Source organism: Sphingomonas sp. (genome assembly GCF_025362505.1).
GTDB lineage: Bacteria > Pseudomonadota > Alphaproteobacteria > Sphingomonadales > Sphingomonadaceae > Sphingomicrobium.
On the sequence record NZ_JANYGG010000071.1, the window covers coordinates 1 to 57,671 of the forward strand.

Here is a 57,671-nt window from a genome sequence, read left to right on the forward strand (position 1 = left end):
GACGACTTAGATCGTCGCGTTGGCAACCGCCGTGCGGCGCTCGTCGGCCTTGCGCAGCACGTCGTACGAAGCCTGAATTTGCTGGAAGCGAGTGGCGGCTTCGTCGTCGTTCTTGTTGACGTCGGGATGATTTTCCTTGGCCAAGCGGCGATAGGCGGCCTTGACCGCCGTTGCATCGACATCGGGCGGGAGATCGAGAACATCCAGTGCGCGCATCTCGTCGCGGCTCCGCGAACCGTCACCGGGGCCGGCCCACTGATAATGTGCCGAGCTGCGATAGGACGGGCCCTCTTCCGCCTCGGCGGCTTGCCGCGCGGCCTCTTCCTCGCTGAGCCCGGCGAAATAGTTCCAGTTCTTGTTATATTCGGCGGCGTGGGACTCGCAGAAATACCAGCGGTCGGGCCGGTTGGGGGCTTTGGGCGCGGGACGGTCGCCGGCTTCGTTGCAGCCCTGGCGGTCGCACAGCCGGATTCGAACCGCAGCGGTGCTTTTTGCGCCGTAGCTGCTCCAGCGGGGGAAGCCCCAATTATCGGATCGTGTCGCCTTGGCCATATCTATCCAACCTAGTGAGCCCGGCGAAGCTCCGCCAGTGAACATGATAATTTGCCAGGCGGCCTGTAAGCCGGGTTCTGTCCATTCCCGCCTGCGCGCGAACTGGGCGACCATTCCTCTAGGCGACGGATTGCCCCGCCGCTCAAGCGACCAACCCGGGTGACGAGCCGGAACCGGCTCATGTGCCACCCCTATTCGGTCTTGCACCCGGTGGGGTTTGCCGTGCCGGCCGCGTTGCCGAAGCCGCGGTGCGCTCTTGCCGCACCGTTTCGACCTTACCAGCCCGAAGACCGGCGGTATGTTTTCTGTGGCACTTTCCCTGAACCTTCCGGAGAAGATCCGCCGGGCGTTACCCGGCACCGTTGTTCCGTGGAGCCCGGACTTTCCTCGCCTCCCGTGAGGGAGCCGCGGTCGCCCGGCCGCCTGGCACGGCAGATATGCGCTACTGCGGCCTTGGCAGCAAGAGCGAGAGCAATTTCGCCCGGCATTCGCCGTCGATGATGCCGTCGATCTGGTCGGAGCGGAAGCGGCGCTGGAAGGCAATCACCGCCTTCTTCTGCTCGGTGACGTCATAGCCGAACCGCTCAAGCGCGAGGATGAAGCCGGCGTCGGTCCAGAACGGGTCCATCAAGTTGCGCGTCGGGCTCGGCAAGGCGAGGCGGCGGCGGGCGAGCGCTTCCCACGGGAACAACTCGCCGGGGTCGGTCTTGCGTGCCGGGGCGATGTCCGAATGGCCGACGACATTGCCGCGGCCAACGCCATGACGGTCCTTGATCGCCGAGAGCAAAGGGATCAGCGCGGCGACCTGCTCGTCCGGAAAGGGGCGATAACCGAATTCATGGCCAGGGTTGACGATCTCGATCCCCACGCTGGCCGAGTTGACGTCGGTGACCCCGCGCCATGAGCTCGCCCCGGCGTGCCACGCGCGCTTTTCCTCAGCTACCATGCGGATGACCTGGCCGTCCTCGGCGATAAGGTAGTGGCAGGAGACCTTGGCTTCGGGCGAGGTCAGGCGCTGGATCGCGGAGGCGGCGTCGGGCATGCCGGTGTAGTGCAGAACGATCATCGACACCGGCAGCGAACGCTCGTCGAAATTCGGCGAAGGCGTGTCGATCATCTCCATCCGCTTGGCTTGGCGCTCGGTCGCGCCGCCGGTCAACCCCCGCTGGTGGCAGTCCGCAGCGCCGGCAACACTGGCGGGACGGCGACGCTGGCGAGCTTGTAGAGCCCGCGCCGCTCGGTATCGGCGGTCAGGCGCTCGGTCTGGCCGATGACGGTCTCGCCGGCGCCGAGCATGAGCCAAGCGTCGGGCGCCATCGCCGACGACAGCCGGTCAAACGCCAACGCGCGTTTCTCGGCACACAGGTAGAGCAGGACGTTGCGGCACAGGATGATGTCGAACTGGCCCGGCACCGGCGGGGTGTCGAGGACGTTGTGGACCTGGAAGCGGACCTGTCGACGGAGCGCGGCGGCGGTGCGCCAGCCATCGTCGCATTCCTCGAACCAGCGCAGCATTTCCTGCACGCCGAGGCCGCGCTGCACTTCGAACTGGGTATAGACACCTCGGCGGGCACGCTCGATCACCGAAGTCGAAACGTCGGTGGCGAGGATGTCGATCGTCCAGCCACGCCATTTTTCGGGATCGTTGGCGAACAACATCGCCAGCGAATAGGCTTCCTGACCGGTCGAGCAGCCCGCCGACCAGATGCGGATGCGGCGGCTTGCCTTGCGGTGCTCGGCGAGCATCGGCAGCGCCTCGTTGGCAAGAAGCTCGAACGGGTTTCGGTCGCGAAAGAAATAGGTTTCGTTGTTGAGCAGCGCTTCAACCACCGCCGCTGTCAGCGCGGGATCGCGGCCCATGACGAGCGTCGTGATGAGTTCGTCGAGCGTGGCGATGCGGCGTTCGCGCAGAATGGAGGAAAGCGCGGTTTCAATGCGCCAGCGGCGGCTGCGGGTAAGTTGCTGGCCGGTACGGGCTTCGAGGAGTCCAGCGAGGATGCGGCTGGAACTATCACTGACCTCCACGCCTATTTCTCGCTGCAACGCGAGGACACCCGGCGGGCGAGCTTGTCCGGCGGCAGGATGGCGGCAGCAAGGCCGGCATCGGCAATCGCGCGCGGCATCCCCCACACCGCCGAGCTGGCCTCGTCCTGCGCAAGCACCGCGCCACCGCAGGCGACCAGCTTGGCCGCGCCCTCGACCCCGTCCCGGCCCATTCCGGTGAGGACGACGCCGAGCCCCTTGCGCCCGAGCAAAGCACCGACCGAGGCGAGCATCGGGTCGACCGATGGCAGGCATCCGCTCGAAACCGCATGTCTCACCAGCTTGACGACAAGCCCGTCGAAGCCTGCAGCGATCGTCAGGTGCGCGTCGCCGGGCGCGATGAACAATGTGTCGGGGACGAGGGCCATGCCATCCTCGGCAACGACCGCGGGACGATTGGCGGCGACGCCGAGCTGGCGAGCGAAGACCGTCATGAACGCGGCGGGCAAATGCTGGGTGACGAGGATCGGCACGCGGATGCGGGGCGGCAGGGCGGCGAAGAAATTGCCGAGCGCGTGGATCCCGCCAGTGGACGCACCGAGCGCGAGCAGCTCGATCGGCTCGGATGCCATCGCGCGCAACGCCGGACCGGACGCCTGCGAGCGGGCGATCAGCGCCGCCGTTTCGCGGGACGGCCTATCGGCCCGGCCGAGCGCCCTCAGCCGAGCAACGAGAATCTCGGAAAAGCGTCCGTTGAACCGGCCGGTGCCGGGCTTGGGCAGCGTGTCGGCGGCCCCGAGCGCGAGCGCCGCGACGGTCTCTTCGGCACCCTCCTCGGCGAAGGAAGACACGATCATGATCTGCGCGCCACGCGCCGCTTCGATGATGCGGGGAATGGATTTCAGCCCGCCGGCGCCGGGCATCTCGAGATCGAGCAGGACGATGTCGACCACGACATGGGCAAGCGCTTCGATCGCCGATTCGGCGCTGCCCGCGACGGCAGCGATTTCGAACTCGCCATCTGCTTCGATCATACGCGACAGGACCGCTCGCGCGACCATCGAATCATCGACGATCATCAGGCGGATAGGTCGCGACACAAGGGAGGAACGGCCTCCTGCGGGCGAAGAGGCAAACGCCTGCTTCACGGAATCAGGCGACACCGACGAGCTGGAGCTTGATGTGGAGAGTTTCGCGGTCGAACGGCTTCATGACATATTCGTCGGCGCCCGCCTCGAGCGCGGCGCGGATGTGCGCCATGTCGTTCTCGGTGGTGCAGAAGACGACCTTGGGCTGGTCACCATGTCCGCGCTGTCGGAGCAGCTTGAGAAAATCCATCCCGCTCATGACCGGCATGTTCCAGTCGAGCAGGACAACGTCAGGCATCGACTCCTCACAGCGGGTGAGCGCCTCACGGCCGTCGCCGGCCTCCTCAACGACGAAATCGAGCGTTTCAAGGATGTGTCGGGCGACCTTGCGGATCACCTTCGAGTCATCGACGATCAAACAGGTCTTCATGGACACTCTTTCCTGATCCGGTCGGTCAGTGTTTAAACGGCAAGGGTAACGAAGAACTTAAGCCGCCGCGCTGAATGGAGTTGTGATCGCGGCGCGATGATCGGGCCCGCCGACGATCGCGGCGACGTCGACCAGCAGCAACAGGCCGACCTCGGTCTCGACCATGCCGAGCGCGACCCGCTCCCAGCCTGGTCCCATCGCGGCGCGGACCGGCGACGGCGTGCCGTGCGCCTCGATGACGTCCTCGACGCGATCAACGAGCAAGGCATAATGATGACCGTCGAGCTCGGCGACGACAGCTTCCTGGGCACCCGGATTGCGTTCGGTCGAGCCAAGGTCGAGCGAGCACCGGCAATCGATCACCGTCAGCACCCGGCTGCGCAACGCCGATAGGCCGGCGATATGAGCAGCGGCGCGTGGCACCGGGATCAGCGTGTCGAGTTCGACGACGCCTTCGATCGTCGAGGCCGACAGGGCGACGCGGCTTCCGGCGATGCTGACGATGAGGAGAAGTTCGTTCATTTCACGCGCCCTGCCCCGGCTGTCTTCAGTGCTCGCATCAGGCCCTCGCGGTCGTAGCGGTAGATGCTGTCGGTCGGCTCAGCCGCTTCGAGCTCGCTGCGCAACCAGATGGTACGGCTGGTGTCGGTCGCGGCGGCACGGCCCTCGAAGGAGATGGTGAGATCGGCGACGACGTCGGCCTTTTCGTCGACCACGGTGTAGCCGGCGGCCTCGACGATCGGACGAAGGAAGTTCTGGATCCACGGATCGTCGGCGGCGAGACGGCACACGGCGGGCGCGGTGGGGCGGCTCGCGGGAACGTGGTGGGTGAACAGCCAGTGCGCGTCGAGCAGTTCGGCGGGTTCGCCGCCGATCAGCGCGACGCCGCTCACCGCACCGGGAGTCGCGGCGGGGATGATGTCGACGACCAGCCCGGTCAGGTCGATAACCTCGGCCACGGCATAGCCAACCTCGTTCTGACCGTCGTTGAGGCGGAGCACACGAATATTGCCCTCGAGCTTCGTGCCAGATGGAACTCCAGCGAGCGGGAGGATGTGTTCGCCGAGCTGAACGCGGAGCTGGCCGGCGGCGAAGCGGATCGCGTCGGCGGGTACGTCCTCGATCCGATCGACAAGCCCGAGGCCGAGAGCCCGGCGCGACCCATCGAGCGCACGGAACAGGAGAACGGGAAGTTCGCGCACTTCAGCTTGCGGAGCCGATTCGGCCACTCGCGTAGCCCGGTCCTGGGCTTCAAGGCGGATCCCACCCTGCTCGGCAAGCCCGGCAGGGTCAATCAGCAAGATCGGGCTGCCATCGTCCGCCAGGGTCGTCCCGGCGTAGAGGCCGGTTGCCATGACCGCGGGCGCGGCGGGTTTGACGACCAGTTCCTCATGATCGTGGATATGGTCGACGGCGAGCGCGTAGACGTCGCCGCCGGCGGGGCGAATGACGACGAGGGTTCGCTGTTCGTCGGGGACATTGCTGGTCAGGCCGAGAACTTCGGCGAGGGCGATTTCGGGCACGCGGCGACCGCGAATGGTCGCAACCCCCGCTTCGCCGAGCCGGTCGAGCGTGACCGAACTGCCGTTGGCGCGGACAATTTCCTCGATCGCGCTGCGCGGGATCGCGAAATGCTGGGCGCCGATCGATACGGTCAGCGCGGGAATAATCGTCAACGTCAGCGGCACCCGCAGTGTCATACGAGTGCCTTGGCCAAGCGTACTGTCGAGCTCGACGGTGCCGCCGATGCGTTCGATGTTGGAGCGGACCACGTCCATGCCGACACCGCGACCGGAAATCGACGTTACTTCGGTGGCAGTCGACAGGCCGGCCTCGAAGATCAGCGCAAGCTGGTCTCGCGGCGACATGGCGTCAGCGTCGGTCTTGGTCAGGGCGCCATCCCCGATCGCCTTCGCGACGAGCCGCGCACAGTCGATCCCGCGCCCGTCATCGACGATGTCGATCAGGATCTGGTTGCCCGACTGGCGCGCCGACACCGAAAGCAGCCCGATCTCGCGCTTGCCGTCCTTGAGCCGTTGCGCTGGCAATTCGATGCCATGATCGACGGCGTTGCGAATGATGTGCGTAAGCGGATCGCGGATCATCTCGATCATTTCGCGATCGAGCTCGACGTCGCCGCCGCTGATGTCGATCAGCACCTGCTTGCCAAGTTCTGCGGACAGGTCGCGAACCATGCGGGGGAGCGCGACGAACAGGTTTTCGACGCGCTGCATCCGGGTCCGCGTGATCGCCTCGCGCATTTCGGCGATAATGCCCGACAAGCGTTCGAATGCGCCGTCGACCGTCACGTCACCAGACGATTCGCGCAGGCGACGGGCGAGTTCGTTGCGGGCGAGGACCATGTCCGACACACCGCTCATCACCCGGTCGAGCAGTTCGACCGAGAGGCGAATGGTCCGCGGGGCGATGGACGTCTTGATGTCGCCGGTCAGCGGTACCGCCGGCGCGGTGGCGCCCGGCGCGAGTGCGGCGATCAGCGCCCGATCCTCGCCCGGGGGCAGCGCTTCGCCCGCTTCGATGATCGTGATCATGTCGCCGATGCGATCGATAATCGCGAGAACCGCGCTGACCAGCGCGCCATCGGGGGCACGGTGACCGGCGCGGACGTCGGCCAGCGCATCCTCGGCGGCGTGGCTCAGCGCCTCGAGCCGCGGGAAATCGAAGAAACCGCAATTGCCTTTGACGGTGTGGACGAAGCGGAAGATCGAATCGAGCCGAGCGCGGTCGTCGGGCCGGACTTCCCAGGCAACGATTTCGCCGCCAAGCGCCTCGAGCATTTCGCGGCATTCCGCGGTGAAATCAGTAATGAGATCGTCCATCGGCCGCGCTGCCCACCTGTTCTTCCGACAGGCTTATGGAGCGCAGTTGTTAATGCCGCGTTAGCCGTGCCTCAGTGGGCGTTCGGCAGCGTCGCACCGATCAGCAGGACGGGATCTGCCGGGTCGCTGATGCGGATCGTCCCGCCAGCGTCGGCGGCGAGCCGATGGGCGAGCCACGCACCGGCTGCGCGCGGCTCGATCTGGTCGCTCGCGCCGGGACCGAGCGCCGCGCGCAGCGACGGGTCGAGCAGGATCCGTGGCCCTTCGGCGCGAATCACGATCTCGAGCTGGCTGGCACCCTGTTCGGCGCCGATGTCGAGCGTTCCGCCGCGAACCAGCGCGTCGCCGGCGAGCATGGCGAGGTTGAGAAGCAACTTGACCGCGCTCTTGGGGAGGCGGTCGTCGGCGACCATCCAGCCCAGTTCGATGCGTTTTTCGGCGCCGTAAAGGCCCTCGATCGCGTTCCTTGCCTCGCGCGTGTCGATCGCCTCGCCGAAGCCGCCCGCCGCGCCGAACGCCAGGCGAAAGAATTTCAACTTATTGGCGCTTGCCCGGGCGCTTTCGGCGAGCAGTTCCATGCAGCGTTCGCGCATCTCGGGGTCGGTCTCGTCGGCGAGTAGCTCGACGCCATTGTTGAGCGCGCCGACCGGCGACAGCAGGTCGTGGCACAGGCGGGAGCAGAGCAGGCTGGCGAGTTCGACGGCGTCCATTGGCGCTGCAATGCTTTACGCAAGGCGGAGGCGCAACCCATGAGTGGCGTAATCCGTGAGTATTGAAACCGGCTGGCGCCCGTCCCAAGTTAGCGGTCCATGGCCGGGGGGCATCATAACGTCGCAATTGCGCTCGACGCCGGACACCAGGGGTGGCGGCTCGACCGCGCTTTGGCCGAAGCGGTGCCGACGATGTCGCGCGAGCGGCTGAAGGTGTTGGTCAAGAGCGGTGCGCTGTCGGGGGATGCGGGGCTGGTGCGCGACCCCGCGATCAAGGTGAAGGGCGACGAGCGCTTCACGCTGACTGTCCCCGATCCGACGCCGGCGCATAATCAGGCGCAGGATATCCCGCTGCGGATCGTGTTCGAAGACGAACATCTGCTCGTGGTCGACAAGCCCGCCGGGCTGGTCGTTCACCCTGCGGCGGGAAATTTCGACGGGACTTTGGTCAACGCGCTGCTCCACCATTGCGGCGCGAGCCTGTCGGGGATCGGCGGGGTCGCCCGACCGGGCATCGTCCACCGCATCGACAAGGATACATCGGGGTTGCTGGTGGTCGCCAAGACCGACGTCGCCCATGAAGGCCTGGCGCGCCAGTTCGCCGACCATTCGATCGAGCGGCGCTATCTGGCGATCGTCAACGGATTGCCGAAGATGGAGGAAGGGACGATCGACGCGCCCCTCGCCCGCTCCTCCATCAACCGCAAGAAGATCGCGATCGTGGAGGCGGGGCGCGGCAAGCGGGCGGTGACCCATTGGCGGCGGCTGACCCCGTTGCGCGATGCGGCGCTGGTCGAATGCCGGCTCGAGACCGGACGGACACACCAGATCCGCGTGCACATGGCGTCAATTTCTCACCCGTTGCTCGGCGACCCGGTTTACGGCGGCAACGCTCGGACGCATCGTGCGTTGTTGCGGGAACTCGGCTTCGAACGGCAGGCGCTTCATGCAGCGAGAATCGGGTTCGTTCACCCCGTGACGAAAGCCCGTCTGTCGTTCGACAGCGTCCTTCCGTCGGATATGCAGCATCTGTTCAGCGCGCTTGGCGTATAAGTTACTATAAGATCCGGGGTGGACGCGACCCCCCGGCCAGGGAGTAAATGATGGCTCAGTCCAAAGTCCTGTCGATACCCGCCTCTGGTGGCGAAGCCGGACTCAACCGTTACCTCAGCGAAATCAAGAAGTTCCCGATACTCGCCCCCGAGGAGGAGTTCATGCTCGCCAAGCGGTGGAGCGAGCATGGCGACACTGACGCGGCGGCCAAGCTCGTCAATTCGCACCTCCGACTCGTCGCCAAGATCGCGATGGGATATCGCGGCTATGGCCTGCCCGTTTCAGAGCTGATTTCCGAAGGGAACATCGGCCTGATGCAGGGCGTCAAGAAGTTCGAGCCCGATCGCGGGTTCCGCCTCGCGACCTATGCGATGTGGTGGATCCGCGCCTCGATCCAGGAATTCATCCTGCGCTCGTGGAGCCTGGTGAAGATTGGCACCACCGCAGCGCAGAAGAAATTATTCTTCAACCTGCGGCGGATGAAGAACCAGATCGAGGCGTTCGAGGAAGGCGATCTCAAGCCGGCCGACGTCACCAAGATCGCGACCGACCTGGGCGTGACCGAGGCCGAGGTCATCTCGATGAACCGCCGCATGGGAATGGGCGGCGACACCAGCCTCAATGCGCCCTTGCGCGGCGACGAAGGCGGCGAGAGCCAGTGGCAGGATTTTCTCGTCAGCACGGACCCGCTGCAGGACGAGATCCTGGCCGACAGCGAAGAACGCCAGGTACGCCACGACCTGCTGGTGCAGGCGCTGGAAGGGCTCAACGAGCGCGAGAAGACGATCCTGACCGAGCGGCGGCTGGTCGACGAGCCCAAGACGCTCGAGGATCTGAGCAAGGTGTTCGGGGTCAGCCGCGAGCGCATCCGCCAGATCGAGGTGCGTGCGTTCGAGAAGCTGCAGGCGGGGCTGATCCGCCTCGCCACCGACCAGCGGCTGCTGCCCGTGGCGGCCTAGCCGGCCGGCGGGTCTTCGCCCCGAAACAACACGGGGTCCGGCGCCTCGGCGGGCAAGTCGGCGCGATGTCCACGATGCGCGCTGCCCGCGACTGACCCCTCTTGCCAAGCGCCCGCGACGGGCCGACGCTACTCTCCTTCGGAGCGCGCAGTGGCCGCTTCAGCGACTCGCGCGCCCGCCAAAACGGACGAGAGGAGAGTCGCATGCCCAATGATTCGGAAAGAGCAACTAACGGCACTCGAGTCATCGCCCTGGTCGGACCGGCCGGGGCGGGCAAGACCAGCCTGGCCGAAGCCCTGCTGTTCGCCGCCGGGACGATCGACCGGCAGGGCGGACCCGGCGCGACGGTCGGCGACGCCAGCCCCGAGGCGCGCAGCCGGGGCGGATCGACCGAAGTGAATCTGATGCGATTCGACTATCTGGGCCAATCGTTCGGGGTAGTCGACGCGCCGGGATCGGTCGGCTTTGCGGCCGATGGCGCGCGCGCGGTAGCGGTCGCGGACCTCGCCATCGTCGTCGTCGATCCCGACCCGGCGCGCGCCGCGCTCGCCGCACCTGCGCTACGGATGCTCGACGAGCAGGGCATTCCGCACTTCCTGTTCGTCAACCGCATCGACCAGGCGCGCGGCCGCATCCGCGACCTGCTCACGGCGCTGCAGTCGATGAGCGTGTCTCCGCTGATCGCACGGCAGATTCCGATTCGCGAAAATGACAGGGTCACGGGCTTCGTCGATCTCGCGCTCGAACGGGCGTTTCATTACGAGCCGGGCAAGCCATCGCGGCGAATCGAAATCCCGGAAGAGGTCGCGGCACGGGAAGCAGAGGCGCGCGGGCACATGCTCGAGCAGCTCGCCGACCACGACGATGCCCTGCTCGAGCAATTGCTTTTGGATGAGACCCCCGAGCCGGCGACGATCTTCGCCGATCTTGCGCGCGAAACCGGCGACAACCTTGGCGTGTCGGTGCTGTTCGGCTCGGCGACAAGCGGCTGGGGAATTCGACGCCTGCTCAAGGCACTGCGCCACGAGACGCCATCGCCCGACCAGACCGGGCGACGGCTCGACGTCGTGGCGCCGTCGCTATTCGCGTTCAAGGTCAGCCACGGCGGCGCAATCGGGCGACTGGTGTTCGCCCGCGCGCTTGGCCGCGATATCGGCGAGGGAGCCGAGTTGAACGCGTCGTCGGGGGGTCGCGCCCGGCTTGGCGCGCTGTTCCAGGTCCAGGGCGACAAGCCCACCAAGACCAGCCAGGCGCGGCTTGGCGACCTCGTTGCGATCGCCAAGGTCGACGGGGTCCGCGCGGGCGACTGGCTGTCGACCGGACCACTGCCGCCGCCACTCGCGCTCGACCCCCCGCTGCGAAACTGCGCGCTGGCGATCGAGCCCGCCGACCGCAAGGATGACGTTCGCCTGTCGACCGCGCTGGCCCGGCTGATCGAGGAAGATAGCGCGCTGACGCTCGAGCAGGACGACCATGAAATGCGCCTGCGCGGGGTCAATGACGAGCATCTCAAGACCGTGCTTGCGCGGCTAATGCGGCGCTATGGCGTCGAGGTGAAGAGCCGGGCGCCGCACATCCCCTACCGTGAATCGATCCGCCGCCACGTCACCCAGCGCGGTCGGCACAAGAAGCAGTCGGGCGGGCACGGCCAGTTCGGCGACGTGGTCATCGAAATCGCACCGGTCGCGCGTGGCGAGGGCTTTCGCTTCACCGAGGAGATCAGTGGCGGCGCGGTGCCGAAACAGTGGATCCCCGCGGTCGAGCAAGGGGTGCGCGAGGCGTTGGCGAAGGGGCCGATGGGCTTCCCGGTGGTCGATGTCGCGGTGACCCTCCTCGACGGCAGCTATCACAGCGTCGATTCGAGCGAACTGGCGTTTCGCATGGCCGGGCGGATCGCGATGGGCGAGGCACTCGGCCAGGCCGCCGCGCACCTGCTCGAGCCGGTCCATCGGCTGGTGATCGTCACGCCGTCGTCGGCGACGAGCAAGGTGAGCTCGGCGGTGGCGAGCCGGCGCGGACAGATGCTTGGGCTGGCCCCGCGCGATGGCTGGACCGGGTGGGACCGGATCGAGGCGCTGGTGCCGGCCAACGAACTCGACGGGCTGGAAGCCGAGCTGCGATCGCTGAGCCACGGCTTGGCGACCTATGAAGCGGCATTCGACCATCTTGCCGAGCTGAACGGTCCGTTGGCGGAGAAAGTGATCAAGGAGCGGGTGACCGAGACGGCCTAGCTACGGAGCGACGAGACGACCGCAATCGGGCGCCAGTCTGCGAGATCGTGCTGGCGGGCGAAGTCTGGCGGGAACCCTTCGCCGCGGCTGATCCCGCCGGTGACGTAGATGCAGTCGATGCCGTAGCGCGCGGCGCCGAGCACGTCGGTGACGAGACCGTCGCCGATCGCCAGCACACGGTCGCGCGGCGGGTTTCCAGCGAGGCCGAGCGCGTGGTCATAGATCGCCGGATAGGGCTTCCCGTACCAGCAGACGCGGCCGCCGATCGCTTCGTACGCATCGGCCAGCGCGCCGGCGCAGATCTCGGCGTAGGCACCGACCATCACGACACGGTCGGGATTGAGGCAATGGAGCAGGACGTCGCGGGCTGCGAGTGCTTCGAGTTCGGCGGAGTATTCGGCGATCATGTCGCGACGCTCGTCGAGGCCGGTGCAGGCGAGGTTGGTGAAGCCCCCGGCGGCGATCCGCAGCCCGGCGCGCTCGAGATCGAGGCGGTCAGCGCGCGTGCCGATCAGGCCAACCGGCGCGCCGAGCTTCTTCAGCGCGTCCATCCCCGCCTGCCCGCCGGTCGAGATGCCGTGATAGGTGGCGCGCGGCAGGCCAAGCGCGTCGAGCTGGCTGCGCACCGTGTCGGCGGTGCGTGGGGCGTTGGTGACGAGGATCGTCGCCCGTCCCTCCCCGGCCCAGCCGAGCAGCCGGTCGGCGGCGCCCGGGTTCAGCCGCACGCCGTCATGAACGACCCCCCAGATGTCGCACAGGATGGTCGAGTAGCGCGGGTCGAGCGTGTCGAGAGGTGATCCGGTCATCGTGGCCCCCTAACCGCTGGCGTTGCTCGCCGCAAAGCTTGACGCCCGGCGCGGCAACGGCTTGTCAGGAGATCAGACTTTGAGAGGATCCGGCTTGGCCAAGAAACTGACGCGCTTCATCCTGTTCGCGCTTGTGCTGGGAATCATCGCCGGCTGGGCGATCAATTCGGCGATCGACGACGGTACGCCGACGGCGGCGGCGCAACTCAAGGATATCGCCGGCTATTTCTCGATCGTCACCGCGCTGTTCCTGCGGCTGATCAAGATGATCATCGCGCCGCTGGTGTTCTCGACCTTGGTCGTCGGGATAGCGCACATGGGCGACGTCGCCACGCTCGGACGCGTCGGCTTGCGCTCGCTCGGCTGGTTCATCTTCGCCAGCCTGATTTCGCTGTCGCTCGGGCTGGTGCTCGTCAACCTGCTCCAGCCAGGCGTCGGGATCGGCCTGCCACTGCCCGACGTCACCGCCGCGAGCGGCCTCGACAAGGCGGCGTTCAACCTCAAGGACTTCATCAGCCACCTCGTGCCGGCTTCGGTGATCGACGCGATGGCGAAGAACGAGATCTTGCCGATCGTCATCTTCTCGCTCTTCTTCGGGGTCGCGATCACGGCGCTCGGCGAACGCGCGCGGCCGCTGGTGCGCGGAATCGAGGCGCTGGTCCAGGTCATGCTGCAGGTCACCGACTATGTCATGCGCGTGGCGCCGTTCGCGGTGTTCGCGGCGGTGGCGAGCGCGATCGTCGAGCAGGGCCCGAGCGTTTTGTTCAGCCTCGGGCGGTTCGTCGGCAGCTTCTATTTCGGGCTGGCGCTGCTGTGGGGGATCCTGATCGGGATTGCGTTCCTCGCGCAGGGACGGCGAGCGCGTGATCTGCTGCGCTATATCCGCGACCCGATCGTACTGGCCTTCTCGACCGCCTCGTCGGAGGCCGCCTATCCGCGCACGCTCGAGGCGCTCGAGCGGTTCGGGGTGCCGCCGCGGATCGCCAGCTTCGTCCTGCCGCTGGGCTATTCGTTCAACCTCGACGGGTCGATGATGTACATGACCTTCGCGTCGATCTTCATTGCGCAGGCCTATGGCATCGACCTCAGCATCGGGCAGGAAATCACCATGCTGCTGGTGCTGATGATCACGTCGAAGGGCATGGCGGGTGTCCCGCGCGCAAGCCTCGTCGTGATCGCCGCCACGCTGTCGATGTTCCGTATTCCCGAGGCCGGGCTGCTGCTGATCCTGGCGGTCGACCATTTCCTCGACATGGGGAGGTCGGCGACCAATGTCGTCGGCAATGCCGTCGCGGCGGTGCTCGTCGCCGGCTGGGAGGGTGAGCTCGACCCCGAGCGACCGATCGACGTCGAGCCGCCGCATGCACCGAGCCACATGCCGCCGCTGGCTCCCGGCACCGAGCCGGGAGCCTGACGGATCATTCGTCGTCGGGCGTGTCGCCGACCATCAGTGCTTCACCAACCTCGTCCTTCTTGCCGCGCACCGCATTTTCGATGCGCAGGGCGATCTCGGGATTTTCCTTGAGATAGGTCTTGGCGTTCTCGCGGCCCTGACCGATGCGAACCGAATCGTAGCTGAGCCAGGCGCCCGACTTGTCGACGATTCCGGCCTTGACCCCGAGATCGAGAATTTCGCCGACTTTCGAGATGCCCTCGCCGTACATGATGTCGAATTCGACCTGCTTGAACGGCGGCGCGACCTTGTTCTTGACGACCTTCACCCGGGTGGTGTTGCCCACGATATCGTCGCGGTCCTTGATCTGGCCGGTGCGGCGGATGTCGAGGCGGACGCTGGCGTAGAATTTAAGCGCGTTGCCGCCGGTCGTGGTCTCGGGATTGCCGTACATCACGCCGATCTTCATCCGCAGCTGGTTGATGAAGATGACGATGCACTTGGAGCGGCTGATCGAACCGGTCAGCTTGCGCAGCGACTGGCTCATCAAGCGGGCCTGAAGGCCGACATGGCTGTCGCCCATCTCGCCCTCGATCTCGGCGCGGGGAACGAGCGCGGCGACCGAATCGATCACCAGCACGTCGATCGCGTTCGACCGGACCAGCGTATCGACGATCTCGAGCGCCTGCTCGCCGGTGTCGGGCTGCGAGACGATGAGATTGTCGATGTCGACGCCCAGTTTCTTGGCGTAACCCGGGTCGAGCGCATGTTCGGCATCGACGAAGGCGGCGGTCCCGCCGTTCTTCTGCGCCTCGGCGATCACATGGAGCGCAAGGGTGGTCTTGCCCGAGCTTTCCGGACCGTAGACCTCGATCACGCGGCCGCGTGGCAGTCCGCCGACACCGAGTGCGATGTCGAGCCCGAGGCTGCCGGTCGAAATCGTCTCGATCTCGATCTGCTCGCGGCTGCCGAGCTTCATCGCCGAGCCCTTGCCGAATGCGCGGTCGATCTGCGCAAGCGCGGCCTCGAGGGCCTTTTGACGATCCATGCTCACTTTATCTTCACCCGCTACGACTTTCAGATTGGCTGCCATGACCCCGGTCCTCCCGTCAACAATGCTCATTTCGCATATCCGCGATTTGAGTGGCGTACATCATCTGTTCCATGAGAACAAGTGGCGAACAAAGTTCCGAACATGGACAAGATGGACACTACAAGCCCTGTGCGCGGATCGACTTTGACGGTTGCGATCCGACGCGGTGTCGAAAAAGCAAAGGCGGGTCCCGGGTCAAGCCCGGGATGACGGGCGTCGCAAGATTGGATCATCGATGGTCTCCCCGAGCGGGTGACCGAGCGCGACGATGGTAACAGCAAAGGACGGCGTAGGAAATAACGCAAAAACGCGACTCCAATCACCTCTTCGTTTGTTGCACTTGCGAACAAAAAGGCCCAGCACGCGCTATGCTTGAATCTGCCCTTGCCGGTCCGACGGCCCGTTCCCGTCTCGGCCAGCGAGAGAGCGTCGTGCTGCTCGCAGCGTTGATGGCGTTGAATGCGATCGGGATCGACGCGATGCTCCCGGCACTGCCGGCGATCGCGCGCCAGTTCAGGGTGGCAAGCGAGAATGACCAGCAGTTGGTGATCATCCTCTACATGCTGGGATTCGGAGTTGGACAGCTGTTCTGGGGACCACTTGGCGACCGGTTCGGCCGGCGGCCGATGCTGGTGACGGGTCTTTCGCTCTACGCCCTGCTCGCGCTCGGGTGCGGATTCGCGACCAGCTTCACCTGGCTCCTCGCCGGGCGGGTCGCGATGGGCGCGGTGGCGGCGTCGACGCGGGTGCTGGTGATCGCGATGGTGCGCGACCTGTTCGAGGGCGAGGCGATGGCACGGGTGATGAGCCTGGTGTTCATGATCTTCATGGTCGTGCCCGTAGTCGCTCCGTCGCTCGGCCAAGCGGTGCTGGCCTTCGCCCCGTGGCAGGCGATCTTCATCGTCCTGGCAATTTACGCGCTTGCGATCCTGGGCTGGGCGTTCGTGAGGCTGCCCGAGACGCTCCACCCCGAAGACCAGCGATCGCTCGATCCATCGGTCATTCTGCAGGGTGTTCGGCTAGTGGTCCAGGATCGGCTGGCAATCGGCTACACGCTGGCGGGGACGGCGCTGTTCGGCGCACTGTCGGCCTATGTCGCGACGATGCAGCAGATCACCGCCGACGTGTTTCACGCGGCCCAGCTGGTCCCGCTGGTGTTCGCCGCCTGCGCCGCGCCGATGTCGGCGGCGGCTTTCACGAATTCGAGGATCGTCGGTCGGTTCGGATTGCGCCGGGTCGGTCACGCCGGGCTGATCGCGCTCGTCGCGGTAGGCGCGCTGCATTGGGCGCTGGCCGTTGCGGGACAGGAGAGCCTTGGGTTGTTCATCGTCCTGCAGGGCGTGGCGCTGGTCGCCTTCGCGCTGTGCTCGTCGAATTTCGGGGCGCTGGCGATGACCAACATGGGGCATTTCGCCGGGACGGCCTCGTCGGTCCAGGGCGTGATCAGCACGGTCGGCGGCGCCTTGATCGGGCTCGTCATCGGCCGCGCGTTCGATGGCACCGTCGTGCCGTACCTCGCCGGCCTGACCCTCACCGCCTGCGCGGCGCTGGTGATCGTCGCCGTGACCGAGCGGGGGCGGCTGATGGAGCCGCTCCCGGCCGGCTAACGGGCGGTCAGGCCCGGCGCTTCAGTTCGTCGCGGATTTCGCGCAGCAGCGTGACTTCCTCCGGCGCAACGACGACGACTTCCGCGGGGGGCATGGCGCGCTCGGCGGCCTTGACCATCAGATAGATGATGTAGCCGAGGATGGCGAAGGCAACGAGCGCGGTGACGAACGCGCCGTAGCCAAGCACGGGTACACCGCCGGCCTTGAGCCCGGCATAGGTCATTGGCCCGTGATACGTGTCAGGAACTGGCTTCAACAGCATGTAATAGTTGGAGAAGTCGAGCCCGCCGAAGATCGCGCCGACGACCGGCATGATGATGTCTTCGGTCAGGCTGGTGACGATCTTGGCGAACGCCGTGCCGATGATCACGGCGACGGCGAGGTCGAGGACGTTGCCCTTGGCAATGAATGCGCGAAATCCGGACATGATTTTCTCCCCGGGGTTCGGCACGAGGCGTCGCGACGGATCCCCCGGCGACAATAGCAGCTTTTATCGGCGAGCGCGCTCCGGCTTCAGCCCGCGAGTGCCTCGACGATTGCGGGGGTGACGCGGTCGATGGTGTACGGCTTGTCGATCATCGGGACGGCGGCGAACTCGGCCGGCGGTGGGTCGATATAGCCACCCGAAGCGATGACGAACGGGATACCCTTGGCGCGAAGGTCGGTCGCGACCGGCCAGACGTATTCGCCCTTGAGGTTGACGTCGAGAATGGCAAGGTCGAAGCCTCCTTCCGCGACGGCGGTGCGAGCCTCGTCGACGCTCTCGCAGATCCCCTTGACCTTGTGGCCGAGCGAATCGAGGAAGTCCTCGAGCATCATCGCGATGAGCGGCTCATCCTCGACGATCAATATAGTGTGCTGCGTCCCCACGATATGCTGCAATAGCAGCCGTTTGGCCACACGCAAGCGGGGTTATTTCGCACTCAAAACCTTGCGCGCCGCCTCGGCCAGTTCCTGGACCGAGAACGGCTTAGGCAGGAAGGCGACATTGTCGATGTCGATCGAATTCCTCAGCTGCTCCTCGGCATAGCCCGACATGAACAGGATCGGCAGGTTGGGCCGCGACTTGCGCGCCTTGCGGACCATCGTCGGGCCGTCCATCAGCGGCATGACGACGTCGCTGATCAGCAGCTCGATCGGTTCGCCGCGGTTGATCACCTCGAGCGCCTCCTCGCCATTGGTCGCGGTAATGACGGTGTAGCCGTGGCGGGTCAGCGCGCGCTCGGCGACAGTGCGGACCATCGGCTCGTCCTCGACCAGCAGGACGGTACCGGTGCCCCATAGCTCGCCGTCCTGCGGCTTGGCGGCGCGCGGGGCGCTCGCCTCGCCCTTTTCGGCGGCGTGGACCGGGAAATAGATGGTGAAGCGGGTGCCCTTGCCGACCTTGCTGTCGGCGAAGATGAAGCCGCCCGACTGCTTGACGATGCCATAGACGGTCGACAGCCCGAGCCCCGTGCCCTTGCCTACTTCCTTGGTGGTGAAAAAGGGTTCGAACACCTTGCCGAGGATGCCGGGCGCGATACCGGTGCCGGTGTCCTCGACCGAGATCGCCGAATAGGCTGCGGTGGGGAGGATGTCCGAGCCGAGCTCGGCGACCTGGTCGGCGCTGACGGCGTAGGTCTGGATCGACAGCACACCGCCGCCTTTCGACATCATGGCGTCGCGGGCGTTGACGGCGAGGTTGACGATGACCTGCTCGAGCTGGCCGGGATCGGCACGGACCGAACCGAGGTCGCGGCCATGCTTGAGCTGAAGCTCGACCGTCTCGCCGAGCAGGCGCTTGAGGAGATGCGACACTTCCGAGACGACATCGGGCAGTTGGAGGACCTGCGGGCGGAGGGTCTGCTGGCGGGAGAAAGCGAGCAGCTGGCGGGTCAGGCCGGCGGCGCGGTTGGAGTTGGAGCGGATCTGCTGAATGTCGTCATAGTCGCTGTCGCCCGGCGTGTGGCGCATCAGCATGAGGTCACAGTGGCCGATGATCGCGGTCAGGATGTTGTTGAAATCATGTGCAACACCGCCCGCCAATTGCCCGACCGCCTGCATCTTGGTGGCCTGCGCGACCTGGCGCTTGAGCTTGGCCTCCTCGCTATTGTCCTTGAGCAGCAGCAGCACCGCCGCGTCGCCGAGGCCGCGCAAGCCGGCGATGGTCAGCGCGACCGGCTCGGCGGGCTGGGAGGCGAGACGGACCGCGAGATCGCCCGACATCGCCGGCCCGCGGGCATTGCGTCGAATCGCATCGGCGACCGCGCCCTTGTCGTCCTTGACGACAAGATCGCCGGGATAGGCGGGGAGCGATCCCTTGAGGCCCCCGGCAGTGTGAAATGTCTTGTTCGCCGTGATGAAGCGCCCGTCGCGATCGACCAGCGCGAGGCCGACCGGGAGCACGTCAAGCAGCGCCTGAAGGTTGGCGCCCACTGCGTTGTTACCTGCCAATTCGCCTTGCTCGAACAGCAGGAAGGTGCCGGCGGCACTGTTCGTCGTCGGATCGATCGGGACGAGCACGGCGCGTAATGGTCCACCCTGTTCGCCCTCGGCAACGAGGCGCGCGCAATTGTCATCGCCAAGGTCGACGAGGTCGGCGAACAGCGGTGCCTCGGCCCCGGCACCAGCGGCGATGGCGCGATCAGTAAACAACTTGTTGGCGCCCAGCACTCGGCCATCATGATCGACGAAAGCCGCCAACACCCCGGCGCTGGCAAGCCGGCTTCCGGCTGCCCCGGCAATGCGGCGAGCGCCAACGCTGATCGGATCTGGCTGCAGTTTACAGGGGAAGCGCCATAGCAAAAGGTCACCGCGCGCGCCTGCTCGCTCGATGTCGACCGGGCTGTCGGGATCGAGCGCGGCGCTGGCCGATCCGTCGCGCCATGCGATCGCCTTCGCCTCGGCTAGCGCAGAGTCGCCAAGCGAGAGCGGCGACGGGGCATCCGGAAAGCGGTCGCGATAGGCGGGATTGGCGACGAGGATGCGGGCGTCGCCGTCGGTCAGCACGGCGGCGTCGCCCAGCAACGACAACGTCATCCCGAGCAGCGAAAGGTCGGGCACCGCGACCGCTTCCGCAGCCGGGATACGCGCGCCGCGCCGCTCGAGGACGAACACGGCTACCAGCATCGCGACGAAGCCGGCGAAGAACAGCAGCGCGAACCGCGGTGCGCCGATCACCCAGAATAGAACCGCCCCACTCGCCGCCGCCGCCGCGACCAGCGCCGGCACCAGCCAGCGCTGACCGCTGTCAAGCGCGCCTCCTTCGAGGAGGCGGGCGTCAAGCGGGGCGAGCGATTTTTGGAGCACTCCCTACCAGATACGCACCCGCTGGCTTGGCGCAAGGTAAAGCTTCTGCCCAGGCTGGGCGCCGAACGCCGAATACCACGGGTCCATGTTGCGCACGACGTTACCGCGCTGCTCGTTTGGCGAGTGCGGATCGGTCAGCAGCCGCTGGCGCGCGGCCTCCTCACGAATATTCTGGCGCCAGACCTGCGCCCAGCCGAGGTAAAAGCGCTGATCGCCGGTAGTGCCGTCGATCACCGGCGAGGCCGCGCCGCCCAACGAAGCGAGATAGGCGTCGTGGGCGACCGCTAGCCCGGCGAGGTCGGCGACATTCTCGCCCATCGTCAGCTTGCCCTGGACGTGGACGCCCGGAAACGGCTCGTAGGCGTCATACTGCTTGCCGAGCGCGTCGAGGCGCGCCTGGAAGGCGGTCGTGTCAGTCGGAGTCCACCACTTCACCAGCTTGCCAGTCAGGTCGTACTTGGCGCCCTGGTCGTCGAAGTGATGACTCATCTCATGGCCAATCACCGCGCCGATCCCGCCATAGTTGACCGCCGGGTCGGCGTTGGGGTCGAAGAACGGTGGCTGGAGGATCGCGGCCGGGAAGACAATCTCGACCATGCCGAAGTTGGCGTAGGCGTTGACCTCCATCGGGGTCATCCCCCATTCCCAGCGGTAGATGGGCTGGCCAAGCTTGCCGATGTTATAGCCATGCTCGAATCGCGCCGAGCGCATCGCGTTGCCGAGCGCATCGTCGCGGCGAACCTCGAGACCCGAGAAATCGCGCCAGCGATCGGGGTAACCAATTTTCGGCGTGAAGGCGGCGAGCTTGGCATGCGCGCGCACCTTGGTCTGGGCGCTCATCCAATCAAGCGTATCGATGCGCCGGTCCATCGCCGCGACGACATTCTTGACCAGCGCGTCGGCCGACGCCTTGGTTTCAGGCGGAAAATAGCGCTGGACGTATATCTTGCTGACCTCGTCGCTGAGCGCGCCGGTGGTGAACTCGACGCCGCGTTTCCAGCGGACCTGCTGTTCGGGCGTGCCCGACAGGACGGTCCCGTAGAAAGCGAAATTCTCCTTGTCGAACGCCGACGGGAGATAGTCGGCATATGCGTCGAGCGAGCGGACCAAAAGCTGGTCCTTGAGCACGGCAAGCGGGGTCGCGGCGATCAGCCGAGCGGTGCCGCCGATTGCGCTCGGCTGGGCGACGATGACGCTGTCGACGGCGGTGCCATTGGCCGCGAACATCGAACGGAAGTCGAAGCCCGGAGCGGTCCGGGCGAGATCGGCTACGGTCAGCTTATTGTAGGTCTTGTCGGCGTCGCGGCTGTCGATGCGCGTCCAGTGCGCCTTCGCCAAACCGGTTTCGAAGGCGAGGACGGCGGCGGCACGGGCGGCCGCATTGGGCTGCCCGGCGAGGCTCATCATCGTGGTCAGATGAGTGAGATATTTCGCGCGAGTATTGGCGAGCTTGGCGTCGGTTGAGAGATAATAGTCGCGGTCGGGCAGGCCGAGGCCCGATTGAGAGACGCCGAGCACGTAAATTTCGGGGTTCTTGTCGTCCTGGCCGACTCTGGTCGCGAACGGGGTCGTAATGCCGAGGGCGGCGGCCATGGCATAGAGCGGGGCGAGTTGGGCCTTCGAACCGACCGCGGCGATTTCGCCCAGCCACGGGTTGATCGGAGCGAGGCCCTTCGCCTCGATCCCGGCGGTGTCGAGGAAGGCGGTGAAGGCCGAGCCGATCTTGCTGTCGGGGTCGGCGGCGGCCTGCTCGAGGATGCCGTGGGTGCGCTGCTTCGACAGGTCGTCGAGCAGGTTGAAGCTGCCGTAACTCGACTTGTCGGCGGGGATCGCGGTCGTGCTCGACCAGGCGCCGTTGGCGAACTGATAGAAATTATCGCCCGGCAAGACGCTGCGCTCCATGCCAGCCGCGTCAAACCCGAACGTGCCGATCTGCGAACGCGGCGCCGGGGGTGCGGCGGGGACGGCCTCGCTGATCTGGGAGGGCGGCGACAACGGGGCTGCCACCATCGTGGTGCAGCCGGCAAGGATGGTCGTCGCGGCAAGCGCGGTGGCGAGGCGATAGGTCAAGGCAGTCCCCATGAAAACAGAGCGATTGACATGTCTTTGTCGCGTAACATGAGCGCGCGGTGAAGCGCTCGACAAACCGCTATGCTAGTTCGACGAACGGCGCTCGAAACGGCGCAAAGCGCGGCGGGCGCTGTACTTGCTGGTAATCCAGCGGCGCCAGAAGAAGGCGCTGCCTACATAGCCGACCGACGCGGCGGTGGCGGCGATGGTCAGGATACCGAGCGCGATCGGCCCCGAAGCGTGGTGGATCCAGAACAGAAAGCGGGCAATCTCTCCCGAGACCTGCGCGGCTGCTGCGGGATCGACGTCGGCGCCGCGACGCAGCTCCCACTTGCCGATCTGGTAAGCCGCCGCATACATCGGGACAATGGTCAGCGGGTTGACGACCAGCGTCAGCGAAGCGGCAATCGCGATATTTGCCCGCGCCGGCACCGCCAGCAGCGCCGCGACAAAAACGTGCATGAACGGAATGATGATTCCGATGCCGAGGCCGAGCGCGACCGCGCGCGGCACCGAGCGGTGGTTCATCCGCCACAAATTCGGTTGGCTGAGCGGGCCGGCGAACGGGCGCAGCAGCCGATGCTCGCCGATCGTTTCGCGGGTCGGGATATGACGGAGGAAGAAGGCCCTGACGGTGCTCATCGGGTCAGGAATCGTGGCGGAGCAGGCGGCCCTGCTCGCGCTTCCAGTCGCGCTCCTTCTCGACCTCCCGCTTGTCGTGCATTTTCTTGCCCCGCGCGATCGCCAATTCGACTTTGGCCCGACCGCTCGAGTTAAAATAGATTGATAGCGGGACGAGGGTAAGTCCCTGCCGGTTCACCGCGCCATACAATTTCGCGATCTCGCGGCACTTGAGCAACAGCTTGCGCTTGCGCCGCGGCTCGTGGTTCATCCGGTTGCCGTGCGAATATTCGGGGATCGACGAGTTGACGAGGAACACCTCGGCATTTTCGACCATCGCATAGCTTTCGGCGATCGAGCCCTCGCCGATGCGCAGCGCCTTGACCTCGGTGCCCTTGAGCTCGATCCCGACCTCGTAGCGTTCCTCGACATAATAGTCATAGCGCGCGCGCCGGTTCTCGGCGACGACCTTGACCTTGTCGAACGGGGTAGGAAGCGGCTTGCCCATCACGCGGCCAGATAGGGCGGTGTGGGGCTGAGCGCCAGTGCCGGGCTAGATTAGTCCGGCATGCTTGAGGGCCGCATCGACGATCTTTCTACTTTCGGCCGACGGTTCGGTGAGCGGCAGGCGCAGCTCGGTCGAGAAGCCGGGGCGGACGCGGCTGAGGGCATATTTGGCGGGGCCGGGCGACGCATCGCTGAACAGGGCGACGTGGAGCGGATAGAGCCGGTCCTGGAGGCCAAGCGCGTCGTCCCAGCGGCCTTCGAGCGTTGCCGCGTGCAACTCGGCGCAAAGCTTGGGCGCGACATTGGCGCTGACCGAGATGCACCCCACGCCGCCCATCGCATTGAAGGCCAGTGCCGTTTCGTCATTGCCCGAAAGCTGGCAAAAACCGGTGCCGCAGGCCAGTCGCTGGGCGGTCACTCGCCCGAGGTTGCCGGTGGCGTCCTTGATCCCGACCACCGAGGGCAGCTTCGCCACCTCGGCGAGTGTCTCGACCCAGATGTCGGAGGCGGTGCGCGACGGAACATTATAGACGATCATCGGCAGCGGCGAAGCGGCGGCAAGCGCCTCGAAATGCGCCAGCAGCCCGGCTTGGCTCGGCTTGTTGTAATAAGGCAGCACAATCAGCGCGGCGTCCGCCCCCATGCCGGCGGCGACGCGCATATGCTCGATCGCGGTGGCGGTGTTGTTGCTACCGCAGCCGGCGATGACCGGCACCCTGCCCCTGGCCTGCTCGATGGTTATCTCGAACAGGCGATGCTGCTCTTCGTGACCGAGGGTCGCGACTTCGCCGGTCGTCCCGCAGGGCACGAGGCCGGTCGATCCTTGCTCGATCTGCCACTCAACGAAGACTCGGAACGCCTCTTCATCGACACGGCCTGCCGCAAAAGGGGTCACCAAGGCGGGTATCGACCCGGAAAACATCATTTTTTTCCTTTTCGTGGAGTCCCGGGAAGCATAGAGTTCGGCAGACATTCGCCGTTGTTCACGGACTGATAAGGACCGGGCCGTCATGATGTCCAGTATGAGTCGCCTTGCCTTCCTCGTTCCGCTGCTGCTTGCCACGGGCGCGAGCGGGGCGATGCAGGCCGGGCTGGTGCCGGCGGTGTCGACTCCGAGCGTTTCGCCTTCCTCGGTCGACAGCGATATCGACTATGGCTTGAGTGACTGGCGGCGGCTGCGCGGCAGCGACGGCTATGCGTTCGCCGACTATGCGCGGTTCATCATGGCCAATCCCGGCTGGCCCGGCGAGACGGCGATGCGAAGATCGGCGGAAAAGGCGATGCGCCCCGGCGAAACCCCGACGACAGTGCTCGGCTTCTTCCAGTCGGTCCAGCCGCTGACCGGCAACGGCTTCGCGCGGCTCGCGGAATCGCTGGCGACGAGCGGGCGGGCGACCGAGGCGCTAACCGCGGCCCGGTCGGCGGTCGGGTCGGCTGACCTTGGCGCCTACGACGAGGCGAGCCTGATGGCGCGCTTTGCCGGGCAGCTTGGGTATGCCGATTTCGACCGGCGTACCGACGCGCTCCTGATCGCGCGGAAAACCAGCGATGCGACGCGGATGCTGGCGTGGAGCAGCGCCGCGCGAAGGCCGGCGTTCGCGGCGCGGATCGCGCTGCAGACCCGCGCGCTCGATTCGGAAACACAATATGGCGCGGTGGCGGCACAGGTCGCGAGCGATGCCGGCTTGTTGATGGACCGCGCTCGCTACCTGCGCGACACCGGCAACGAGGCCAGCGCGCGGTTCCTGATGGCGCGGCCGCACAGCTTCACCGCGCGGCCGGCCAACCTGGATGCTTATCTCGACTTCGCGACGAACCTGGCGCGAAGCGCGGCAGCGGATCGACAGTATCAGACGGCCTATGACATTGCGCGGCAGGTCGATGACCTGTTCCCGGCAGGCGCGGACGTGGCGCTGCAGCCGCTCGGGGTGCGGGATGCTTATACCAACCTGACCTGGCTCGGCGGAGAAGTGGCGCTGGTTTACTTGAACCGGCCGGCCGACGCGGTTGCCTTGTTCGATCGCTATTCGCGCGGCGGGCGCTCGCTCCAGGTGCTGACCAAGGGCGCGTACTGGGCGGGACGCGCGGCGACGACTGCCGGGCGGATCACTGATGGCAATGCCTATTATGAACGGGCGGCGGCGGTGCCGGAGAGCTTTTACGGCCAGCTCGCGCTCGAGCGGCTGGGGCGGTCGGTGCCCGCACCGGGGGGGCTTCCGGCGATGCTGGCATCCGATACGCAGCGCAGCCAGTTCCAGCAGAAGCGGATCGTCCGCGCGCTTCGCCAGCTTGGCGCAAGCGGGCGGCGGGACGAGCAGACGCTGTTCGTCCGATCGCTGTCGGAGGCGGTCAATAGCGACACCGACCGGGTGCTGACCGTCGAACTGTCACAGTCGCTCGGCCGGCCCGACCTCGCCGTGTGGACCGCGCGGTCTGCCCGGATCCAGGGCGCCACCTTCTATTACAAGCCCGCCTTCCCCGCTTACTCGGTCGGCGTCAGTGGCAAGAGCTGGTCGCTGACCCACGGTATCACGCGCCAGGAATCGAGCTTCGACCGCGACGCGATGAGCCCAGTTGGCGCGCGCGGGATGATGCAGCTGATGCCCAGGACCGCGCGCGAGCAGGCGGCGAAGATGGGCATGGCCTATGACCCCTATCGGCTGACCAGCGATCCGTCGTTCAACATGCTGCTCGGCAGCGCCTATTTCGCGCGGCTGGTCGATTATTGGGGCGGCAATTATCCGCTGGCAGTAGCAAGCTACAACGCCGGATCGGGGAATGTCCGCAAATGGATCGCGGCCAACGGAGATCCGCGCAATCCAGGGGTCGATGTGATCCGCTGGATCGAGGACATACCGTTCACCGAGACGCGCGGTTACGTCCAGCGGGTGCTCGAGAACAGCGTGGTCTATGACCGGCTGAACCCGACGCCGATGGCGGCCGGGCCGGTCCACCTGTCGCAATATCTCGGCAAATCGCGGCCGGGTTGATGGCCGATAATGAGGAGGGTGGCCGCCCTCCCCGCCTCATCACCCCGGCGGGCTTCGCGAGGATTCGCGCCGAATACACGCAATTGTTCGGGACCGAGCGGCCCAAGCTGGTCGAGACGATTTCATGGGCAGCGGGCAATGGCGACCGGTCGGAGAATGGCGACTACATCTATGGCCGCAAGCGGCTCCGCGAGATCGACCGGCGGATTAGCTACCTGTCGCGGGTGATGAAGCACGCCAGCGTGGTCGATCCGGCGGCGCAGGTCGAGCGCGATCGGGTGCGGTTCGGGGCGACGGTCGAGCTGGCCGACGAGGATGACGAGCGGCGCGTGCTCACATTGGTCGGCGAGGACGAGGCCGACGCCACCGCAGGGATGATCAACTGGACCGCGCCGATTGCCCGCGCATTGATTGGCGCCAAGATCGGCGACGAGCGGACGGTGATCCTGCCCGCCGGCGAGAAAAGCTACGGGGTCGTTTCTATCGACTACCCGACCCCGCGCGGTTAGACCTTTGCTTAGAGGCTGATTCACGCTTTCGGAGGAAGCGCCGAGCGCTTCCTCCTCAAACGATCAGCCTCTAGCGCGAGGCGATCTGCACGGGCGCATCGCCAGCAACGTTGCGGACGAAGCAGGCCGCGCCGGCGCGCTTGAGCGAGCCGCACAGATCGAACGCCTGGCGAGCGGAGCCGAAGCCCTGGACCGACAGGCGATAGACCGTGCCACGCTCGCCATCGAAGCGGGCAGCGAGCGGGGTGTATCCACGCAGGGTCGTGAAGCGGTTCGAGGCGTGGCGCCATGCGGCGGTAACCGAACCGCGCGAGGCGTACGCGCCGAGCTGGACGACCGCGCGGCTGCGGGCCTGACCGCTGGTCAGCGCGGCCCGGCGATAAAGCGCGCGAGCGTCGGTCAGCGCGGCGGCGCGCGGCGACAAGGAGGGACGCGGAGCGGCGGAGACACGGGCGGCCTTCGGGGTCAGCGACGCGGCAACATAGTCCGGGGCGGAACGGGTGCGCATGGCCACCGAAAGGGGTACCGGCTGCACCGCGACCGGTGCGGCTTGGCCCACGACGAGCGCGGGGACTGCGGTTGTGGCGACGGCGGTTTCGACCGGTGCGGACACCAAGGCCGGCGCGGGTTCAACGACCGGAGCGAGTGCGGCGAGGCGGGTTCCGGCATCCTTCAATGCGAGGCGTAGCGGCTGGCCAAGGTCGACCGCGGCCGGGGTGATCCCGGTCAGCGAGGCGACCTGGTCGGACGCACGCGCGGGCTTGGCGAGCTGCATCCACGACTGGATGCGCGCGTCGAGCTGGTCGGCGGGCACGTCCTGTGCGGCGACCGTACGAGCGCCGGTCCAGTCACCCGACAGGGCGAGCGCGAGCGCGAGATTCTGGCGAACGCGAGAGTCCGCGCCGACGGCCTGAGCGGCCTGCTGGAGCGACTGCGCGGCCTGCTGCGGTTGCCCGGCGAGTGCCAGCGCAAGGCCGTAGTCCGACGGGTCGATCACATTCTTCGCCGCGTCGAGGAACGACAGCGCCTGGTCGTTCTTTCCCTGGGCGACGCTCACGAGAACGAGCTTCAGCACGACCTGCGGCTGGTTGGACAGCAGGGTCAGTGAATCGCGATAGGCGGCTTCAGCCGAGGCGAATCGGCCACCGGCGAAATATGCGTTGCCGAGCAGGCCGCGGAAACCCGCATCGTTCGGGCTGCCGGCCACGGCGCGCTCGGCGAAGTCGATCGCGACCGCCGGCTGCTCGGCGAGCAGCGCTGCCTGGGCACGGGTGGCGAGGCCGATGTTGCGCGTGTCGGGCTTGCCGGCGAAATTCTCGGCGCGCCCGAAATTCGATGCGCTGCGGCCGCTGGGGCCGGCGCAGGCCGCGAGCGCGGCGGCAAGAAGAACGGCGCTGATCGCGGTGCCGAAGCGTAGGGTCGTATTCATCGAACGTCCTCCCTTATGGTTTTGGACTTCAACTTGCTTTTCTGATCGCCGGCGCTTGTTTCGCCATGCCGTCGAGTTCGGGCATGGCGGCCAGCAACTGGTCGAGTGCGTCGATCAGCAGCAGCTGCGCCGAGCGACCGTTGATGGCGCAGGCCAGGCGAAGCTTGAGGTGACGCGCCGGGTCGAGCCGCAGGGTAAAGGCCGACTTGGCCTTGGTGCCGGGAGCGGCGCGCGGCTTGGCAGCGCGGCGCGGTACCTCGACTGCATGAGCGACGATCGCGTCGGGTTCGATGGCCGGCTCGCTTTCGTTGGCGGGCGACGGCATCCGCGCGACCAGAGGCGCGGGCGCTTCATCGTCCATCATCTCGGCGGTCGGATCGGTCTCGTCCTCTTCGCCCGGCTCGAGATCGTAACCGGCGAAGCGGTCGGCGAGCTCGGCCTGCTGAGTGCGGACAGGCGACGGTGCCAACGGAGTCAGCCCCGACAGCGGATGACGGATCACGCCTTCGGAGACCGAGTCGCCGAACGCATCATGGTCGTCGTCGCGGACCGCCGCGAGCACCGGCTTGGGCGGTTCGAAGCCCATGTCGTCCCAGCCAAGATCCTCGAGCGTGCCACCCAGCTGGCCGAAGCCCTGGGGACGCATCGCGGGGCGCGCCGCACCCTTGCGGGCGAGGAGGCCCGACGAGAGTGATGCAAATGCCTTGGGTTCAGCCACCGTACGCACTCCCTTACTGCCCAACAACGCGGCGACCGAACCCGCCTACCGGGCGCGGCGAAGCGATCGTCGCCGGACCTACGCCCGGGGCGGAGAAGACGGTGCGGCGGAAATTCTTTTCGAGGCGGTCGGAGATATATTCCCACAGCTCGACCACTTCTTTTGCCGAGCGGCTCTTGGGGTCGACCTCCATGACCGTGCGGCCGTCGATCATCGAGGCGGCAAAATCGGTCCGGTGGTGGACCGTGACGGGAGCCACCGTGCCATGCTGCGACAGCGCGACGGCGGCTTCGTAGGTAATCTTGGCCTTGGGCGTCGCGCCGTTTACGACGAACAGCAACGGCTTGCCGGCGCGGTCGCACAGGTCGACCGTGGCGCCGACGGCACGAAGATCGTGCGGGCTCGGGCGAGTCGGAATGACAATCAGCTCTGCGACCGCGATGACCGACTGGATCGCCATCGTGATTGCCGGTGGGGTGTCGATCACCGCCAGGCGAAAGCCCTGCTGGCGAAGCACCTCGAGATCGGCCGAGAGCCGGGCGACGGTGGTCTGGGCGAAGGCCGGCATATCGGCCTCGCGCTCGTTCCACCAGTCGGCGAGCGAGCCTTGCGGATCGATGTCGATCAGGCAGACCGGACCGGCCCCCGCCAGCTGCGCTTGCACCGCCAGATGCCCGGACAGGGTCGTCTTGCCCGATCCGCCCTTCTGCGATGCCATTGCCAGAACGCGCATTCTCTTCCCCTCGTCCACTGACGCTGTGCGAGAACCAACTGCGGGCAAAGCTCCTAAAGTCTGGTTAACGCCAAACGGACTTTGGCATCCGGGCATATTGCGCGACGGACCGGGTCGGCTAGGCTGGCGAGAAGTGAAATGGGGTAGCGAAGATGCGGGTGGTTTGGTTGATGGCGGCGGCGCTCTTCGTGGCGAGCCCGGCGACCGCGCAGAGCGCCAAGGTGGGAGTCGATGCCTGGGCGCAAGGTGATTTCGCCGGGGCGATCGCGGCATGGCGGCCACTCGCGGCGAAGGGCAATCCCGACGCGATGTTCAACCTCGGTCAGGCGTACAGGCTGGGTCGCGGGGTGCCGATCGACCTTGCGGCGGCGCAAGGCTGGTACGACCGCGCGGCGCACGGCGGCCATGTCGATGCGCAGACCCAGCTTGGGATGTTGCTGTTCCAGACCGGCAACCGCGCGGCGGGATTGCGCTGGCTGAAGGCGGCGGCGGACAAGGGCGAGGCGCGGGCGCAATTGCTGTATGGAACCGCGCTGTTCAACGGCGACGGGATCGAGCGCGATCCGCCGGCGGCCTATCGTTATGTCAGCAAGTCGGCGGCGCAGGGCCTCGCGCCGGCGAAGTCGACGCTGGCGCAGCTGGACGAGGTCATGCCGGTCGAGATGCGCCGGCTGGCACTGGCCGGAGCGGCGGTCGCTGCTGCTCCGCCGGTCGCGTCGAAAAAGGTCGGCAAGGGTGCAATCGCCAAGGCTGCGCCGATTCCCGTGCCCGCACTGACCATGGGTACCCCTCCGGTGACCGGCGGTGGCTGGCGGGTGCAGCTTGGCGCCTTCTCGCAGCGCGTCGGGGCCGAGGGTTTGTTTCGCAAGCTTGCGACCGGGCCGCTGGCGGGCAAGCAAGCCTATCTGGTCCCGGTGGGCGCGATGACCCGGCTCCAGGCCGGGCCGTTCGCGAGTCGAGCGGAGGCGAGCGCGGCGTGTTCCTCGCTGGCAGCGCGGGGGCAGGCCTGTTTCGTCGTGGCCGCGAAATAACGAACGGCGCTAGTCGAGCACCCACTCGGCGCTTGGAATACCCTGCGCCCACAGCAGCGCGTCGAGACCGTGGTGATCGAGCCTCGCGTCGGCGATCGCGGCGAGCGCGGGCTTGGCATGGTAGGCAACGCCCCACCCAGCCGCCTCGACCATCGCGCGGTCGTTGGCCCCGTCGCCGAGTGCCATCGTCGCGTCCGACGCGAGACCAAGGCGGGCGCGGGCTTCTTCGAGCGAGGCGCGCTTGGTCGTCGAATCGACAATCGTGCCATCTACCGTCCCGCTGAGCCTGCCGTTGCGGATCGTCAGCGTGTTGGCGCGCACTTCGTCGAAGCCGAGCATCGCGCCGACCGGTCCGGCAAAGGCGGTGAACCCACCCGACACGAGCAGGCAGGTCGCGCCATGCTGGCGCATCGTCGCGATGAGGGTCTTCGCGCCGGGGTTGGGCCGAACGCGCTCGGCGAGGCAGCGTGCGAGCACCGCTTCGTCGAGCCCTTCGAGCAGCGCGACGCGGGCCCGCAAGGCTCCCGCGAAGTCGAGCTCACCCTGCATCGCGCGCTCGGTGATTTCGGAAACCTGCGGTTTAACTCCGGCATAGTCGGCGAGCTCGTCGATGCACTCCTGCCCGATCATCGTCGAATCCATGTCGGCGACAAGCAGCGAGCGCAGGCGCGGGCCTGGCGTGATGGGCAACAGGTCGACCCCTTCCCAGCCCTCGCCCGGCGGCATGTCGCCCGCGAAATGGAGGTCGAGCGCGCTGCCATGCTCGATCCACGCGCCGCGCATCGCCCCGAACCGTGCGGCGGCGGCATCGGCCAAGCTTTCGTCGAGCCGTTCGGCTGCTATCAGCGTCGCAATGGTCAACATATTTCCTCCGCTGGCGCTCATCGCCGGTCCGACGGCGAGCGGCAAGTCGGCGCTGGCGATTGCGCTGGCCGAGCGCACTGGCGGGGTCATCATCAACGCCGACAGCGCGCAGCTGTACCGCGACCTCCGCATCGTCACCGCGCGGCCGTCGATGGAGGAGGAAGCGCGGGCGGAGCACCGGCTCTATGGCGTCATCGACGGCGCCGATCCCTGTTCCGCGGCGCATTGGGCGGGGCTGGCGCGGGACAAGATCGGGCGGGCTCATGCGGCGGGACGACTGCCGATCCTGGTCGGCGGAACCGGGCTGTACCTGCGCACCTTGCTCGACGGCATTGCGCCGATCCCGCCAATCGACCCGGCGGTGCGGGCCGAGGTTCGGGCGGCGCCGGTGGCTCAAAATCGCCTCGAATTGAAGGCGCTTGATCCTGCCGGCGCGGCGCGGCTCGGGCCGGCGGACACGACGCGAATCGCACGTGCGCTTGAGGTAGCCCGTTCAACAGGCCACCCGATCGCTGCGTGGCAAGCCGAGAAAGTCGGCGGCATCGGCGAGCATGTTTTGCTCAAGCCGCTGATTCTCCTGCCCCCACGCGACTGGTTATACGCCCGCTGCGACGAGCGATTCGCGGCGATGCTCGATGGCGGCGCTGTCGAGGAAGTCGCGGCGCTGGTCTCGCAAAATCTTGATTCTGCGCTGCCGGTAATGCGCGCCATCGGGGTGCCCGAGATCGCCGCGATGCTGCGCGGCGAGGCGGACCGGGCGGCGACCCTCGCGGCGGGCGCGCAGGCCACACGGCGCTATGCCAAGCGGCAGTACACTTGGTTCGCGCACCAGCCGCCGGCGTCCTGGCCGCGCTTCGCCGGACCGCTCGACGAGGCGGCGCGTCCCGAAGCGCTGGCGCTGCTCGGTGCGGAGGGTTAGCGAGGCGCGATGAAGATGTTTCGCGACGCCGACATCGACCCCTCCCCGCTCGCCGGAAGGCGCGTCGCGATCCTCGGCTACGGCAACCAGGGACGCGCGCAGGCGATGAACCTGCGCGATAGCGGGATCGATGTCGTGGTGGGGCTGCAAGTGGGCTCTGCCAGCTTCGCGCGTGTCGCAAGCGACGGCCTCACTGCGCTGCCCTCGGGCGAGGCGGTGACAGGCGCGGACCTCGTCATGCTGCTCGCACCCGACGAGGTGCTGGCGACGCTGTACCGCGAGATTGAGCCGGTGTTGCAAGAGGGCGCGGCGCTCGGTTTCAGCCATGGGCTCGCGATTCGCTTCGGGCTGATCGCGCCGCGCGCCGACCTTGACGTGGTCATGGTCGCGCCCAAGGGGCCGGGATCGGCGCTCCGGTCATTGTACGAAGCCGGGCGCGGCATGATCGCGCTGTGGGCGGTCGCGCAGGATGCCAGCGGGTCGGCGCGAGAACTTGCCCTCGCCTATGGCCGCGCCATCGGTTGCGGTCGCGCCGGGCTGATCGAATCGAGTTTCGCCGAGGAATGCGAGGCGGACCTGTTCAACGAGCAGGCGGTGGTGTGGGGCGCCGTGCCGGCGATCCTCGAGGCGGGCTTCGAGACGCTGGTCGAAGCCGGTTTCGCGCCTGAAGTCGCCTTCCTCGAGTGCGTCGGCGAGCTGAAACTCCTCGCCGAACTGGTCGAGGCGCGCGGACTGGCCGGAATGCGCGAGGCGATCAGCAACACCGCCGAACTCGGCGCGGTGCTCGGTGGCCCGCGCATTGTCGATGACGACGTCAGGCAAAAGATGCGCGACATCCTCGCAGAAATTCGTGCCGGTCGCTTCTCCCGCCAGCTCGCCAGCGAAGCCGCGGCCGATTACCCCTTGCTCCGCGATGCCCGCGCCACCGCCCGACGCTCCGCGGTAGAAACGGCGCGACGGGACCTCGACGCGACTTGAAGTCTGATCATATGTTCAGGCAGCGCGGCTGTGGAGCTGGATCAGCGCGCGCGGTCGAAATATAGATAAGTTGTTCCATGCGCCCCTCGTTCAGACTGCTCCGCCGACCCCCGAACCTGTCCTAACTCTGTTGAGAGAATGATAGGATAACAGGATTTCGAACTGTTAGCGCCGCCCGAACAGCCGTTCGATGTCGCCATGGGCGAGTTTCACCCAGGTCGGGCGGCCGTGGTTGCATTGGCCCGATCGAGGCGTGACTTCCATCTCGCGCAGCAGGGCGTTCATCTCGGCGACCGACAGGGTGCGGCCGGCGCGGACCGAGCCGTGGCAGGCGATGGTCGCGGCGACATGGTCGAGCCGATCGCGCAGCGAAAGCGTGCCGCCGAACTCGGCGATTTCGGCGGCGAGGTCGGCGAGGAGGCTGGCGACGTCGGGTTTGCCGAGCGCGGCGGGGACGGCGCGAACGAGCATCGCCGAGGGACCGAAGCGCTCGATCTCGAGGCCGAGTTCGGCAAGGTCGGGCGCGGCCTCCTCGAGCCGGTCGCAGTCGGTTTCGTCGAGTTCGACTGTTTCGGCGATGAGGAGGTCCTGGCGGGCGACCCCGTCGCCTTCGCGCGCCGCCCGCATCCGTTCGAGGACGAGGCGTTCGTGGGCGGCGTGCTGGTCGACGATGACCAAACCGTCCTCGGCCTCGGCGACAATATAGGTCTGCGCGACCTGGCCGCGCGCGACGCCGAGCGGGTGGGCGGGAACCGGGGCGAGCGCGGGTTCGGCACGGGCGAGCGGGAGATTGGCGAAGTCGAGACGGTCCTCCGTCACCCCAGTGAAAGCGGGGGCCCAGCTCGTCGCGCCGGTCGCTGGCGAATAGGCCCGAGCCTGGTTCCCGCCTTCGCCGGAGTGACGGGCAAGCTCCTGATCGGCGCTCGTCGTCCATTGCACCGGCGCCGCGGCCTGCTCATGCGCCGCGCTGCGGTGCCCCGCCTCGTCAAGCGCATGCCGCAGCCCGCCAATGATGAGCCCGCGCACCGCCGACGGATCGCGAAAGCGGACCTCGGTCTTGGCCGGGTGGACATTGATGTCGACTTCGCCGCCGGGGACTTCGACAAACAGCGCGGCGACCGGGTGGCGGTCACGAGCGAGGAGGTCGCGGTAGGCAGCGCGCAGGGCCCCGACCAGCAGCCGGTCCTTCACCGGGCGCCGGTTGACGAACAGGAACTGCTGGTCGGCCATCCCACGGTTGAAGGTCGGCAGGCTGATCACCCCAGTCAGACGAAGCTGGTCGCGCGCAAAGTCGATCCCGAGGCCATGACGCTCGAGGCTCGGGTCGAGCAGCGCCGCGACCCGCGCGGGTCCGCTCGACCGCTGCACGTTGATCGATCGCCGCCCGTCATGATCGACGCTGAACGCGACGTCGGGACGGGCCAGCGCGAGCCGCTTAACCGCGTCGAGGCAGGCGGAATATTCGGCGCGCGGCGAACGCAGGAACTTGCGCCGCGCGGGGACCTTGTCGAACAGGCCCTCGACCCGGACCCTGGTGCCGGGAGGAAGCGCGGCCGGCCCCTGCCCTGTCCGCGCCCCGTGATCGACGACAATGCGCCAGCCTTCCGCGTTGCCACGCTCGCGGCTTTCGAGCGTCAGCCGAGCGACGCTGGCGATCGACGGGAGCGCTTCGCCGCGGAAACCGAAGCTTAACACGTCCTCGATATGGTCGTCGGGTAGTTTGGAGGTCGCGTGTCGTTCGAGTGCAAGCTCCATTTCGGTCTCATTCATGCCTGAGCCGTCGTCGGTCACCTCGACGAGGTCGAGCCCGCCCGCGCTCAGGCGCACCGCGACCGTCGTCGCCCCGGCGTCGAGAGCGTTCTCGACGAGCTCTTTCAACGCACTCGCCGGACGTTCGACGACCTCGCCCGCGGCGATGCGATCGATGAGCGCGGAAGGCAGCCTTCTTATTGACATTGGAGCCCGTCCTAGCCCAAGCGATAGGCCCTCGCGAAGCACTGTTTTGCCCAAGAATTATCGTTGCTTTCAGAGAGATCGGTTTAAACCACGGTAAATGGCGCGCCGCCCTTCGCCAAGACTATCGAAAGAGACCTGAATGTTCTGGACGCGCTGGTTCAAATGGATGTCGCACGACATGGCGATCGACCTCGGCACGGCCAACACTCTGGTCTATGTGCGCGGGCGCGGCATCGTTCTCAACGAACCGTCGGTGGTCGCGATCGAGACCATCAACGGGGTCAAGCGGGTGAAGGCGGTCGGTAACGACGCCAAGCTGATGATGGGCAAGACCCCCGACCAGATCGAGGCGATCCGCCCCTTACGCGACGGGGTCATCGCCGACATCGATGTCGCCGAGCAGATGATCAAGCACTTCATTCACAAGGTCCACGGCGGCAAGATGCGCGCCTGGCGCTTCCCCGAAATCGTGATCTGCGTGCCGTCGGGATCGACCTCGGTCGAGCGCCGCGCGATTCGCGACGCGGCGTCAAACGCCGGGGCGAGCCAAGTCTACCTGATCGAGGAGCCGATGGCCGCGGCGATCGGCGCCGACATGCCGGTGACCGAGCCGATCGGGTCGATGGTCGTCGACATCGGCGGCGGCACGACCGAGGTCGCGGTACTGTCCTTGCGCGGGCTCGCCTACACCACCTCGGTCCGGGTCGGCGGCGACAAGATGGACGAAGCGATCTCGTCCTATGTCCGGCGCAACCACAATCTGCTGATCGGCGAAGCGACCGCCGAGCGGATCAAGAAGGAAGTCGGCATCGCCAAGCCGCCGGTCGACGGCATCGGCAAGACGGTCCACATCAAGGGCCGCGACCTCGTCAACGGCGTGCCCAAGGAAATCTCGATTAACCAGGGTCAGATCGCCGAGGCCTTGAGCGAGCCGGTCGGGACGATCGTCGAAGGCGTCCGCATCGCGCTCGAAAATACCGCGCCCGAGCTTGCCGCCGACATCTGCGACCAGGGCATCGTCCTGACCGGCGGCGGCGCGCTGCTGCAGGGGCTCGACGAAGTATTGCGGGACGAGACCGGGCTTCCGGTAACGGTCGCCGAGGACCCGCTGACCTGCGTTGCACTGGGCACCGGCCGCGCGCTCGAGGAAGAGCAGTTCCGCGGCGTCCTGCAGACCGCATAAGGGGCTCGGGGGATGGTGGCGCCACCGGCAGGGTCGCGCCCCGGCTGGTCGAGGCGCGCGCAATACGGGCTGTTCTTCGGGCTGCTGGCGACAATCGCCGGTGTGGTCGTCGGGCTGCTGCTGCTCGCCCTGTCGATCATCGCGCCGTCGAGTTACGCCAGCGTGCGCGGGGTCGCACTCGACGTGACCGCGCCGCTGACGGGAAGCCTGCGCGCGGTAACGTCGACCGTCGGCGGCTTGGCCAGCGGGGCGGGTAATTATTGGGACGCGGCGCGCCAGAACGGCGACCTTCGCCGCGCCAATCGAGCGATGCTGCAGCGGATGGTCGAGGCCAAGGCGATCCAGCTTGAAAACGCCCAGCTGAAAGCCGCGCTCCAGCTTCGCGAACAGAGCCGCGTCGCGGTCGCAACCGGGCGCATCGTCGGGTCGAGCTATGAAAGTCCGCGGCGCTTCGCGGTGCTGTCAGTAGGATACCGCGACGGGGTCCAGGTCGGGATGCCGGTGCGATCGGCCGGCGGGCTGATCGGGCGGGTGATCGAGGCCGGGCGCTTCGCCAGCCGGGTGCTGCTGATCAGCGACCGCGCCAACATCGTCCCCGCGCGGCTGTTGCGCGGCGGGCTGCCAGTGCTTTCGACCGGGCGCGGCGACGGGACGCTCGACATTCGCCCGCTCGAGGTCGGACGCAACCCGTTCAAGGTTGGCGACCTGCTGGTCACGTCGGGCACCGGTGGGCTTTATCCGCCGCTCATCCCGGTGGCGCGTATCGTCAGGCTCGACGACGATGGCGCGGTAGCGATTCCGCTCGCCGATCCTGCCAGCGCGAGCTTCGCGATCGTCGAGCGGCCGTTCGAGCCCCTCGCTGAACAGGCCCCGCCACCACCGCCGACTCCTCCGCCGGTGGTAAAAAAGGTCAATCCGACCGCCGGCGCGGCCAGGCCCTGATGGTTCGCTCCGCGCTCCAGCCCAGCGCCGGCGCGATCGGCAAAGGTCCGCGCCGCAACGCGCTGCTCGTGCCCGCCGCGAGCGTCGTCGCCGGATCGGCGCTGTCGCTGCTGCCCATCGTCGCCCAGACGGGTTGGGCACCCGATTTCGGTTTCCTCGTGTTGATCGGCTGGCGGTTACTGCGCGCCGATGCGTGGCCGGCTTGGTGGTCAGCCCCGCTCGGCTTCGCGAACGACCTTATCACGGGTTCACCGGTGGGTCAGTCGATTGCCCTATGGTCGGCGGTGATGCTGTTGCTCGACCTTGCCGACCGCCGCACGCTGTGGCGCGATTACTGGATCGAGTGGCTGCTCGCCGCGGTCCTGGTTCTGCTCAGCGAAACATTCGACTGGCGGGTCGCGGCGTGGAGCGGCGCGCAGGTGCCGTACAGCTCGATGATCCCACCGATCCTCGTCTCGATCGTCGCCTTCCCGGTGGTCGGGGGAGTAGTCGGCGCGCTCGACCGCTGGCGGCTGGGCCGTTGAGAAGCTCGATGTCATGAGCAAAAGGCAGCGCGTTACCAGCGCCCTCCAGTCGATCAGCTTCTCGCGCCGGATGCTGTTCGTCGGCGGCGCGCAGGCGGCGTTCGGCGCGCTGCTCGCCGGGCGCATGGCCTATCTTGCGGTCGCCCAGAACGAAAAATACCAGCTCCTGTCCGAGAGTAACCGGGTCCAGCTGATCCCGGTGCCGCCGCGCCGCGGGTGGATCATCGACCGAAACGGCAAGCCGATCGCAATCAATCGGTCGAGCTTTCGCGTCGACCTCATCCCGCAGCAGATCGTCGATCGGCCGAAGGTCGTTGCGGCGCTGGCTAGCCTGCTGGATCTCGCTCCCGACGAGATCGACCGCATCAACGGCGATCTTGACGAGGCGCGCGGCTTCAAGCCCGTCTCGGTCGCCGATAATATTCCCTATGAGAAATATGCCTCGATCATCGTCCGAGTGCCCGAATTGCCGGGCGTCGCAGCATCGCGCGGCTTCGCACGCTACTATCCCGGCGGATCGACCGTCGGACAGCTCGTCGGCTATGTCGGAGCCGCGTCCGCCAAGGAATATGAGAAGGAAGACAAGAACCCGCTGCTGATCATCCCCGGCGTCAAGATCGGCAAGGAGGGGGTTGAAAAGGCGATGGAAATGACGCTGCGCGGCCAGCCGGGCGGGCAGCGGGTAGAGGTCACCGCGCGCGGCAAGCTGGTCAAGGAACTCGACCCCAAACCCGACCGCAGCGGCGGCATGGTCAAGCTGACGATTGACGCCGACCTTCACCAATATGCGGCGCGGCGGATCGGCGACCAGTCGGGCTCGGTGGTGGTGCTCGACGTGGCGAGCGGGGACATCCTCGCCATGCCGTCGATGCCGTCGTTCGACCCCAATAATTTCTCCGCCGGGATCAGCCGCAACGAGTGGCGGATGCTGTCGGAGAACGACCATCTGCCGCTCGTCGACAAGGTAACCGAGAGCCTTTATCCGTCGGGATCGACGATCAAGCCACTGATGAGCCTCGCGCTGCTCCAGGCCGGGATCAACCCGAACGAGCATGTCTTCTGCACGGGCGCCTACCGTGTCGGCAATGCCATCTTCCACTGCGACAAGCGTCACGGATCGGTCGCCATGTCTGACGCGATCGTGAAGAGCTGCGACATCTACTTCTACGAAATGGCACGGCGCGCCGGGGTCGGGGTGATCGCCCCGATGGCCCGCCGCATGGGGTTCGGCGAGAAGTTCGACCTGCCCTTCTCGCAGCGCTACGGGACAGTGCCCGACCCCGAGTGGCTAATGCGCCGCTACAAGCGAAAATGGGAGATTTACGACACGGTCAACATGTCGATTGGCCAGGGCAATGTGCTGGTCAATCCGCTTCAGCTCGCGGTGATGGCCGGGCGCATCGCGAGCGGTCATGTCATCCAGCCGCGATTGATCGCGGGGCAGCGCATGCCGACCCCGGCGGCGCTCGATGTCACGCCGGAGCATCTGACCTTCGTCCGCGAGGCGATGGGCGGGGTGGTCAATTCGAGCATCGGTACCGCAGGCGCCGTGCGCTTGCCCCTCGATACCGTGCAGATGGCGGGCAAGACCGGCACTGCGCAGGTCCGCCGGATCAGCATGGCCGAGCGCAATTCGGGCGGTGTGCGGACGAACGAGAGCCTCAACTGGAAGATGCGCGACCATTCGCTGTTCGTCGCCTTCGCACCGGTCGAGCAGCCCCGTTATTGTGCCGCCGCGGTGATCGAACATGGCGGATTCGGATCGCAGGTCGCCGCGCCGATCATCCGAGACACCTTGCTCTACCTGTTCGATCGCCAGAAGGGTCTCGCCGCGCTCGACACGTTCGAAAACAGCATCGGCGGCCCGCTCGACCAGCGCCTCGCCGTCAAGACCAAGGCCTGGCGTGCAGCCAACGGCCTGCCCCCGAGCGACAAGAAAGCATGATCGGCTCAGCCATCATGAGGTTTTGTTAGATGATCGGCTCAGCCATCATCCCGCGCCCCTTGGCGAAGCTGCCGTGGCGCCTGATTTTCATGATCGTGGCGATCGCCGGGTTCGGGCTGGTCGTGCTTTATTCGGCGGCGGGGGGATCGGTTCGCCCGTGGGCCCTGAAGCAGGCGATGATCTTCCTGTTTTTCCTCGGCCTCGCCATTTCGATGTCGTGGCTCAAGGAATCGACGATCAAGGCCGCGACCTTCCCGATCTTCGCGTTGATCGTCGTGATGCTGATCGGAGTCGAGGCGCTCGGCCTCGTCAAGAAAGGCGCCCAGCGCTGGCTCGAGCTCGGCCCGATCCGCCTCCAGCCGTCCGAGTTCATGAAGCCCGCGATCGTCCTCACCCTCGCCCGCTTCTACGAGCTCTTGCCCGCCGGCGAGATCCGCAAGTGGCGCGCAATCTGGCCCGCGCTGGTGCTGCTCGGCGTCCCCGCCTTCCTGATCCTGGTCCAGCCCGACCTTGGCACCTGCATTATGGTCGTGCTGTGCGGGATCACGGTGATGTTCCTCGCCGGCCTGCCGCTTTACCTGTTCGTCGGCTCGGGGCTGACACTTGCCGCCGCCGCGCCGATCGCCTTCTCGATGATGCACGACTACCAGCGCAAGCGCGTGTTCATCTTCATGGATCCCGAAAGCGACCCGCTCGGCGCCGGCTATCACATCAGCCAGTCGAAGATCGCGATCGGATCGGGCGGGATCTGGGGCAAGGGTTTCCTCCAGGGCAGCCAGAGCCACCTCGACTATCTCCCCGAAGGCCACACAGACTTCGTCTTCGCGACAATGGCGGAGGAATGGGGGCTGGTCGGCGGGGTCCTCCTCATCCTCGCGTTCGGGATGGTCATCCGCTGGGGGATGAGGGTCAGCGCCAACGCCAAGTCGCGCTTCGCCCAGCTCACCGCCGCGGGCTTGTCGATGACGATCTTCTTCTACGTCACGATCAACCTGATGATGGTCATGGGGCTCGCGCCCGTCGTCGGCGTGCCCCTCCCCCTCGTCAGCTTCGGCGGATCGGCGGTGATGACGATCATGCTCTGCCTCGGCATCCTCATGGCGCTCGAGCGCCAGCAGCGCAGCCAGTCACGCCTCGAGTAAAGCGCTTGCACCGGGCCGCGACGCTTGTTAGAGGCCCGATCGCAACACGCCGCCCTCGGCCGCGTCGCTGCATTGCCTATCGGCATGGACGCATAGCTCAGTTGGTAGAGCAGCTGACTCTTAATCAGCGGGTCCTTGGTTCGAGCCCAAGTGCGTCCACCATTTTTCAATGATAACAACGCTTTGATGACCTGGCGGTCTCGCGAAACGTAACGAAACGGGATTGCCAGGAGACGACTGGTATTTCTGTCAGGGGCAACGCTGGTCGGCGACGGCCTCCAGACCGAGACGTTTGATGGTCAGTGCAAGCGGGCCTTGCGTGGCGATCCGCGCAGGATTTTCGACTGCGGTCAGAAGCGCCTTGTCGGTGGTAAAACAGTGCAACGGTACGGCCAGCCTGATCGGTCCAGCCTTTCCAAGCAACGACGTGACGTCCACATCAATCCCGGCAAATCCAAGCTTCACCGGCGTGACCGGCGGTTCGTCGACGCGGCCGTCAAGCACCAACCCGAAACCTTCGATCGCTTCCCTGGTCAGATCGCTTTTCGGTCCGTCGAACGACATTGTGCCGGCGCCGATCCAGCGTACCATGCGACTGTCTTCCTGCGCGGCCAAGTCGACCGGTCGAGAGTTCACCTTCCCAGATGGGCTGGACACGGTGCCACCGTTAACCGGGCGCGCACCGCCCTCGTCCGACAGCGACATCGTCCACGGCGCCAGCGCAAGTCCCTTTTCGAAATAATGGTCGAGGTTGAGCGCTGCCGCCACGTCGATCCCCGGCGCTTCGGCCAGCGTCGGCACATGCGACGGCCTAGCGTAGCTCTGGCCATAGCCGAGCGGGAAGAGAGGTCGGCCGATCGGCGATCTTGCATCCCTCGGCCAGGCGAATGACAAGCGCCCGGTGAAATCACGCCGCGGGCGGCCACCTGGCCCGGCGATGAGTACATCGGCGATGCCGCCGCCCTCGGTGCCCGGCAGCCATGCCGCGACGAACGCGTCGGAGGCGTTGATCTCGGGCGACGTGAACAGCGGACGGCCCGAAAGGAACACGGACACCACCTTGATGCCAGCCGCGCGCAGGCGCTTGAGCAGCTTGAGATCGCTGGTGTCCTGCGGACGGTAGGCGAGCGTGGGAACGTCACCCTGGAATTCGGCATAAGGATTTTCGCCGAACACGACGATCGCGACATCGGGCCGCGTCTCGAAGCGGCCGTCGGCGGACAGCGTAGCCGTTCCGCCGTTCGCGGTAACTGCTTCGGCAATGCCGTCATAGATCGACTGACCAGCCGGGAAATCCTTCTTGGTCGTATCAAGTCCTTGCCAGGTGATTGTCCAGCCACCCGCCTGTTTGGCCATGTCGTCGGCACCGTCGCCAGCTACTAGCACCCTGGTGCCGGGACGGATCGGCAACAGCGAGCCCTCGTTCTTGAGCAACACGAGGCTTTGGGCGACGGCGCGGCGTGCGATCGCGCGATGCTCCGCATGGCCGATCCGCGACGGCTCATCGCGCACTTTCCTGCCATCGAGCAGACCCAGCTTGGCCTTGACCCGAAGGATCCGCCGTACCGCGTCGTCGATGCGCGCGATCGGGATACGCCCGGCGCGAACATCTGCGATTGTATTGTCGTAGAGTCCCTTCCAGCTGTCGGGCGCCATCATTAGGTCGAGCCCGGCGTTGTATGATTGCGGGCAGTGAATCGTGGTGCAGCCATCGACCTGGCCATGCGCGTTCCAATCGCCAACGGTCAGTCCGGCGAAACCCATGCGGCCCTTCAGCACGTCGGTGATCAATGACCGATTGGCGTGATTCTTGACCCCGTTCCAGCTCGAGAAGGAGATCATGACGGTCAACGCCCCCGCGTCGATTGCTGCGGGATAGCCTTGGGCGTGGTGGGCGACCAGGAGCGACTCGCTTAACCGGGCGTCGCCTTGATCCTTCCCGCCGAACGTGCCCCCGTCGGCAAGAAAATGCTTGGCAGTGGCGGCGACATGATTTGCGGCGATAGGGTTGCCGCTGGTCAACCGCCCCTGGAGGCCAAGCGTCATGGCACGCGCATAAGTGGCAACCAGCGCCGGGTCAGACGAATAGCCTTCATAGCTTCGTCCCCAGCGCAGGTCCTGCGGCGCGGCCAGGGTCGGGGCGAAAGTCCATTCGATACTGCTCGCAGAGACTTCGTCGGCAGTTGCGGCCCCGATCTGCTGGACTAGCGCCGGGTCGTGCATCGCGCCGAGCCCGATGTTGTGCGGAAAAATGGTCGCGCCGGGCAGGTTGGAATGGCCGTGGACCGCGTCAACTCCGAACAGGATTGGAATGCCCGAGGCGCTTGCGTGGGCGCGGTACTGGCGGACCATCTCGGCCCACTTGCTGCTGGTTGCGCGTTCATCGCCGAACGGGCCGCTGTTACCGCCGGCGAGGATCGAACCCAGCGGATAGCGGTCGAGGTCCTGCGGGGTAATCGAACTGATATCGGCCTGAATGGTCTGGCCGACCTTTTGCTCCAGCGTCATGCGAGCGATGACGCGGCCGATACGAGCCTCGGTCGCAGCGTTGGTGAACGCCGCCGGACTATGCGCTCGCGGCCAGCGCAAGGGGTGCGCAGTCGCCGCTGGGCTTGTTGGCGCAAGGGAGACACGAGTGGCGCCGGAGGCCGCACCGGAGGCCGCGCTGGCAAGGAGGACGCCAACCACCGTCGCAACGAGAGCACCCCGCCCGCCAAACCGTTTTTCGTGGACCATTGCTCTCCCCCGCTCATTTTTGAGAACGTTCCCAAAGATAGGCAGGGTCTGCGTGCGAAGGCAAGTCACCAACCAGAATCAGCGGATTTTCAATCTCCAAAGAATTACCGCAGGGATCACCATCATCGCCGCCAGACTGCCCAGCAGCCCGTGATAGCCAAAGCGGCCGATCACGATCGCCGCGAGCATCGGCGAGGTTAGCGATGGCAGCGTATTCGTGAGATTGAACAGGCCTAGGTCGCGGCCAAAGCGTTCCGGATCGGGCAATTGCTGCATGGCAAAGGCCGAATGCAGCGCGAGAAAGCTGTTCGATCCCATGAGAAAAACCGCGTAGGAGGCAATCACCGCCATCCACGATCCCGTCATTGCCATCCCGGCGAGTCCGATCGCGATCAGGGCGAGCATTGCCATCAGTGGTAGCTTGCGCCGGTTCAGCGCGTCGGACAGGCGCCCGACCGAAAGGGCCACGGGGATCGCCGCGAGCTGCACGGCGGCATTCGTCCAGGCATATTCTCCGACCGAGAGTTTGCCGGACGAGACCGTGCGCAGGAAATAGAAAATGAACAGGAAAACCAAGCCCTCGGCGATCTGGACGAATAGCCGGACGAGCCATAGCGTCCACAGCGTTTCAGCCTTTGGTCGCTCGCCCTGCTCGCGACGGCGCGTGCCGGCGACCGCGCCGAACGCGGGAGCGGTGGCACGCGCCAGCAACGGCAGGAACGACATTGCGACGATCAGCATGATCAGCGCGAACTGGTGCGCGAGATCTCCTGGCACCATCGCCACACCGATCACCGACAAGGCGGCAAAGGCTGGCGCGAACGCAAGCATCCCGCCCAGCAATCCCTTCTGCTGATCGTCGAGGCTGTCGGCGGCATAGGCGGAGAGCGGTGCCAGCATCAGATTGAGCGCGACCTGCCAACCGGCCACGGCCATCACCAGCGTTCGGGGATCGTCGGCCAGGACGATCGCCAACGCACCGACGCCGGTTGCGACAAGTCCAGCTGCTGACCAGCGCAAACGCCGTCGGCGGGTCGCGCGCGGCCAGCGATCGCTCGCCCATCCCCACGCGATGTTCGATATCCCGGCAGCAATTGCGCCGATGGTGGCACAAAATGCCAGCCATCGGACGTCGCCGTCGCCGGCCAGGTCGGAGAAGCGAATCGGCAACAGCAGCGTCAGAAACGGCGTATAGGCGATCGAACCGCCCGACCAGGCGAGCGCATAGGCGACGAGGAAACCGAGCGGCTGCCGCTGCCCTGCAGATGACGGTCGGTTCACCCTAGCCGATCCGGCAGTTCACCGAAGGCTGAAGATCGGCTCCAATCCATGCTTGTTACCCCCTAGACCGAACCGGTTCGATGCCTTCGGCAAGGCTCTTGGTCAACGTTAGCTAATAGTGGCTTGATGAACAGCCGACCGAAATATTCATTCCGGGCGCCAAAGCCCGCTTGACAAAGTGAACGTTCACATTCAAATCTACCGGTGAGTTGGAAGAAGCTGACGACAGTGCGGCTCTCCAATCACCGGAGGGGGATTTCAGAATGACGAAGAGCCGCAGCCACATATTGGCGACGTTGATGGTTGGAGTGTCGCTGACCGCGATCGCCATTCCGCAGCAGGCCGCGGCTCAGACCGCCGCCCTTCCCGCCGCCGATCCTAACGCGAACAGCGAAATCATCGTGACCGGCATCCGCGGCAGCCTCAGGACGTCGCGCAATATCAAGCGCGACTCGCAGGGCGTGGTCGACGCGATCTCGGCCGAGGACATCGGCAAGTTCCCCGACACCAACCTCGCCGAGTCGCTGCAGCGCATCACCGGCGTGTCGATCGACCGCAGCAATGGCGAAGGCTCGTCGGTCACGGTCCGCGGCTTTGGACCCGACTTCAACCTGGTGCTGCTTAACGGCCGCCAGATGCCAGCCTCTGGCCTTGGCGGCGGCGGGGCGCCCGCCTCGCGCAGTTTCGATTTCGGCAACCTTGCCTCCGAAGGCATTGCTGCGGTCGAAGTCTACAAGTCGGGCCGCGCGGCCCTGCCGACAGGCGGCATCGGCTCGGTCATCAATATCAAGACCGCGCGCCCGCTCGATCGGCCCGGGCTCAAGGGTAGCTTCGGTTTCAAGGCGGTGTACGACACCTCGCGCTTCTCGGGCAGTAAGTTGTCACCCGAAATTTCGGGCATCATCAGCGACACCTTTGCCGACGACAAGATCGGGATCCTCGTCAGCGGTTCTTACCAGCGCCGCAAGTCGAGCCAGGCCCAATTCAATGCCGGCTGGCGCGAAGGGTATCTTGGCAGCGACGGCTGCCAAGAGGGGAATTGGGGTGCGCTTGCCGCCGGGCCGAACGACTGGTGCGGCAGCAGCAACAACATCGTCAATCGCCCAAAGGCAACCGACAGCTATCAGACGACGCAGAATGCGGGCTATGACTTCACCGACGTCGATCGCAAGCGGATCAACGGCCAGCTGGTGCTGCAAGCCAAGCCGACCGAAAATCTGCTAGCGACGGTCGATTATACTTTTTCGCAGAACACGGTCGACTCCCGGACCAGCAGCATCGGCGTCTGGTTCAACCATAGCAACACCAGCAGCAGCTGGACCGACGGCCCTGCGGCCAGCCCGAATTTCTATTCGGAAGTGTTCGGGCCGGGCAAGGATCTCGCGATCACCGGCGCGGTCGCAGCCAATCGCTCGACCAATCGGTCGATCGGCGGCAACCTGGCATGGCATGGCCTGGGCGGCGCGCGCCTGGAACTCGACGCGCACCACTCGACCGCGGAGAGCAAGCCGACCTCCCCCTACGGCAGCAACATCGCCGTGGGCAGCGCGATCTTCGGCGTGCAGTCGCAGAAGGTCGATTACACCCACGACATGCCGGTGATCTCGGTCGTTTTGGCTCCGGGATCGGAACTCAACGCCGCAAATATTCGCCCCGCGGGCAATGCCTTCCGCAACGCCTACATGCGCGACCGCATCAACCAGGTCTCGCTCAAGGCCGGCTATGATTTCGATACGTCGTTTATCAAGAGCCTCGATTTCGGCGCGACCCTGACCGACAACAAGGTCCGTTCGGCGTTTGGTAACATCCAGAACGACACCTGGGGTGGCACCCTGTCCGCCGCCGACACGCCGGACAATCTCTACTCCATTATCGGCTTGCCGGACCGGCTCAGCGGCATGGAAGGATCGAATGATCCGGCCATTATCCCCAATTATTTCCAGGTCGATACCGTCGGCTTGATCAATTTGCTGCAGAGTAAACTCAACATCTGCGGAGCTTCGGCCACGCCGGGCGCTTGCCTGGCGAATTACACGGTCGATCGCCGCATTCGCGAGAAATCGATCGCGCCCTACGCGCAGACGACCCACGAGTTCAATCTGTTCAGCAACCCGTCTCATCTCCGGCTGGGCGTTCGCTATGAGCGGACGAAAGTTTCGAGCTCGGCGCTCGTGCCCGTCCCGACCACGACCTTCTTGGCCGCATTCAACGAAATTTCGATCATCCAGCCGACGACATCGGACTTCACGACGCTTAAGGGTGAATATAAGAATTGGCTGCCAGCGGTTGATTTCGACGTGTCGCCGATGCGCGATTTCAAGTTGCGTGCGGCCTACAGTCACACCATCACCCGGGCCGATTATGCGAGCCTGCAGGGCGGACTGACGGTTGTCTCACCTGCCCGTCCAAATGGCGGCAGCACGGGTGCCAGCGGCAATCCCAATCTGCTGCCGTACAAGTCCAAGAATATCGATCTGTCGGCCGAATGGTATTATGGTCGCGAAAGCTATGTCTCGATCGGCTTCTTCCACAAGACGGTGAGCAACTTCATCGGGACGACGACCACGCAGGGGCCTGTGTTCGGGCTGACCAACCCTGGTCAGGGGGCTGCATTCAATGCAGCCAAGGCAGCCTTGGGCCCGAACGCGACGTTCCAGCAGATTCTGGCGTACGTCCAGACAAACTATCCCGCGCTGATTCATCGTGACGGGAATAATGCACCTGACGGCATCCTCAGCTCGCCCAGTGATCCAGCGCTGGTATTTACCGTCGGGCAGCCGGGCAACAGCGACCAAGTGGCGCACCTCAAGGGCTGGGAGTTCGCGATCCAGCATAGCTTCTGGAATACCGGCTTTGGCGCCATCCTGAACTACACGATCGTCAAGAGCGACACGCAATACGACAATGCGAAGCGCTACACCGTCACTCAATTCGCGGTGCCCGGAGTAAGCAATTCGGCCAATGCGGTCCTGTTTTACGACAAGGGCGGGCTGCAGGCGCGCGTGGCCTATAACTGGCGCGCGGGCTTCCTGGCCGGCTACGGGCTCGACCCGTTCTACGTGAATTCCTATGGTCAGTTCGACGCGAGCGCTAGCTACGAGGTGCGCAAGGGGCTGACGGTGTTCGCCGAAGGGATCAACCTGACCAACGCCGATCGCAGTGGCCATATGCGCGGCAATCAGGCGAAGTTCTTCGCGGCACCGGGCTATGCTCGCTATGCGGGAGGCGTTCGCTACAGCTTCTAAGGCTGCGGGGTTGATTCCCGGCGCTGGGTAACGGACAGTCGTTCACCAGCGCCGGGGAGGTTCGCCCGCCATTCCGGCGAAGGCGGCGGCGAAGCAGGCGGAACAGATGGAACGGCCGGTCGAGCGTATCATCATTGTCGGCGGCGGTACTGCTGGCTGGCTGGCGGCGGCCTACCTCGCCTCGCGGTCGGCCAAGTTCGCCGCGCGGCCACCGTCGATTACGCTGATCGAGGCGCCCGACATTCCGACCGTCGGGGTCGGAGAGGGCAGCTGGCCGACGCTGCGCGAGACGCTGGCAACGATCGGCATCGGCGAGGCCGAGTTCCTGCTGGCCTGCGATGGTTCGTTCAAACAGGGATCGCGGTTCGATGGTTGGCGCGATGGCGGCGCGGACGATCGCTATCTTCATCCGTTCTCCCCGCCGCCCCCGCTCGACCCGAATGAACTGGTGGCGGCGTGGCGCGGCGAGGCGCCTGACATGCCTTTCGCTGCGGCGGTGACGGCACAGGCCGAGGCGTGCGCGCGCGACCTCGCCCCGCGCCAGCGCGCGATGCCCGACTATGCCGGTGCGCTCAATTACGGTTACCACCTCGATGCGGTAAAGTTTGCGGCGTTGCTCGCACATCACGCGGTTGACCGGCTCGGCGTGCGGCACGTCGCCGACCAGGTGATCGCGGTCGAGCCTGACGACGAGGGCTATATCGCCGCCGTCACCACGCGCGACCACGGCCGCATCGAAGGCGACCTGTTCATCGATTGCACCGGCCATGCCGCGCTGTTGATCTCTGGACATTTCGGGGTCGACTGGGTTGAGCGCGGCGACGTCCTGTTCAACGACCGCGCGCTGGCGGTGCAAGTGCCGGTCGCGGGTATTTCGCCGATCGCCTCACAGACCATCGGCACCGCGCATGAGGCGGGGTGGCTGTGGGACATCGGCTTGCCAACGCGGCGCGGCGTCGGCTGTGTCTATTCGTCAAAGTTTACCGATGACGCGCGCGCCGAGGCGATCCTTCGCGAATACCTGATGCGCACTGCGCCGGATGTCGACCAGTCGTCGCTGGCACCGCGCCGGCTGGCCTTTCCAACCGGACACCGTGACCAGTTCTGGAAGGGCAATTGCCTGGCAATCGGGCTCGCCGCGGGCTTCCTCGAGCCACTCGAAGCCTCGGCGATCGTCATGGCCGAGCTGTCACTGCGCGCCCTGGCGGACAATTTCCCGGCGAACCGCGAGACGATGCCGATCCACGCTCGCCGGTTCAACGCCCGCTTTCGCGAACGCTGGGATCGGATCATCGATTTCCTCAAGCTCCATTACCTGTTGAGCCGGCGACCGGAGCCCTATTGGCAGGCGCACCGCGCGGCCCAGAGCGTGCCCGCGCATCTCGCCGACCTGGTTCGCTTGTGGCGCGGCCAGCCGCCGTCGCCGGGCGATTTCCCGCTGATCGACGAAATGTTTCCCGCCGCCAGCTATCAATATGTCTACTACGGCATGGGCGGCGCGGTCCCTGACCTAGCGTATCGGCACGGCGCTCCGCTCGATCGTTCGATCCGCGAACGGTCGCGGTCGCTGGCGGCGGCGCTGCCGACGAATCGCGCCTATCTCGACGCGTTGCGCAGCGCCGTAACGCCGCAGTCCCAGAAAGTACCGGCGGCATGAGCCAGCACCAAATTCTCGACAATGCCACTCATCGCGACCTGCGCGTCCATACCGGGGTCGGCGCGGCGCTTGGCGACAACGTGATGGCCTGTCTTGCCGTGCCGAACGAATTTCGCCGGCTGCAGAACCAGTTCCCGATCCTGTTTCGGCTGGACATCGAGCGCAACAGTTTTTCGGCACTGGCGCTGATGGGGTTCGAGCAGGACGAGAATCTGTTCATCGAGGACGGGCGCTGGGACGCCAGCTACCGTCCGCTCGCGCTCAGCATCCAACCGTTCCTGATCGGCCGCGCGTCCGATGGCGACGGACCGGGGCAGGTCCACGTCGACATGGGCCATGCCCGCATCGCCACCGATGGCGAGGGCATGCGACTGTTCGACGACACGGGCGCACCGTCGCCCTATCTCGATACCGTCGCCGAACAACTTGGGAACCTCGACGCCGGCTATCGCGAGTCAGCCGAGTTCTTTTCTGCGCTGAACCATTTCGAATTGCTCGAACCCTTCTCGCTCGACGTCGATCTGGTCGACGGATCGACCCAGCGCATGGTCGGCTATCACCTGATCGACGAGGACAAGCTTTACGCCCTCGACTCCGCCGCGCTGGGCGACCTTCACGCCGCGGGCCACCTCATGCCGGTGTTCATGGCGCTGGCGTCGCTGTCCAACATCCCGGCGTTGATCGAACGCAAGAACCGACGGGTTGGACGTGGCTGAGTCAGCTGGCGTAGATTTCGGCGCGCTGCCGCGCGTGGCCGAAGAAGTGCTGGCTGACGCCGACGCGCTCGACACCCGGCTGGCCGGGGCGACGACACCGTTCGTGGTACGAGGGCTGGTTGCCGACTGGCCGCTGGTTCAGGCGGGACGAGAATCGGGCGCCGCCGCCCGCGCCTATCTGCTGCGCCATCGCCGCGAACGCGCCTTTACCGTCGCGATCGGCCGACCGGGCGGCGGCGAGCGGTTATTCTACGATGACAAAATGGCGATAAACTTTCGTACCTTGCGCGCCAGCCTGCCCGAGATTTTTTCCGCCATCGACGCCAATGAAGGCAATCCCGCCGGGCCGGCCATGTATCTGGCATCAATCGACCTGCACGACTTTTTCAACGGCTTGCACGACGCCAACCTTGTTGCGCTGGGCGCGCGCGATCCACTCGCCAGCATCTGGATCGGCACCCCGACCCGCATCGCCGCGCATAATGATTACCCCGACAACCTTGCCTGCTGCGCGGTCGGCCACCGCCGCTTCACCCTGTTTCCGCCCGACCAGTTCGCCAACCTTTACCTTGGCCCGGTCGAACATACCCCCGCCGGGCGGACGGTCAGCATGGTCGATCTGAAGGCGCCCAATTTCGATACTTTTCCGAAATTCCGCACGGCGCTGTCGCACGCGCTGGTGGCCGAGCTTGCTCCTGGCGATGCGTTGTTCATTCCGTCGCTGTGGTGGCACCATGTCGAGGCGCTCGACCCGTTCAACGTGTTGGTCAATTACTGGTGGCGCGATAGCGCGCGCTATCTGGGTCAACCACAGGACGCACTCAACCACGCCATGCTGGCGGTCCGCGACCTGCCCGACCATCAAAAAGCTTACTGGCGCGCGCTGTTCAACCATTATGTATTCGACAATGGAGACGATGTGACAAGCCATATCCCGACCGACGCCCGGGGCGTGCTGGCGCCGCTGACGCCCGATACCGCCGGCAAGTTGCGCGCCAACCTGTTGCGGGCCTTGTCGCGGTGAACGGCCCGCGTTCGACCGACATGCGATCGACCGACTGGCCGTTGAAGCGTGTCGTCATTGCCGGCGGCGGCACCGCGGGCTGGATGGTGGCGGCCGCGATTGCGCGCACGCTGGGCCCGCTGGTGGATCTGACATTGGTTGAATCCGAGGCCATCGGCACGGTCGGTGTCGGCGAAAGCACTATCCCGCCGCTGGTCGCCTACAACCGGTTGCTGGGCATCAACGAAGCCGAGTTCATGCGCGCGACCCAGGCAACGTTCAAGCTGGGTATCCAGTTCGACAATTGGCGGGTGCTCGACGAAGGCTATTTCCATTCGTTCGGGATCTGCGGAAAAGATCATTGGTCCGCCGGATTCCAGCATTTCTGGCTGGACGCGTGCGAGCGCGGGATGGCCGGCTCCTACGGCGATTATTGTCTCGAGCTGAAAGCCGCTCAGGCCGGGAAATTCGCGCATTTGCCCGATGACCGGATGCATTATGCCTACCAACTCGATTCCGGCCTTTATGCCCGGTTCCTGCGGACTATGGCCGAAGCCGATGGCACGCGCCGCGTCGAGGGCAAGATCACCGCGGTCGAACTGGACGGCGAAAGCGGCAACATCGGCGCGCTGACGCTCGACAGCGGAACGCGTATCGAAGGCGACCTGTTCATCGACTGCACCGGGTTTCGGGCGCTGTTGATCGAGGGCGCGCTGAACGCCGGGTTCGACGACTGGAGCCACTATCTGCCCTGCGATTCGGCAATTGCCGCGCAGACCCGGTCGATCGGACCAGCGGTGCCCTTCACCCGCGCCACCGCGCATGATGCCGGTTGGCAATGGCGCATTCCACTGCAGCACCGGACCGGCAATGGCATTGTCTATTGCAGCCATTACCTCGACCGTGAAGCGGCGCTGGAACGCTTTACCGGCAACCTCCAGGGCGATCGGCTGACCGAGCCCAATTTCATTCGCTTCACTACGGGAGCCCGGCGCAAGCAGTGGCACCGAAACTGCGTCGCGATCGGTTTGTCGGGCGGGTTCATGGAGCCGCTGGAATCGACCAGCATCCACCTGATTCAGCGCGCCGTGCTGCGCTTTGTACGGATGCTGCCGCTGCGCGAGATCAGCCAGCGCGACATCGATGAATTTAACGACCAGCAGATGACCGACATGCTGCAGATCCGCGATTTCCTGATCCTCCACTACAAGGCCACCGAGCGCCGCGACAGCGCGTTCTGGCGCCATTGCGCGGCGATGGATATCCCCGACACGCTGGCTCACAAGATCGAGCTGTTCCGCGAGACCGGGCGGGTGTTCCGCAGGAATGAGGAGTTGTTCGCCGAGAACAGCTGGGTGCAGGTTATGCTGGGTCAGGGGATTACGCCGCGAAGCTATCACCCGATTGCGATGAAGTTGCCCGACGATGAAATGATCAAGCTGCTGGACACGTTGCGCGGGCAGGTCGACCAGACGGTCGCCAGCCTTCCCGCCCACGCCGAGTATGTCGCCCGCTATTGCGGCGCCAGCAAGGCCGCTGCGGCATGATCGCGGGGTTAATCCTCGCCGCCGCGATGGCTGCCGCGCCGGTTGCGCCGCCGGTAGCCGAACCTGACTGGAAGCTGGTGTGGTCGGATGAATTTGGCAGCAGTCGCATCGATCGGCGCAAATGGGATTTCGATGTCGATTGTGCCGGCGGCGGCAATGAAGAACGGCAGTGCTATACCGCACGTCGCAGCAATGCGTCCGTAGGGGGCGGATACTTGTCGATCACCGCGCGCCGCGAAACCTGGCATGGCCCGGCTCAGATGCACGGACAGCCGGGGAGTACCGGCGGCGCCAAGGAAGCCACCAAGTCGTTCACCTCGGCGCGGCTCGTGACCCGCGGCAAGGCATCTTGGCGCTACGGCCGAGTCGAAGTCCGCGCTCGGCTTCCGCTCGGCCAGGGCAGTTGGCCAGCGATCTGGATGTTGCCGGAGAAATGGCGCTACGGCTCCTGGCCGCGCTCGGGCGAGATCGACATCATGGAAGCGGTCAACCTTGGCACGCCTTGCGTAAAGTGCGCCGGCGGGCGTGAAAATCATGTCCTCGGAACGATCCATTTCGGTGATCACCCACCGGCTAACAAATATCTGTCGACCGAAGTCGAGTTGTCGGGTGCAATCGACGGATTTCACACATATCGCGTCGACTGGTCCCCCGAACGCATTGCCTGGTCGGTCGATGGCCGGCCCTATGTTGAGCGGCTGCTGGGCGAATGGTCGACCCCGACCTCGACCGATCCGCATGCGCCGTTCGACCAGCCCTTTCACCTCATCCTGAATCTGGCGATCGGCGGTCACCTGCCCGAGGGTCGCAACCTCGGCGGCGTGAGCCTTTCCGGCTTTCCACGATCGATGCAGGTCGATTGGGTGCGGGTGTGGCAACGCCAGGATGAATTGGCTAGCCCGGACCGAAGCAAGGGGGCAGAATGGGACGGCGTCGCCAAGCGGTAACGATCAAGCATGTGGCGGCCGATGCGGACGTCTCGTTGCAAACGGTGAGCCGGGTCATCAATAATGAGGCCGGCGTTCGGCCGGAGATGAAGCAGCGCGTCCAGGAAGCGATCGACCGGCTCGGCTATGTGCCATCGCTGGCCGCCCAGCGGATGAGCGGGTCGCGCTCCTACCTCATCCTGGCGCTCAACGATCGTGACCGCACCATTGCCGACTGGCGCAGCCGCGAAGGTGCCGACTGGGTCGACCAGATGTTGCTCGGCGGCATGATCAAGGCCGCGGAATACGGCTATCGGCTGATGTTGGAACTGGTCGACACGCATAATGACCATGTCGAGCGTGAGTTGCGCGCCACGATTGCCGCGCTTCAGCCGGACGGCGTCATCCTGACCCCTCCGCACAGCGACAATCCGCTGATCACCGCCATGCTCGCGGAACAACAGATCAGCTTCGCTCGCATTGGCACGAAACAGCCGGGGCCAGGCATTTCGATCACGATGGACGACGAAAATGCCGCGGCGATGGCGACCCGCCACTTGATCGATCTGGGCCATCGTCGGATCGGCTTCATTTCGGGTTCACCCGAATATTCGCTCAGCGCGTGGCGGGTCGACGGGTGGCGTACGGCGATGAGCGAGGCCGGGCTCGCGATCGATGGGATGCTGGCAAAGGGCGACTTCAGCTTCGCGTCGGGGACCCACGCGGCCGGTAACTTGCTATCGCTCACCGATCCGCCAACCGCGATCATCGCCAGCAATGACCAGATGGCGCTTGCAACTCTTCGAGAGGCAAACTGCCGAGGATTGGCGGTCCCAGATCAGTTATCGCTGATCAGCTTCGACAATACGCCGATCGTTCGCTTCGTGCAGCCGCCGCTGACCGCGATAGACCAGCCGATTGCCGGGTTGGCGTCGAAAGCGGTGGAGTTGATCGTCGCACACCAACGTCGCTCGGAACTAACCCAAACGTCGGTCGTCGTCGCTGCCACCCTGGTCGTCCGCAACTCGACCGCTCCGCCACAGCGGCGATAGCCTCTCGACCTTTCAGGCGGCCGCCTGTTCGAGCTGCTCGCTCGCCTCGATCCAGCGCGCTTCGGCGGCTTCGAGTTCGGCGGCAAGTTTGGCTCGGCGGCGGGAGAGTTCGGTCATCGGCAAGGCGGCGAGATCGGGTGACGCGCTCGACGGGTCGAACATCGCGCGGTCAAGGGCGGAGCATTCCGCCGCCAGTTTCGCGCTGGCCTTCTCGGCGTCGGTCGCCGCCTGCTTGAGCGCCTGGGCGTCCTCGCGAGCCTTCGCTGCGGCCTTCTTGTCGAGCTTGGCGGGCTTGGCCTTGGCCTCGCCCTTGGGCTGGTTCCGACCGAGCACGAAGTCGATATAATCGTCGATCGACCCGGCATAATCCAGCGCCCGACCGTCCTCAACCAGCACCAGCCGATCGGCGGTCAGTTCGACCATGTGGCGATCGTGGCTGACGAGGATCACCGCCCCGTCATAGCCGTTCAACGCCTGGACCAGCGCTTCGCGACTGTCGACGTCGAGGTGGTTGGTCGGCTCGTCGAGGATTAGCAGGTGCGGCGCGTCGCGCGTGATCAGCGCCAGCGCCAGCCGCGCCCGCTCGCCGCCCGACAGCTTCGCCACCCGCGTCACCGCCTTGTCGCCCGAAAATCCGAACCGGCCGAGCTGCGCGCGCACCGCGCCGGGCGTCTTGCCCTTCATCATGCGCGTCATATGCTCGAGCGGCGTATCGTCGCCGTGCAGTTCCTCGACCTGATACTGGGTGAAATAACCCACCCGCATCTTGCCCGAGGCGTGCACCTCGCCCTCCATCGGCGCGAGCTGCGCCGCCAGAAGCCGGGCGAGCGTGGTCTTGCCGTTGCCATTGCGCCCCAACAGCGCGATGCGATCGTCGGGATCGATCCGCAGGTTGAGCTTGCGCAGGATCGGCGCGCCCTCGGTGTAGCCGACCGCCGCCATGTCGAGCGTGATCAACGGAGGTTTCAGCTCGGTCGGCGACGGGAAGTCGAAGCTGAGGCTCGGATCGTCGGCCATCGCCGCGATCGGCTGCATCTTGGCGAGCATCTTCGCGCGCGATTGGGCCTGCTTGGCGGTCGATGCGCGGGCCGAGTTGCGCGCGATATAATCCTGCAGCCGGGCGCGCTGGGCGTCCTGCGAGGCCTGCGCTGCGGCGATCTGCGCCATCCGCTCGGCACGTTGTCGCTCGAAGCTGTCATAGCCGCCGGCGTAAAGCGTGACCTTGCCGCCCTCGAGGTGGAGGATCGTGTCGACGACATTGTTGAGCAGGTCGCGCTCGTGGCTAATCACCACCAGCGTGCCGGGGTAAGCCTTGAGGAAATTCTCGAGCCACAGCGTCGCCTCGAGGTCGAGGTGGTTCGACGGCTCGTCGAGCAACAGGATGTCGGGCTCGGAGAACAGCAGCGAGGCGAGCGCGACGCGCATCTTCCACCCGCCCGAATAGCTATCGAGCGGTTGGCCCTGCATTTCCTCATCGAACCCGAGCCCGAGCAGGATCCGCGCCGCGCGGGCGTCGGCGGTATAGGCGTCGATCGCCAGCAGCCGCTCATAGACATGGCCGAGCCGATCGGGATCGTGGCAGCTTTCGGCCTCGGCCATCAGCGCGGCGCGCTCGGTGTCGGCGGCCAGCACTGTCTCGAACGGCGTGCGCTCCCCCGACGGCGCGTCCTGCGCGATATAACCGAGGCGGGTCTTGCGCGGCATCTCGATCTCGCCCTCGTCGGGGTCGAGCTGGCCGATCATGACCTTCATCAGGGTTGACTTGCCGGCACCGTTGCGGCCGATCAGCCCGACCCGCGCGCCCGGCGGTATCGGCGCGGTGGCGCGGTCGAGGATCGTGCGCCCGCCAAGGCGTACCGTGATTCCGTTGATATTGAGCATGGCGCGTCCTTAACAGGGAAAGGCGACAAAGTTAAGGCGGTCTAATCGCGTCCCAGCGCCGCCCGCGCCGCCCGCCACTTTTCACCGAGCATGTCGTCAAGCCCGACCGGGTCGAACGGGTCGAGCCCCGATCCCGGGTAAAGACAATATTCGCCGAACAACGGCTGGCCAGGAACGTCGTAAAAATCGACGCGGACAAAGTCGTGGCCCTGGCCAAGCGCTTTCGTTGGCGGGGCACAGCATCGCCCACAAAAACGGCGCATCCGACGAAAAGGTTGCGATTCAGGTGGCGATTTCGTGTCGACGGCGGCTCATGACGAGTCCGATCGGCAGCACGATCGCGATCGCCCCGATAATGAACAGCCCGCTTTTCGGGTCGGCGATCACAAAGCCGCTCAGCAGCCCGGCGTCGAGCACTATCGCGAGCGCCGGCAACCACGGATACAGCCGCGCACGCCACGGCCTGCCCAAGTCGGGCTGGTCGCGCCTGAGCTTGAACAGGGACAATTCCACGACCAGCGTCGGCACAATAC

The 57,671-nt window shown here is 65.9% G+C and carries 49 protein-coding genes, 1 tRNA gene and 1 other RNA gene (1 of these 51 running past the window's edge); 23 read left to right on the forward strand and 28 right to left on the reverse strand.

The features are described from left to right. Positions 1-6: 6 nt before the first annotated feature. From Q0R27_RS06765 to Q0R27_RS06805, 9 genes are all read right to left on the reverse strand, one after another. Complete coding sequence (locus tag Q0R27_RS06765) at positions 7-552, reverse strand: J domain-containing protein (protein WP_293942657.1); 546 nt, start codon at positions 550-552, stop codon at positions 7-9. A gap of 50 nt (positions 553-602) precedes the next feature. Beyond that, an RNA gene (rnpB, locus tag Q0R27_RS06770) (RNase P RNA component class A) lies at positions 603-979 on the reverse strand. 15 nt (positions 980-994) lie between these two features. Further along, on the reverse strand, positions 995-1,675 hold the full coding sequence (locus tag Q0R27_RS06775) for an N-acetylmuramoyl-L-alanine amidase (RefSeq protein WP_293942750.1): 681 nt from the start codon (positions 1,673-1,675) through the stop codon (positions 995-997). A gap of 32 nt (positions 1,676-1,707) precedes the next feature. Continuing rightward, positions 1,708-2,577 carry a protein-glutamate O-methyltransferase CheR gene (locus Q0R27_RS06780; RefSeq protein WP_293942658.1) on the reverse strand — a complete coding sequence of 290 codons (870 nt, stop codon included), beginning with the start codon at positions 2,575-2,577 and terminating at the stop codon, positions 1,708-1,710. 2 nt (positions 2,578-2,579) lie between these two features. After that, complete coding sequence (cheB, locus tag Q0R27_RS06785) at positions 2,580-3,635, reverse strand: chemotaxis-specific protein-glutamate methyltransferase CheB (RefSeq protein WP_293942660.1); 1,056 nt, start codon at positions 3,633-3,635, stop codon at positions 2,580-2,582. Between the two features lie 52 nt (positions 3,636-3,687). Continuing rightward, positions 3,688-4,053: a response regulator gene (locus Q0R27_RS06790; protein ID WP_293942661.1), complete on the reverse strand. Its 366-nt coding sequence runs from the start codon at positions 4,051-4,053 to the stop codon at positions 3,688-3,690. A 57-nt stretch (positions 4,054-4,110) separates the two neighbouring features. Beyond that, positions 4,111-4,575, reverse strand: coding sequence for a chemotaxis protein CheW (locus Q0R27_RS06795; protein ID WP_293942662.1), 465 nt, complete (start codon positions 4,573-4,575; stop codon positions 4,111-4,113). Continuing rightward, positions 4,572-6,893 (reverse strand): chemotaxis protein CheA, encoded by a 2,322-nt coding sequence (locus tag Q0R27_RS06800; protein ID WP_293942664.1) that lies wholly within the window; start codon positions 6,891-6,893, stop codon positions 4,572-4,574. Before Q0R27_RS06800 ends, Q0R27_RS06795 begins: the two co-directional genes overlap by 4 nt. Positions 6,894-6,964: 71 nt before the next feature. After that, a complete protein-coding gene (locus Q0R27_RS06805) occupies positions 6,965-7,603 on the reverse strand; it encodes a histidine phosphotransferase family protein (protein ID WP_293942666.1) in 639 nt (212 codons plus the stop codon). A gap of 99 nt (positions 7,604-7,702) precedes the next feature. Between Q0R27_RS06805 and Q0R27_RS06810 the strand changes: the two genes are divergently transcribed. The 3 genes from Q0R27_RS06810 to Q0R27_RS06820 all read left to right on the forward strand — a co-directional run bounded on the left by Q0R27_RS06810 (position 7,703) and on the right by Q0R27_RS06820 (position 11,846). Continuing rightward, on the forward strand, positions 7,703-8,656 hold the full coding sequence (locus Q0R27_RS06810) for an RluA family pseudouridine synthase (RefSeq protein WP_293942668.1): 954 nt from the start codon (positions 7,703-7,705) through the stop codon (positions 8,654-8,656). A gap of 47 nt (positions 8,657-8,703) precedes the next feature. Then, positions 8,704-9,615, forward strand: a complete 912-nt coding sequence (gene rpoH, locus Q0R27_RS06815) for an RNA polymerase sigma factor RpoH (protein WP_293942670.1) — start codon at positions 8,704-8,706, stop codon at positions 9,613-9,615. A gap of 203 nt (positions 9,616-9,818) precedes the next feature. Next, complete coding sequence (locus Q0R27_RS06820; RefSeq protein WP_293942673.1) at positions 9,819-11,846, forward strand: elongation factor G; 2,028 nt, start codon at positions 9,819-9,821, stop codon at positions 11,844-11,846. On the opposite strand, the gene Q0R27_RS06825 is transcribed toward Q0R27_RS06820, so the two are convergent. Then, positions 11,843-12,652, reverse strand: a complete 810-nt coding sequence (locus Q0R27_RS06825; protein WP_293942676.1) for a TIGR01459 family HAD-type hydrolase — start codon at positions 12,650-12,652, stop codon at positions 11,843-11,845. The genes Q0R27_RS06820 and Q0R27_RS06825 overlap by 4 nt on opposite strands. Positions 12,653-12,746: 94 nt before the next feature. Here Q0R27_RS06825 and Q0R27_RS06830 point away from each other — a divergent pair, with 94 nt between their 5' ends. After that, positions 12,747-14,066, forward strand: coding sequence for a dicarboxylate/amino acid:cation symporter (locus Q0R27_RS06830; protein ID WP_293942679.1), 1,320 nt, complete (start codon positions 12,747-12,749; stop codon positions 14,064-14,066). A 4-nt stretch (positions 14,067-14,070) separates the two neighbouring features. Here Q0R27_RS06830 and recA read toward each other — a convergent pair whose 3' ends face one another. Continuing rightward, positions 14,071-15,138, reverse strand: coding sequence for a recombinase RecA (gene recA, locus Q0R27_RS06835; protein WP_293942752.1), 1,068 nt, complete (start codon positions 15,136-15,138; stop codon positions 14,071-14,073). 368 nt (positions 15,139-15,506) lie between these two features. Between recA and Q0R27_RS06840 the strand changes: the two genes are divergently transcribed. Continuing rightward, positions 15,507-16,745, forward strand: coding sequence for a multidrug effflux MFS transporter (locus tag Q0R27_RS06840; protein WP_293942682.1), 1,239 nt, complete (start codon positions 15,507-15,509; stop codon positions 16,743-16,745). Between the two features lie 7 nt (positions 16,746-16,752). Here the strand turns inward: Q0R27_RS06840 and mscL are convergent, their stop codons facing one another. The 7 genes from mscL to dapA all read right to left on the reverse strand — a co-directional run bounded on the left by mscL (position 16,753) and on the right by dapA (position 24,153). Continuing rightward, on the reverse strand, positions 16,753-17,175 hold the full coding sequence (mscL, locus tag Q0R27_RS06845) for a large conductance mechanosensitive channel protein MscL (protein ID WP_293942754.1): 423 nt from the start codon (positions 17,173-17,175) through the stop codon (positions 16,753-16,755). A gap of 83 nt (positions 17,176-17,258) precedes the next feature. Beyond that, a complete protein-coding gene (locus Q0R27_RS06850) occupies positions 17,259-17,615 on the reverse strand; it encodes a response regulator (RefSeq protein ID WP_366079988.1) in 357 nt (118 codons plus the stop codon). A 42-nt stretch (positions 17,616-17,657) separates the two neighbouring features. Further along, positions 17,658-19,955, reverse strand: coding sequence for a response regulator (locus tag Q0R27_RS06855; RefSeq protein WP_293942758.1), 2,298 nt, complete (start codon positions 19,953-19,955; stop codon positions 17,658-17,660). A gap of 81 nt (positions 19,956-20,036) precedes the next feature. Further along, positions 20,037-22,043 carry a M13-type metalloendopeptidase gene (locus Q0R27_RS06860; protein ID WP_293942760.1) on the reverse strand — a complete coding sequence of 669 codons (2,007 nt, stop codon included), beginning with the start codon at positions 22,041-22,043 and terminating at the stop codon, positions 20,037-20,039. A gap of 144 nt (positions 22,044-22,187) precedes the next feature. Then, the gene (locus Q0R27_RS06865) at positions 22,188-22,745 is read right to left on the reverse strand and encodes a DUF2062 domain-containing protein (protein WP_293942685.1); all 558 of its coding nucleotides are present in this window, start codon (positions 22,743-22,745) and stop codon (positions 22,188-22,190) included. 4 nt (positions 22,746-22,749) lie between these two features. Next, positions 22,750-23,232 carry an SsrA-binding protein SmpB gene (gene smpB, locus Q0R27_RS06870; RefSeq protein WP_293942688.1) on the reverse strand — a complete coding sequence of 161 codons (483 nt, stop codon included), beginning with the start codon at positions 23,230-23,232 and terminating at the stop codon, positions 22,750-22,752. Positions 23,233-23,277: 45 nt separating this feature from the next. After that, on the reverse strand, positions 23,278-24,153 hold the full coding sequence (gene dapA / locus Q0R27_RS06875; RefSeq protein ID WP_293942691.1) for a 4-hydroxy-tetrahydrodipicolinate synthase: 876 nt from the start codon (positions 24,151-24,153) through the stop codon (positions 23,278-23,280). An 88-nt stretch (positions 24,154-24,241) separates the two neighbouring features. Here dapA and Q0R27_RS06880 point away from each other — a divergent pair, with 88 nt between their 5' ends. Next, positions 24,242-26,221, forward strand: a complete 1,980-nt coding sequence (locus tag Q0R27_RS06880) for a lytic transglycosylase domain-containing protein (RefSeq protein ID WP_293942694.1) — start codon at positions 24,242-24,244, stop codon at positions 26,219-26,221. Continuing rightward, entirely contained in the window at positions 26,221-26,730 is a 510-nt protein-coding gene (gene greB, locus Q0R27_RS06885) for a transcription elongation factor GreB (protein WP_293942697.1), read from the forward strand. The genes Q0R27_RS06880 and greB overlap by 1 nt, the downstream gene beginning before the upstream one ends. A 70-nt stretch (positions 26,731-26,800) precedes the next feature. Here the strand turns inward: greB and Q0R27_RS06890 are convergent, their stop codons facing one another. Genes Q0R27_RS06890 through Q0R27_RS06900 form a run of 3 tightly spaced genes read right to left on the reverse strand, consistent with a single transcriptional unit; the run spans position 26,801 to position 29,610 of the window. Beyond that, positions 26,801-28,159 (reverse strand): tetratricopeptide repeat protein, encoded by a 1,359-nt coding sequence (locus Q0R27_RS06890; RefSeq protein WP_293942699.1) that lies wholly within the window; start codon positions 28,157-28,159, stop codon positions 26,801-26,803. A gap of 28 nt (positions 28,160-28,187) precedes the next feature. Beyond that, a complete protein-coding gene (locus tag Q0R27_RS06895) occupies positions 28,188-28,877 on the reverse strand; it encodes a hypothetical protein (protein WP_293942702.1) in 690 nt (229 codons plus the stop codon). A 13-nt stretch (positions 28,878-28,890) separates the two neighbouring features. Further along, positions 28,891-29,610, reverse strand: a complete 720-nt coding sequence (locus Q0R27_RS06900; protein ID WP_293942705.1) for a ParA family protein — start codon at positions 29,608-29,610, stop codon at positions 28,891-28,893. A 152-nt stretch (positions 29,611-29,762) separates the two neighbouring features. Here Q0R27_RS06900 and Q0R27_RS06905 point away from each other — a divergent pair, with 152 nt between their 5' ends. Continuing rightward, a complete protein-coding gene (locus Q0R27_RS06905; protein WP_293942708.1) occupies positions 29,763-30,641 on the forward strand; it encodes an SPOR domain-containing protein in 879 nt (292 codons plus the stop codon). Positions 30,642-30,650: 9 nt separating this feature from the next. Here Q0R27_RS06905 and serB read toward each other — a convergent pair whose 3' ends face one another. Next, a complete protein-coding gene (gene serB, locus Q0R27_RS06910) occupies positions 30,651-31,505 on the reverse strand; it encodes a phosphoserine phosphatase SerB (RefSeq protein ID WP_366079995.1) in 855 nt (284 codons plus the stop codon). On the opposite strand from serB, the gene miaA reads away from it, so the two are divergent. Both miaA and ilvC read left to right on the forward strand, forming a co-directional pair. After that, positions 31,495-32,424: a tRNA (adenosine(37)-N6)-dimethylallyltransferase MiaA gene (gene miaA / locus Q0R27_RS06915; protein WP_293942711.1), complete on the forward strand. Its 930-nt coding sequence runs from the start codon at positions 31,495-31,497 to the stop codon at positions 32,422-32,424. The two genes, serB and miaA, sit on opposite strands and share 11 nt — an antisense overlap. 9 nt (positions 32,425-32,433) lie before the next feature. Then, on the forward strand, positions 32,434-33,402 hold the full coding sequence (gene ilvC / locus Q0R27_RS06920) for a ketol-acid reductoisomerase (RefSeq protein ID WP_293942714.1): 969 nt from the start codon (positions 32,434-32,436) through the stop codon (positions 33,400-33,402). Positions 33,403-33,567: 165 nt separating this feature from the next. Here the strand turns inward: ilvC and mutL are convergent, their stop codons facing one another. Continuing rightward, on the reverse strand, positions 33,568-35,358 hold the full coding sequence (mutL, locus tag Q0R27_RS06925) for a DNA mismatch repair endonuclease MutL (RefSeq protein WP_293942716.1): 1,791 nt from the start codon (positions 35,356-35,358) through the stop codon (positions 33,568-33,570). Between the two features lie 139 nt (positions 35,359-35,497). Here mutL and Q0R27_RS06930 point away from each other — a divergent pair, with 139 nt between their 5' ends. The 6 genes from Q0R27_RS06930 to Q0R27_RS06955 all read left to right on the forward strand — a co-directional run bounded on the left by Q0R27_RS06930 (position 35,498) and on the right by Q0R27_RS06955 (position 41,256). Further along, complete coding sequence (locus Q0R27_RS06930; protein WP_293942718.1) at positions 35,498-36,541, forward strand: rod shape-determining protein; 1,044 nt, start codon at positions 35,498-35,500, stop codon at positions 36,539-36,541. Between the two features lie 12 nt (positions 36,542-36,553). Next, the gene (gene mreC / locus Q0R27_RS06935) at positions 36,554-37,483 is read left to right on the forward strand and encodes a rod shape-determining protein MreC (RefSeq protein ID WP_293942720.1); all 930 of its coding nucleotides are present in this window, start codon (positions 36,554-36,556) and stop codon (positions 37,481-37,483) included. Then, positions 37,483-38,007: a rod shape-determining protein MreD gene (gene mreD / locus Q0R27_RS06940; protein WP_293942722.1), complete on the forward strand. Its 525-nt coding sequence runs from the start codon at positions 37,483-37,485 to the stop codon at positions 38,005-38,007. The genes mreC and mreD overlap by 1 nt, the downstream gene beginning before the upstream one ends. A 13-nt stretch (positions 38,008-38,020) precedes the next feature. Beyond that, the gene (gene mrdA / locus Q0R27_RS06945; protein ID WP_293942724.1) at positions 38,021-39,952 is read left to right on the forward strand and encodes a penicillin-binding protein 2; all 1,932 of its coding nucleotides are present in this window, start codon (positions 38,021-38,023) and stop codon (positions 39,950-39,952) included. 29 nt (positions 39,953-39,981) lie between these two features. Beyond that, positions 39,982-41,094, forward strand: a complete 1,113-nt coding sequence (gene rodA, locus Q0R27_RS06950; protein ID WP_293942726.1) for a rod shape-determining protein RodA — start codon at positions 39,982-39,984, stop codon at positions 41,092-41,094. Between the two features lie 86 nt (positions 41,095-41,180). After that, a tRNA-Lys gene (locus Q0R27_RS06955) sits at positions 41,181-41,256 on the forward strand. Positions 41,257-41,343: 87 nt separating this feature from the next. Here Q0R27_RS06955 and Q0R27_RS06960 read toward each other — a convergent pair. Both Q0R27_RS06960 and Q0R27_RS06965 read right to left on the reverse strand, forming a co-directional pair. Then, the gene (locus Q0R27_RS06960) at positions 41,344-43,683 is read right to left on the reverse strand and encodes a glycoside hydrolase family 3 protein (RefSeq protein WP_293942728.1); all 2,340 of its coding nucleotides are present in this window, start codon (positions 43,681-43,683) and stop codon (positions 41,344-41,346) included. 225 nt (positions 43,684-43,908) lie between these two features. Next, the gene (locus Q0R27_RS06965) at positions 43,909-45,000 is read right to left on the reverse strand and encodes an MFS transporter (protein ID WP_293942730.1); all 1,092 of its coding nucleotides are present in this window, start codon (positions 44,998-45,000) and stop codon (positions 43,909-43,911) included. Between the two features lie 374 nt (positions 45,001-45,374). Here Q0R27_RS06965 and Q0R27_RS06970 point away from each other — a divergent pair, with 374 nt between their 5' ends. From Q0R27_RS06970 to Q0R27_RS07000, 7 genes are all read left to right on the forward strand, one after another. Further along, on the forward strand, positions 45,375-48,356 hold the full coding sequence (locus Q0R27_RS06970) for a TonB-dependent receptor (protein ID WP_293942732.1): 2,982 nt from the start codon (positions 45,375-45,377) through the stop codon (positions 48,354-48,356). A 106-nt stretch (positions 48,357-48,462) separates the two neighbouring features. Further along, positions 48,463-50,013 (forward strand): tryptophan halogenase family protein, encoded by a 1,551-nt coding sequence (locus Q0R27_RS06975; protein ID WP_293942734.1) that lies wholly within the window; start codon positions 48,463-48,465, stop codon positions 50,011-50,013. Next, entirely contained in the window at positions 50,010-50,729 is a 720-nt protein-coding gene (locus Q0R27_RS06980) for a SapC family protein (RefSeq protein ID WP_293942736.1), read from the forward strand. Before Q0R27_RS06975 ends, Q0R27_RS06980 begins: the two co-directional genes overlap by 4 nt. Beyond that, positions 50,722-51,753: a cupin-like domain-containing protein gene (locus Q0R27_RS06985; protein ID WP_293942738.1), complete on the forward strand. Its 1,032-nt coding sequence runs from the start codon at positions 50,722-50,724 to the stop codon at positions 51,751-51,753. Before Q0R27_RS06980 ends, Q0R27_RS06985 begins: the two co-directional genes overlap by 8 nt. Before the next feature lie 20 nt (positions 51,754-51,773). Continuing rightward, positions 51,774-53,279, forward strand: coding sequence for a tryptophan halogenase family protein (locus Q0R27_RS06990; protein ID WP_293942764.1), 1,506 nt, complete (start codon positions 51,774-51,776; stop codon positions 53,277-53,279). Next, the gene (locus Q0R27_RS06995; protein ID WP_293942742.1) at positions 53,276-54,226 is read left to right on the forward strand and encodes a glycoside hydrolase family 16 protein; all 951 of its coding nucleotides are present in this window, start codon (positions 53,276-53,278) and stop codon (positions 54,224-54,226) included. Before Q0R27_RS06990 ends, Q0R27_RS06995 begins: the two co-directional genes overlap by 4 nt. Further along, positions 54,202-55,257, forward strand: coding sequence for a LacI family DNA-binding transcriptional regulator (locus tag Q0R27_RS07000; RefSeq protein ID WP_293942744.1), 1,056 nt, complete (start codon positions 54,202-54,204; stop codon positions 55,255-55,257). The genes Q0R27_RS06995 and Q0R27_RS07000 overlap by 25 nt, the downstream gene beginning before the upstream one ends. Positions 55,258-55,269: 12 nt before the next feature. Here Q0R27_RS07000 and Q0R27_RS07005 read toward each other — a convergent pair whose 3' ends face one another. The 3 genes in view from Q0R27_RS07005 to Q0R27_RS07015 are tightly spaced (at most 41 nt apart) and all read right to left on the reverse strand, a layout consistent with a single transcriptional unit that may run on beyond the window. After that, entirely contained in the window at positions 55,270-57,138 is a 1,869-nt protein-coding gene (locus tag Q0R27_RS07005) for an ABC-F family ATP-binding cassette domain-containing protein (RefSeq protein ID WP_293942746.1), read from the reverse strand. Between the two features lie 41 nt (positions 57,139-57,179). Further along, a complete protein-coding gene (locus Q0R27_RS07010) occupies positions 57,180-57,401 on the reverse strand; it encodes an ATP-grasp fold amidoligase family protein (protein WP_293942747.1) in 222 nt (73 codons plus the stop codon). A 19-nt stretch (positions 57,402-57,420) separates the two neighbouring features. Continuing rightward, positions 57,421-57,671, reverse strand: the final stretch of a protein-coding gene (locus tag Q0R27_RS07015) for an APC family permease (protein WP_293942748.1). 1,120 nt of this gene lie beyond the right edge of the window; 251 of the gene's 1,371 nt are visible here — the last part of the coding sequence; its start codon lies off the right edge, out of view; the stop codon is at positions 57,421-57,423.

Bases quoted from the DNA above. Each gene is read 5' to 3' on its own strand.
- Q0R27_RS06765 (WP_293942657.1), bottom strand. From the start codon at position 552: ATGGCCAAGGCGACACGATCCGATAATTGGGGCTTCCCCCGCTGGAGC.
- Q0R27_RS06775 (WP_293942750.1), bottom strand. From the start codon at position 1,675: ATGGAGATGATCGACACGCCTTCGCCGAATTTCGACGAGCGTTCGCTG.
- Q0R27_RS06790 (WP_293942661.1), bottom strand. From the start codon at position 4,053: ATGAAGACCTGTTTGATCGTCGATGACTCGAAGGTGATCCGCAAGGTC.
- Q0R27_RS06795 (WP_293942662.1), bottom strand. From the start codon at position 4,575: ATGAACGAACTTCTCCTCATCGTCAGCATCGCCGGAAGCCGCGTCGCC.
- Q0R27_RS06800 (WP_293942664.1), bottom strand. From the start codon at position 6,893: ATGGACGATCTCATTACTGATTTCACCGCGGAATGCCGCGAAATGCTC.
- Q0R27_RS06805 (WP_293942666.1), bottom strand. From the start codon at position 7,603: ATGGACGCCGTCGAACTCGCCAGCCTGCTCTGCTCCCGCCTGTGCCAC.
- Q0R27_RS06810 (WP_293942668.1), top strand. From the start codon at position 7,703: ATGGCCGGGGGGCATCATAACGTCGCAATTGCGCTCGACGCCGGACAC.
- rpoH (WP_293942670.1), top strand. From the start codon at position 8,704: ATGATGGCTCAGTCCAAAGTCCTGTCGATACCCGCCTCTGGTGGCGAA.
- Q0R27_RS06820 (WP_293942673.1), top strand. From the start codon at position 9,819: ATGCCCAATGATTCGGAAAGAGCAACTAACGGCACTCGAGTCATCGCC.
- Q0R27_RS06825 (WP_293942676.1), bottom strand. From the start codon at position 12,652: ATGACCGGATCACCTCTCGACACGCTCGACCCGCGCTACTCGACCATC.
- recA (WP_293942752.1), bottom strand. From the start codon at position 15,138: ATGGCAGCCAATCTGAAAGTCGTAGCGGGTGAAGATAAAGTGAGCATG.
- Q0R27_RS06840 (WP_293942682.1), top strand. From the start codon at position 15,507: ATGCTTGAATCTGCCCTTGCCGGTCCGACGGCCCGTTCCCGTCTCGGC.
- Q0R27_RS06860 (WP_293942760.1), bottom strand. From the start codon at position 22,043: ATGGTGGCAGCCCCGTTGTCGCCGCCCTCCCAGATCAGCGAGGCCGTC.
- Q0R27_RS06865 (WP_293942685.1), bottom strand. From the start codon at position 22,745: ATGAGCACCGTCAGGGCCTTCTTCCTCCGTCATATCCCGACCCGCGAA.
- smpB (WP_293942688.1), bottom strand. From the start codon at position 23,232: ATGGGCAAGCCGCTTCCTACCCCGTTCGACAAGGTCAAGGTCGTCGCC.
- dapA (WP_293942691.1), bottom strand. From the start codon at position 24,153: ATGTTTTCCGGGTCGATACCCGCCTTGGTGACCCCTTTTGCGGCAGGC.
- Q0R27_RS06880 (WP_293942694.1), top strand. From the start codon at position 24,242: ATGATGTCCAGTATGAGTCGCCTTGCCTTCCTCGTTCCGCTGCTGCTT.
- greB (WP_293942697.1), top strand. From the start codon at position 26,221: ATGGCCGATAATGAGGAGGGTGGCCGCCCTCCCCGCCTCATCACCCCG.
- Q0R27_RS06890 (WP_293942699.1), bottom strand. From the start codon at position 28,159: ATGAATACGACCCTACGCTTCGGCACCGCGATCAGCGCCGTTCTTCTT.
- Q0R27_RS06900 (WP_293942705.1), bottom strand. From the start codon at position 29,610: ATGCGCGTTCTGGCAATGGCATCGCAGAAGGGCGGATCGGGCAAGACG.
- Q0R27_RS06905 (WP_293942708.1), top strand. From the start codon at position 29,763: ATGCGGGTGGTTTGGTTGATGGCGGCGGCGCTCTTCGTGGCGAGCCCG.
- miaA (WP_293942711.1), top strand. From the start codon at position 31,495: ATGGTCAACATATTTCCTCCGCTGGCGCTCATCGCCGGTCCGACGGCG.
- serB (WP_366079995.1), bottom strand. From the start codon at position 31,505: ATGTTGACCATTGCGACGCTGATAGCAGCCGAACGGCTCGACGAAAGC.
- ilvC (WP_293942714.1), top strand. From the start codon at position 32,434: ATGAAGATGTTTCGCGACGCCGACATCGACCCCTCCCCGCTCGCCGGA.
- mutL (WP_293942716.1), bottom strand. From the start codon at position 35,358: ATGTCAATAAGAAGGCTGCCTTCCGCGCTCATCGATCGCATCGCCGCG.
- Q0R27_RS06930 (WP_293942718.1), top strand. From the start codon at position 35,498: ATGTTCTGGACGCGCTGGTTCAAATGGATGTCGCACGACATGGCGATC.
- mreC (WP_293942720.1), top strand. From the start codon at position 36,554: ATGGTGGCGCCACCGGCAGGGTCGCGCCCCGGCTGGTCGAGGCGCGCG.
- mreD (WP_293942722.1), top strand. From the start codon at position 37,483: ATGGTTCGCTCCGCGCTCCAGCCCAGCGCCGGCGCGATCGGCAAAGGT.
- mrdA (WP_293942724.1), top strand. From the start codon at position 38,021: ATGAGCAAAAGGCAGCGCGTTACCAGCGCCCTCCAGTCGATCAGCTTC.
- rodA (WP_293942726.1), top strand. From the start codon at position 39,982: ATGATCGGCTCAGCCATCATCCCGCGCCCCTTGGCGAAGCTGCCGTGG.
- Q0R27_RS06970 (WP_293942732.1), top strand. From the start codon at position 45,375: ATGACGAAGAGCCGCAGCCACATATTGGCGACGTTGATGGTTGGAGTG.
- Q0R27_RS06975 (WP_293942734.1), top strand. From the start codon at position 48,463: ATGGAACGGCCGGTCGAGCGTATCATCATTGTCGGCGGCGGTACTGCT.
- Q0R27_RS06980 (WP_293942736.1), top strand. From the start codon at position 50,010: ATGAGCCAGCACCAAATTCTCGACAATGCCACTCATCGCGACCTGCGC.
- Q0R27_RS06990 (WP_293942764.1), top strand. From the start codon at position 51,774: ATGCGATCGACCGACTGGCCGTTGAAGCGTGTCGTCATTGCCGGCGGC.
- Q0R27_RS06995 (WP_293942742.1), top strand. From the start codon at position 53,276: ATGATCGCGGGGTTAATCCTCGCCGCCGCGATGGCTGCCGCGCCGGTT.
- Q0R27_RS07000 (WP_293942744.1), top strand. From the start codon at position 54,202: ATGGGACGGCGTCGCCAAGCGGTAACGATCAAGCATGTGGCGGCCGAT.
- Q0R27_RS07005 (WP_293942746.1), bottom strand. From the start codon at position 57,138: ATGCTCAATATCAACGGAATCACGGTACGCCTTGGCGGGCGCACGATC.
- Q0R27_RS07010 (WP_293942747.1), bottom strand. From the start codon at position 57,401: ATGCGCCGTTTTTGTGGGCGATGCTGTGCCCCGCCAACGAAAGCGCTT.